This window comes from Streptomyces sp. NPDC014656 (assembly GCF_043084305.1).
GTDB lineage: Bacteria > Actinomycetota > Actinomycetes > Streptomycetales > Streptomycetaceae > Streptomyces.
Window position 1 is genome coordinate 336877 of record NZ_JBIBZN010000003.1, and the last position, 57671, is coordinate 394547.

Consider the following 57671-nt stretch of genomic DNA (forward strand, 5'->3'; position numbering starts at 1 on the left):
ACCGACGCGGCCGGACGCGTCCAGGTCGAAGGTGCGGGAGCCCGACAGGCCGTCGGTCACGGAGGTGAGGTAGCCGTCGGCGCGGTGCGTGTAGCGGCGGTGGTTGAGGGAACGGCCCCCGGCCGTCAGGTGCTGGGCGCGGATCCTTCCGGCCTCGTCCCAGGCGGAGGTGAGGGTGAGGGAGCCGCCGAAGGCGCGCTCGATCTCCCGGCCGGCCGCGTCGTGGGCGAAGGTGACCTCGCGCCCGCCGCTGGTCATCCGGACGGCGCGGCCGGCGGCGTCGTAGCCGTACTCGGTGACCGCGCCGGTGGGGGTGGTGCGGCGGGCCCGGCGGCCCAGGGCGTCGTAGGAGTAGTTCATGGCGCGGCCGTCGACGAGTTCGGTCTTGACGCGGCCCCGCCGGTCGTACGCGTAGACGATCTCGCTGTCCGGTCCGGTGATCTGCAGCAGCCGGTCGGCCCGGTCGTACGCGTAGGTGGTCACGCTGCCCGCCACGTCCCTGCGGACCGTCCGGCCGAGCTGGTCGTAGGTGGAGGTCACGGTCCGGCCGAGGGCGTCGGACCGGGCGGTGCGCTGCCCGGCGGCGTCGTACCGGTAGGTGAGGGTGCGGCCGTCGAAGTCCGTCTCGGAGGCGAGCCGGCCGGCCGCGTCGTACGTGTAGGACCAGGTGCCGTGCGGGCCGGTGACCCGGGTGAGCCGCAGTTCCGCGTCGTGCTCGAAGGTGTGACGGGTGCCGTCGGGGCCGGTGCGGGCGGTGAGCAGGTCGAAGTGGGTGTACTCGAACCGGGACGTGGCGCCGGCCGGGCCGGTGTGGCTGAGGGGGTTGCCCTCTCCGTCGTGGGTCCAGGTCTCGGTGGCGCCGTCGGGGGTGGTGCGGCGGACGAGGTTGCCGTCCTCGTCCAGGACGACCCGGGTGACGCCGCCCGTCGGGTCGACGGTGCGCGCGATCCGGCCCAGGGCGTCGCGTTCCAGGAGGGTGGTGCCGCCGGCCGGGTCGGTCACGGCCACGGGCAGGCCCGCCGCGTCGCAGCGGATGGTGGTGGTGGCGCCGAGGGCGTCGGTGACGGTGGTCAGCCTGCCCCGGTCGTCGTAGGCGTACCGGGTGGTGGCGCCGGCCGGGTCGGTGACGGCGACGCGGTTGCCGTGCCCGTCGAACTCCTGGAGCCAGCGGGCGCCGTCCGGGCCCCGGAACTCCGTGGACGCGCCCGACGCGTCGCGCACGGTGCGCAGTTCGCTCCCGTCGGGGCGGACGACGGTGAGCAGGCGGCCTTCCCCGTCGTGGGTGAAGGAGGTGGTGCGGCCCAGGGGGTCGGTGCGGGACAGGAGGTTGCCGCGGGCGTCGTAGGTGAAGCGGGTGGTGTGGCCGAGCGGGTCGGTGGTGGCCACCACCCGGCAGTGGCGGTCGATCCGGTGACGGGTCGTGTGTCCGGCGGCCGTGGTGAGGGCGGTGGTGCGCAGGCCGGTGGCCGGGTCCGGGTCGGTGTAGGCGAGGGTGATCTGGACGTGGCCGGCTTCGCCGCCTTCGGCGACGACGCGGTCGAGGTCGTCGTAGGCGTAGTCGTAGCGGCTGCCGTTGGAGTCGATCCAGGCGGTGACGCGGTGGCGGTCGTCGTAGAGGAAGGTGGTGGTGGCTCCGGAGGGTTTGGTGACGGTGGTGAGGTCGCCGTCCCGGTAGCCGTAGCGCATCAGCGGCAGGTCCGCGCCGTCCCTTCCGGCTCCCGCGAGGGAGAGGGACGTGATCCGGCCGTCGCTCACCGTCGTGGTGACCCGGCGGCCCGCGGAGCAGGTCAGGGCGAGCGGGGTGCCGTCCTCGCCGCGCTCCACGGCCGACCAGTTGCCGTGGCGGTCCTCGATCCGGTCCAGCCAGGCGTCTCCGTCGCCGCCGGGTCCGCTGTCGGGCGGGGCGGTGAAGCGGCGGGTCAGGCCGGTGTCGGGGTCGGTGAGGGTGTAGTCGCCGTCGGCGTCGCGGGCCAGGAGGGCGCGGGCGGTGCCGGACTCCGGCCCGGTCGGGGTGCCCGGGGCGGGGTGCGGATAGGTGATCAGGAGGCCGTCGGCGGTGACGTGCACGACTCCGGTGGCGTCCACCTCCAGGCGTTCGTCGACGGTGGAGGTCCAGGACGGGCCGAGGAAGCGGCCGGCCGACAGTCCGGACTCGGTGCGGCGGGTGAAGGTCAGGGGCAGGGTTCCCGGCAGCACCAGGTCGGTCTGGGGCAGGAACATCCGGCCGGAGGCGAGGTCGACCGGGTCGGTGTTGGTGACGACGCGGCGCCCGTCGGGGCGGTTGTGCGTGCCGTCGGGGGCGTCGTCGAGCAGCCTGCGGACCCGGGACGCCTTCGCCGCGTCCACGGCGAGGCGGACGCCCTTGACGGCGGCTCCGCCGCCGCCGGTGGCGACGGTCAGGGCGGCGTCGGGCACCAGCCGGCCCAGGCCCTCGTAGGGGTCCTTCATGAAGTCGCTGATCATCTGCTTGCCGGTGCCGACCGGGTCGTTGGCGGCGACGACGAGTCCGGCGGCGAGGCTGTTGAGGCTGGTGGCGTACTCGGCGGGGTGCGTGAGGTTGTACGGGTCGAGCGGGTTGATCCCCCGGACGAAGTTGAGCAGACCTGCGGTGCCCTTGATGATGCCGCCGCCGACGTGGTCGCCCATGATCTGGAACTCCTGCATGCCGTCGCCCAGTTGCTGCGCGTACGACGGCTTCTGCGGAGCCAGGTCCCGCGCGGCGCGGACGGCGCCGCGGGCGGTCTCCGCCGCCGTGTTCCGCTGCGCACGGGCCTGGGCGAGGAGCTCCTGCGCCTCCTGCATCAGCTTCTTGCCCGGGTCGTCGAACGTGGCGGCGGGGCGCGGCGGGAGGGTGGCGGGGTCGCGTTCATCCGGGGCCTGGGCGTTGTAGCGGTCGACGGCCTTGTTGTAGTCGTCGATCCGCTTGCGGTGCGCGTCGGCCGCGTTCTGCGAGGCCTTCACGCCCTCCTTCCACACCTCGATCGCCGTCTGCGCCTGGTTCTGCGCCCAGGTCACGGTCCCGGCGAATGCCTCCAGGGCGCCGGCCGCCTTCTCGCAGGCGTCGGCGCCGGTGAACCACTTCGGCGGCTGGGTGCTCACCGCCCTGCGCAGCGCGTCGGCCGCCTCGCCCTTCAGCCGCGAGGAGTCCAGCCCCCTCAGCCCGCCGCCGGCGTCGTCGAACGCCTTCTGGAAACCGCGCAGTTTGCCCGCCGTGGAACGGATCTTGTCGGGACTGCCGTAGACCAGCTTGGTCTTGTCCTCGGTCTGCCCCAGGTCCATCTCGTCGACCTCGGCGCCCATCCGGTTCGCCACCGAGCGCGACTGCTCCCGCACCCAGTCCGCGCCGGACTCCCAGCCGACGTCCTCCAGCCGGTCCGCCGTCCAGTTACCGGCGTCCTCGACCCGGTTGCCGACCCACTCGACGCCGTCCTCGACGGCGTCCTCCACCGAGTCCGGAGTGATGTCGCTGATGATGTCGCCGATGCCCACGTCCAGTGGCCCCCGTTCTCACCCTGCCGCCTCGCCCGCCGGGCGGGACGTCCGCCCGGCGGGCGTCGTCCTCCGCCGCCCGTGGCCCTCCCTCGTCCTGCTCGGCCGGTCGGCACCCTAGAACAGGACGAGCGGGCACGGGAATCGGTTCTCGCGCGTCGCCGGAGAGCACGGCGGTCCGGGAGGGCGCGATGACGCGGGCGACGGCGGCCGTCCCGGCCCCGGCCCGGCACGTCCACGGGCCCTCCGGTCCGCCCGCCTCGTTCAGGGTCGGGCCGCCCGGGGGGCGTGGCGTATGCCGGCGGCGGCGAGCAGGGCGCCGAGGGCGCACAGGACGCCCGCGACGAGGACGGCGGTGTGCACGCCGTTCATGAACGCCTGGTGGCTGCCGTCGACGACGGCGTCCCGGAGCTGGGCGGGCATGCGGTCGGAGACGGGGGCGATGCCCATGGCGACCGCCTCCCTGGCCTCGTGCAGTCCCGCGGCCGCGGGGGCGGGCACGCCCGCCGCCACCAGTTCGCCGGTGAGGGTGGAGCCGACCCGGCCGGCGATCAGGGACACGAGGACGGAGGTGCCGAGCGCTCCGCCGATCTGGAGGGCGGTCGCCTGCAGGCCACCGGCCACGCCGCCGTCCTGGACGGGCGCGTTGCCGACGATGGCGTCGGAGGAGGAGGCCATCACCATGCCCATGCCGAGGCCGAGCGCGACGAAAGGCGGCCACAGCGCCCCGTAGGAGGAGTCCGCGCTCCAGCCGAGCATGGCGAAGCAGGCGATCGCCTGGAGCACCATGCCGAGCGGCATCGTCAGCCGGGGCCCGAAGCGGTCGGTGAGGGCCGCGCCCAGCGGGGACGCGACGACGGACGCCAGGCTCAGCGGCAGCGTCCGTACGCCCGCCTCCACCGGGGTGAGGCCGCGCACGTTCTGCAGGTAGATCATGACGAAGAAGACGACGCCGAGCAGGACGAAGAAGTTCAGCGCGGTGATGACGGTGCCGATGGCGAGCGTGCGGTTGCGGAACAGGCGCATGGGCAGCAGGGGGGACGCGGCGCGGGTCTCCCACGTGCCGAAGAGCAGCAGGACCACCGCGCCCGCGCCGATGACGCCCAGCGTGCCGGCCGAGGACCAGCCCCAGGTCTCGCCCTTGACGACGCCGAGGACGACCGCGAGCAGCCCCAGGGCGAGCAGGACGACACCCACCAGGTCGAACTTCTCCCGTGCGGCGGCGGCGTTCCTGCTCTGCGGCAGGACCGCGGCGCTGAAGACGAGCGCGATGACGCCGATGGGAGCGTTGACGTAGAAGACGGACTCCCAGTCGACGTGCTCGACGAGCAGCCCGCCGACGATGGGGCCGAGGGCCGTGGAGACGGAGGAGACCATGGCCCAGATGCCGACGGCCATGCCGAACCTCTTCGGCGGGAAGACCGCGCGGAGGAGGGCGAGGGTGTTGGGCATCAGGAGGGCGCCGAAGAAGCCCTGCACGGCCCGGAAGGCGATGACGCCCTCGATGGACCCGGCCAGGCCGATGGCCACGGAGGCCAGGGTGAAGCCGGCGACGCCGACGAGGTAGAAGGTACGCCGTCCGAAGCGGTCGCCGAGCTTGCCGCCGAGGATCAGCGCCGCCGCGAGGGCCAGCAGGTACGCGTTGGTGACCCACTGGAGGTCGGCGGTGGAGGCGCCCAGGTCGCGGCCGATCTCGGGGTTGGCGATCGCCACGACGGAACCGTCGAGTCCGACCATGAACAGGCCGAAGGAGACGGCGATCAGCGTCAGCCACGGGCTGGCCCGCGGTCCGCGCGGGCGGTCCGCGGGAGGGGCGTGGGTCGGCGGGGCCGAGGGGGTGACGGAATGCATGGGTGGTGCCTGTCCTTCGTGTGGGAAGAGGAGGGGAGCCCGGCCTGTTCACGGGCGTGCCGGCGTGCCGCCGGGGGCATGCGCCGGCGGCGTGTGCGAACGGCGACGATCGGCGTCCGGCCGGCTGATCGGTCGGTCGGTCGGTCGGTCGGTCGGAGCAGGGGGAACCGCCGGAGGGCGCGACTCATGCGCACCGGCCCGGGAGGGGCCGGTGCGCGGGGGTGCTACGCGGAGTGGCGGAGGTTCTCGTCGAGGGCGTTGAGCGCGCCCAGCGCGGAGCCGAGGGCGTCGAGTTCGCCGTCGGTCATGGCACGCAGCGCCCGCGCCACGTGGGCGCTCATCAGCCGGCCGACCTCGGCGAGTTCCCGCCGGGCGGTCGGCGTGAGGTGCAGGTGCGCGACCCGCTTGTCGACGGCGTCCGGCCGGCGTTCGATCAGACCCCGCTCGGTCAGCTGCCGCACCAGCGCGCTGACGTTGTTCGGCTTCATGAGCAGTGCCTCGGCGGCCTCGCGCACGGTGACGCCGCCGTGGTCGGCGACGTGGCGCAGCAGGGCGAGCTGGGCCTCGGACGGCTTGGGGCGCGCGTAGTCGCGGTCCACCCGGCGCTCGACGCTCCGGGACAGCGAGGACAGGGACGCCACGAGCCGTGAGGCCATGTGGTCGATGTCCGGGCTGGGGACGCTGTCGGCGGGCATGCCGTCACCATAGATATGGCCGCATACCTATGTCAACATATCCAGTCTCGCGAGGGCGGCGAGCACCGGCGCGACGCCGTCCTCCCGGGCCAGGCGGTCGGCCAGGGCGCGGGCCCGCACGCGGTGGGAGGGGTCCCCCGTCGCCCGGCGCAGGGCTTCGGCGAGGGTCTCGGAGGTGAGGCGGCGCAGGGGTACGGCCCGGGGAGCCGTGCCCAGCGCGGTCAGCCGGGAGGCCCAGAACGCCGCGTCGAACTGGACCGGCACGGGGACGGTGGGCACCCCGGCCCGCAGGACGGCGGCGGTCGTGCCCGCTCCCGCGTGGTGGACGACGGCCGCCGTCCGGGGGAAGAGCGGGGAGTGCGGCACCTCGCCGACGGTCAGGATGTCGTCGCCGCGGGCGGCCAGGCCCGCCCAGCCCTGCTGGACGATGCCGCGCACGTTCGCCGCGCGCAGCGCGGTGACGATCTCGCGGCTCAGCCGCTCGGGGTCGGGCACGGTGGCGCTGCCCAGACCGACGAAGACCGGCGGGGGTCCGGCGGCGAGGAAGTCCTCGACCTCCCGGGGCAGCCCTCCGGTCTCGTGCGGCCACCAGTAGCCGGACACCTCCAGCCCGGCGGGCCAGTCCCGGGGGCGGGGGACGACGAGCTCGCTGTAACCGTGCAGGACGGGCCGGGCCCGCCGTCGCCGGGACCGGCCCGGCGTCGCGAGCCCGTGGCGCCGGAGCGACCGTACGGCGTCGGAGAAGAGCAGGTCCACCGTCGTCATGACGGCCCGCCCGCTGAGCCGGTTGCCCGCCGCGCCGAGGGAGCGCGTCCCCAGGACGGGGGCGGGGAACTCCCCGGTCGGGTGGAGGGGCTGGAGGTGCAGTCCCAGGGCGGGCACCGACAGCGCATCGGCGAGGGCGTAGCCGAGCGGGCCCAACGACCCGCCGACCAGGAGGACTTCGCCCTCCCGTGCCGCGTCCACCAGGGCCGCCGTCATCTCGTCGACCGCCCCGCGGGCCATGGACGCCAGCCGTACGAGTTTCCCCGCGCCGGTCCTCGCGTCGTGCAGCCGCCGGCCCCGGGCGGAGTGCAGCTCGGCGCGGGGGTCCACGGGCAGCGGGCGGAACCGCACCCCGGACCCCGCCACCAGCGGCTCGAACACCCCGTGGGCGGCCAGCGTCACCTCGTGCCCGGCCCGTACGAGACCGGCCCCCAGACCCGTGTACGGCGCGACGTCACCCCGCGAGCCCGCCGTCATCATCACGATGCGCACACCGCCAGTGTGCCGCACCCGGCCGCGGCGCGGGGGAAGGCCTGCCGGACGCCCCCTCTCCGGCGGATCCGGCCCGTCCCCTCGCGGGGCTCTCGACGGCGGTGCTCCACCGCGGCGCGGTCCCCCACACCCACCTGGCGGCCGTGGGCCACGCGCCGTCCCGGACGGAGGAGGTCCGCCTCGCCGTCTCCGTCAGCGGCTCGGACGACCTCCTCGTCCTGGTGCGGCTCCGCCGCCCGCACGCCGTCGCCCCCTTCGCGGCGCCGCTCGCGGAGCGCTTCCCCCTGCCGGGGGTGAACGACCGCGCCGCCGTCCTGCCGCTCCCGCGAGCGCACGGCCGCCTCCTCGGCCCCGCCGGCCCCGCCGGCCGCGCCACGCGACTCGTCCCCTCCACCCTGCCCCGCACGCGACCGCTCCCGGGCGGTCCCGGCCGCCTCGGCCGCCTCGGCCGGGTGGCGGACGGCCCGCGTGCGTGGCGGAGTTCAGGAGCAGGGCCCGTCGGGCCGCGGCCCGGCGGTGTCGGACCGCTCGCGTATCCTTCCGGCCGCATCACCCACCTACTCGAAGGACCGAGAGCATTGACCGGCCTGCCCGCCTTTCCGCTGCCCTTCCAGGCTTCCCGCCACGTGTCGTACGCGCCGCCCCGGACCTTGCGCGAGTTGCAGATGACGCAACTCGGCGCGCACATACGGGAGAAGGCGGGGTGGCACGAGAAGAGGAACGACGCGGACGTCGTCGCCCGGTGGACGCGGGAGGCCGTCGACCAGGGCCTCACCGAGGCCCAGGTCCGCTACGTCCTGGACGAGCTCGCGCACTACGCGGCGCTGCGGGATGCGCGGACCGGCATCGAGGTGTCCGGCGTGGACGGGGTGTGGCAGTCGGACCGCCTCGTCGACGACGCGCTCCGGGACCGGCTGCGCGAGGCGGTGCGGGTGCTGGAGGAGGTGCCCGAAGCGGACCGGGACTGGCATCCGGGATCCGGCGGACAGGTGCTGGACCTGGTGCATCCCTCGCTGTTCTGCCTGGTGAACGGGGTGAGCGGGGCGCCCGGGCAAGCCTGGCGGAACCCGACGGACTCCTACTCGAAGCACGAGTTCTCGGAGCGGTTCCAGTGGCTGCCGACGGACGTCGACGTCCATGAGGACGGCGAGGTCTCCTTCCGTTCGTACGTCAACAACGTCCACCCCGAGAACCACCGTGAACTGGCCGCCGTGCTCCCGGACCTGGTGGCCCGTTTCCTCCCGCTCTGGGAGAACGTGCTCACGGATCTGCGGCACCCGCGCCCCCTGCGGATCGAGGCCGATCCCTACGAGTGGTACGACTCCGAGCCCGCCCACCCGGACGAGTCCTCCTTCGGCGACGACACGGCGGCCTACGAGGAGGCCGTCCGGGCGTGGGAGCAGGCGCAGGACGACTGGTGGGAGAACCGGCGCCCGGTCGTCCCGGACGCCCCGGCCTTCACCCCGCCCGCGACGCCAGCCGCGTCGGAGCGGATCGACCTGCGCGGCCGCCGCCTCCAGGTCATCGTCAAGCTGGCCACGATCCACCTCACCCCGGAGCGGCCCGAGTACGCCGGCGGGTCCTGGCACGTCGAGGGGATGCTGAACGAGCGGATCGTCTCGACGGGCATCTACTACTGGGACAGCGAGAACATCACCGAGAGCCGGCTGAGCTTCCGCACGGCGCTCGACGACCCGGAGTACGAGCAGAACGACCACACCGGGGTGCGCGAGGTCTACGGCCTGGAGAACGAGGGCGCGCTGAACCAGGTGCTCGGCTCGGCGTCGACCCCGGCGGGCCGCTGCCTGGCGTTCCCGAACGTCCTCCAGCACCGCGTCGGCCCGTTCCGGCTCGCGGACCCCGCCCGCCCGGGGCACCGCAAGATCCTCGCGTTCTTCCTCGTCGACCCGTCGACGACCATCGTCTCGACCTCCGACGTGCCGCCGCAGCAGCCGTGGGCGGAGACCTCGACCATGACGCGCGAAGAGGCCGAGGGCTTCCGCGAAGAGCTGATGCGGGAGAGGAAGTTCTTCGTCGGCGAGCACAACGAGCAGCTGTACGAGCGGGAGTTCTCCCTCTGCGAGCACTGACCCGGTCCCCCTGAGGCGGATCCGGCCCGGCGGGCCGGTCCGCCCCCGACGGGTTGTCAGGTTCACTTCCAGCTCCTACAGTTCCGCCAACGGCAGACTGTGGGAGCGCTCCCAAAGGAGGAGGCCGTCGGTCGGGAGACACCTCCTCCGTACGGAGCCGCCACAGGCCACCCCCTCACGGAGAGGCCTCCCATGCGCGCGTCACCCCACCGCGTCCGGTCCCCGCTCGGCGCCCCCGCCGCACTGCTCCTCGCCCTCGTCACCGTGGTGGCGACCCTCCTGGGAGCCGCGCCGGCGGCCCGGGCCGACACCCTGCTCTGCGAGCAGTACGGCACGGCCACGGTCCAGGGGCGGTACGTCGTCCAGAACAACCGCTGGGGCACCGCCGCGACCCAGTGCGTCACCGCGACCGACACGGGCTTCCGGCTGACCCGCGCCGACGGGGCCGTGCCGACCGACGGCCCTCCGAAGGCGTACCCGTCGGTCTTCAACGGCTGCCACTACACCCGCTGTTCACCCGGCACCGCCCTCCCGGCGCGGCTCAGCGGCATCGCCTCCGCCCCCAGCGCCGTCTCGTACGGCTTCGTCGGCGACGCCGTCTACAACGCCTCGTACGACATCTGGCTGGACCCGGCGCCCCGGACCGACGGCGTGAACCGGACCGAGATCATGATCTGGTTCCACCGGTCCGGCCCGGTCCAGCCGATCGGCTCGCCGGTCGGCACGGCCACCGTGGGCGGCCGCTCCTGGCAGGTGTGGACGGGCGGCAACGGCTCCAACGACGTCATCTCGTTCGTCGCGCCCTCCGCCCTCGCGGAGTGGAACTTCGACGTCATGGACTTCGTCCGCGAGACCGTCGCCCGCGGCATGGCCCGGAACGACTGGTACCTGACGAGCGTCCAGGCCGGCTTCGAGCCGTGGCAGAACGGCGCCGGGCTCGCGGTGCACTCCTTCTCCTCGGCCGTGAACCCCGGCACGCCGCCGACCGGCCCCGGCGAGCCCGGCCCCGCCGCGGCCTGCGCGGTGACGTTCGCGCCGAACGTCTGGACCGGCGGCTTCACCGCGAACGTCACCGTCTCCCACACCGGTCCGGCCGCCCTCGACCCCTGGCAGCTGGCCTTCACCCTGCCCCCGGGGCAGCGGATCACCCAGGCCTGGAACGCCGCCGTCACCCCGTCCTCCGGCACCGTGACGGCGACCGGAGCGGCCCACAACGGACGGATCGAGGCCGGCGGCAGCCAGACCTTCGGCTTCCAGGGCACGTACGACGGCGCCTTCGCCCCGCCGTCCGGGTTCCGCCTCAACGGCGTCGCCTGCACCTGACCCGGGGCGCGCGGAGCACCCCTCCCTCCGACGGACGGCGCAAGAGGAGCACACCGAACGGACCCATCCACCCCACACACGCACAGGAGACACGATGGCTGGACGCAAGAAGCGGCTCGCCTCCCTGGCGGCGGCGCTCGCGACCCTGCTCGCCGGGATCGGCCTGACCCTGCTGGGCCAGAGCAGCGCACAGGCGCACGGCGTCACCATGACGCCCGGATCGCGTACGTACCTCTGCTGGCTGGACGCCAGGACCGGCACCGGAAGCCTGGACCCGACCAACCCCGCGTGCCGGGCGGCGCTCGACGAGAGCGGGCCCAACTCGCTGTACAACTGGTTCGCCGTGCTCGACTCCCAAGCGGGCGGACGCGGCGCCGGTTACGTGCCGGACGGCACGCTGTGCAGCGCCGGCGACCGCTCGCCGTACGACTTCACCGGCTACAACGCCGCCCGTTCCGACTGGCCGCGCACGCACCTGACCTCCGGGCGGACGATCCAGGTCAAGCACAGCAACTGGGCCGCCCACCCGGGCTCCTTCCGGGTGTACCTCACCAAGCCCGGCTACTCCCCCGCCACCGAACTCGGCTGGGACGACCTGGAGTTGATCCAGACCGTCACCGACCCGCCGCAGACGGGCTCCCCCGGCACGGACGGCGGGCACTACTACTGGGACCTGAGCCTGCCCGCGGGCCGCTCGGGTGACGCGGTCCTCTTCATCCAGTGGGTCCGCTCGGACAGCCAGGAGAACTTCTTCTCCTGCTCCGACATCGTCTTCGACGGCGGCAACGGCGAGGTGACCGGCATCCGCGGCGCGGGCGGCACCCCCACCCCGACTCCGACCCCGACTCCGACTCCGACTCCGACGGAGCCCACGCCGACTCCCACGGAGCCCACTCCCACCCCGACCCCCACCGGTCCGCACACCGGGTGCATGGCCGTCTACACCGTCGTCAACGCCTGGAGCGGCGGCTTCCAGGGCTCCGTCGAGGTGATGAACCACGCCACGACGGCCCGCGACGGCTGGGCCGTGCGCTGGACACCCGGCGCGGGCACCCGGATCAGCAGCCTCTGGAACGGGGCCCTCACCACCGGAACCGACGGCACGCTCACCGTCCGGAACGCCGACTACAACCGGACCATTCCGCCGGACGGCACCGTCACCTTCGGGTTCACCGCGACCTCGACCGGAAACGACCACCCGGTCGGATCCGTCGTGTGCGTCACCCCGTGACGGGCCTCCGTCACGCCTGAAGAGCGAGGGACCGTTTCCCGGGGAACCGGGGAGCGGTCCCCCGCCCGTTCCGGCACCAAGAATGTGGCCGAAAGAAGAGCGTGCCGGAAGTCCCGATTCCCCGCCGGGTTTACCCGGAACGCATTCGGCGCCCATCCGGCGAAATTCGGCCTCCGGTTCTTCCGGCCGGAATTCTCAGCCTTCGGCGGCGGGCGCGCCCGGAAGGTCGCGGCGGGTGCGCAGGGGGGTCACGAGGAGGAATCCGCCGGCCGCCACCAGGGCGGCCGTGACGGCGCACATCGTGACCCGGGTGCCGAAGAGGGTGGCGAGGGAGCCGCCCAGGAGGGCGCCGACCGGGATGGTGCCGAAGTTGAGGAAGAGGGTGGTCGCGGTGACGCGGCCGCGCATCTCGGGCGGGCAGTACGCCTGCCGGAAGCTGACGATGATGACGTTGCAGGCCACGACGCCCGCGAAGAGCATCAGCGTGCCGAGGACGAAGAACGCCAGCCCGGGGCCGGGAGCGGTGAGGGCGACGAGCAGTCCGAAGGGCGAGGCGGTGAACTGGACGACCAGCAGGGCGCGGGCCGAACCCAGGCGCTCGGCGAGCCGGCCGGCGACGAGACCGCCGAGCACCCCGCCGAGGCCGCCGCAGGAGACGAGCCAGCCGAGCGTGTCGGAGCCGACCCCGACCGTGCGGACGAGGAAGACGATCTGGACGGCCTGCAGTCCGGCCATCGCCAGGTTGACCGCCGCGCCGAACGCGGTGACGGCCCGGACCAGCCGGTCGCCGAGGACGAAGCGCACCCCTTCGGCGATCTCCCGGCCCAGCGGCCGCCGGGGCGGCGGAGCGGGGCGGGGGCCGTCGGAGCGGACGGCCAGGAGACAGAGCGAGGACACCAGGAAGGAGGCCGCGTCGAGCAGCAGGCCCGGCACACCGCCCAGGGTCTGGGCGATCAGACCGCCGAGCCCGGGCCCGGCCACCCTGGCCGCCTGGTCCCCGGCCTGCAGTTGCGCGTTGCGCCGCATCAGCGCGTCCGTGGGGACCAGTTGGGGCAGGTAGGCCGAGTAGGCGGTGGAGAAGAAGACGGAGGCGGCGCCGGAGAGGAGGGCCGCGCCGAGGAGGTGCTGGATCGTCAGGGCGCCCAGCCACCAGGCGGCCGGGACGCTCAGGAACACCGCTCCGGAGACGGCGTTGCAGACCAGCATGACCCGGCGCGCCGGAAGGCGGTCGACCCACGCTCCGGCGGGCAGGCCGAGGACCAGCCAGGGCAGCCAGGACGCGGCGGTGAGCACGCCCATCACGAACGGCGAGGCGTGGAGCGTGGTGACGGCCACGAGCGGCAGCAGGACGGACGTCACGCTGGTGCCCAGCTTGCTGGTGGTCTCGCCGACGAGCAGCAGCCGGAAGTTCCGGTGCGGGTGCCGGCCCCGGTCCTTCGCGGCCTGGTCGGTGGTGGGCGCGGCGGATTCCAGCGCGGGCCTCCGGACTTCGATGACCGATGGATTTCCGGCGCACCACAGAAGTGGGGTGCGGTGGCCGTGAGTTCGGGCTGGATCGTACAAGTTCATCGTCCTGGAAACCAGGGTGGCCATTTTCCACGGGTGCCGCTTACGCTCGACCCCGCCCATTGCCAGCGCACCGTGCCTCGTGGAAGGGTCGGCCCGGATGATCAATCCGTTCGAGAATGCGTCCGGCCCCTTCCCGGTCCCCGTGAATTCACCGCGCTCCTGACGGCACGGCCCCCGGGGCGACACCTGCCGCGCCCGGTCCGTCCGTCGTCCTCGTCGCCCGCACCGGCCTCCCTCTTTCCGCGCAAGGAGCTGTCCGTGGTCACCAACGCGATCGACCTCCTCACCCGCTTCCTGCGGGAGGCGGACCGGCACCCCGGGCGCGCCGCCGTGGTCACGGCGGCGGGGCCGGTGACGTTCGGCGCGCTGCGGGCGCGCGTCGAGCGGGCGGGCCGGGCGCTGCGCGCGGCGGGCGCCGGGCCCGGCACGACCGTCGCCCTGGGGCTGCCGCGCGGTGCGGACCTCGTGACGGCGATGCTCGCGGTGTGGTGGGCGGGAGCGGCGTACGTCCCTCTCGACTCGGACCAACAGGTTTTAGGGGGGCGGCGGTTCGCCGGAGGCACCGGGGCGCTCCTGGTGCTCGCCCCGGAGCCGCCGGACGGCGCCGAACGGCCGAGGGACCCACGCCGCCTCGACCCGGCCGCCGTCCTCGGCCCCGCCGCCGCCCTCGATCCCGCCGCCGTCCTTGGCCCCACCGTCATCCTCGATCCCACCACTGTTCTCGACCCGGCCGCCGTCCTCGATCCCGCCACCGTCCCCCTTCCGGTCCCGGACGATGCCCCGGGCGCCCAAGGTCCTCCCGCGCCGCCCGGGGCGGTGGTGTGGAGCGCCGGCCTCGGTTCCGGTGCCTCGGAGCGGCAGTGGACCCGGATCTGCCACGGCGACACGCTGTTCCTTCCGGCCGGGCCGCCGCGCGCCCGGCCGGACGCGCCGGCGGGAGCGCGGCGGGAGCGCGGGGCGGCGGACGGCTCCGCGCGACCGCTGCTGGACCTCTTCGAGGAGCGGGCGGCGGACGCGCCGGACGCGACCGCCGTCGTCTTCGGGGAGGAGACGGTCTCGTACGCGGAGCTCGACGCCCGCGCGAACCGGCTGGCCCATCTGCTGGCCGCGCGGGGCGCCGGGCCGGAGACGGTCGTCGCCTCGGCGCTCGACCGCTCGGTGGAGCTGGTCGTCGCGGTCCTGGCGGTGATGAAGGCGGGGGCCGCGCACCTGCCGGTGGACCCCGGTTACCCGGCGCCGCGCATCGCCCACCTCCTCGGCGACGCGGCCCCGGCCCTGCTGCTCGCGCACGCCGGGACGGCCCTCCCGCCGCTCCCTCCCGCCTCCCCGGCGACCCCCCGGATCGACCTGGACGATCCGGAGACCCGCGCGGAGGTGCGGCGCGCGCCCTCGTCCGGGCCGCCGGCCGGTGCCCGGCGCGCGCTCGGCGAGCTGCCCGCGTACGTCGTCTACACCTCCGGGTCCACCGGCCCGCCCAAGGGCGTGGTGGTCACCCGTGCCGGCCTCGCCCGTCTCGCCGCCCACCAGCGCGGCGCCCTCGCGGTGGACGCCGACAGCAGGGTCCTGCAGTTCGCCTCGCCCAGTTTCGACGCGTTCTTCTGGGAGCTGGCGATGGCGCTGTCCGCCGGGGCCTCGCTCGTCCTGGCGCCCGCCCGCTGCCTGCTGCCCGGGCCCGGGCTGCGCCGGCTCGCCGACGAGCGGCGGATCACCCATGCGACGCTGCCGCCGTCGGTGCTGCGGGCCCTGCCGTCCGACGCCCTCCCGCACGTACGCGTGCTGGTCGCGGCCGGGGAGGCCCTGGACGCGGAGCAGGTGCGGCGGTGGGCTCCCGGCCGGACGCTGATCAACGCGTACGGGCCGACGGAGACCACGGTCTGCGCCACCATGAGCGGGCCGCTCGTCGAAGGCCCCGGCACGCCCGCGATCGGCGGGGCGATCGGGGGCGCTTCCCTGCGCCTGCTCGACGGCGCGCTGCGGCCGGTGCCCGACGGGGCGGTGGGCGAGTTGTACGTCGCGGGGGCGGGCCTCGCGCGCGGCTACCTCGACCGGCCCGGGCTGACGGCGGGGCGCTTCGTCGCGGACCCGTACGGACCGGCCGGGACGCGGATGTACCGTACGGGCGACCTGGCCCGCCGGAACCCCTCGGGCGAACTGGAGTTCGCAGGTCGCGCGGACGACCAGGTCAAGGTGCGGGGACACCGGATCGAGCCGGGCGAGGTCGAGGCGCTGCTCGCGGCCCACCCCCGGGTGGCCGCCGCCGCGGTGACCGTGCGCGAGGAGCGGGACGGGGACCGCAGGCTCGTCGCCTACGTCCGGCGCGATCCCGACGCGCCCGCGGGGACCGGCGGTCACGGCGACGCGGACCGGGTGGCCGCCTGGCGGCGCGTCCACGACGCGGTGCCGGCCGGCGCGGGGCCCGCCGGCGACGGTCCGGCGGCGTTCGGGGAGGACTTCGGCGGGTGGACCAGCGGCTACGACGGCAGCCCGCTGCCACGGGAGCAGCTGCGGGAGTGGCGCGACGAGACGGTGCGGAGCATCCGCGCCCTGCGGCCCCGCCGGGTCCTCGAACTCGGCGTGGGCAGCGGTCTGTTGCTGTCGCGGCTCGCTCCCGGCGCGGAGGCCTACTGGGGGCTCGACCACTCGCCCCGGGTGATCGGGCGGCTGCGCCGGCAGGTGGAGGGAATCCCGGACCTGGCCGGGCGGGTCGTGCTGGACAGCCGGGCGGCCGACGACCACGAGGGCTTCCCGCGCGGGTACTTCGACGTGGTCGTCCTCAACTCCGTCGTCCAGTACTTCCCCAGCGGGCGCTATCTCGCGCGGGTGCTCCGGCTCGCGGCGGCCGCCCTGGCGCCCGGCGGCGCGGTCTTCGTCGGCGACGTCCGGCACCTGGGGCTCGCGGAGGCCTTCCACGGGGCGGCCGCGGCGGCCCGCTCGGCGGACGCCGTCCCCGGCGGCGCGGAGCACCGCCGGGCCGTGGCGCGCGGACTCGCCACGGAACCGGAACTGCTGGTGGACCCGGAGTACTTCCGGTCGCTGACGAGCGCGGCCGAGGGCGCGGGGCCGCTCTTCGCGGCGTGCGACGTGCGGCTGAAACGGGGAACCCACCACAACGAACTCACCCGGTACCGCTACGACGTCGTCCTGCGCCGCGCCGGCTCCGGCGCCCCGCCGCGGCGCCGCCCGGGCGCGGTGGCGGAGCTGCTGTGGGGGGCGGACGTCCACGCCCTCGACGACCTCGCCGACGCCCTGCGGGACTCCGCGCGGGAGGGGGTGCCCGTCCGGATCACCGGCGTGCCGAACGGCCGCCTCGCCGAGGACCTGCGTGCGGCGGGCGGGACGCCGGGCCCGGGTCCGGACCCGGAGGACCTGGCCCGCCTCGGCGAGCGGCTGGGGCACCGGGTCGCGCTGCGCTGGTCCGCGAAGGCGGGGCCCGGCCACGTCGACGCCGAATTCTCCCCCGGGGAAGGGGACTTCCCTCCGGACGGCGGGACCGGGTCCGGGACCGGGCCGGCGCCTGATCCCGGGCGTCACGTCAACGTGCCCTTCGGGGGAGCCGACGACGCCGGGCTCGTCCCGTCCGTCGCCGCGTGGGCGGCCGCGCACCTGCCCTCCCCGCTGGTCCCGTCCGCGATCGTCGTCCTCGACGCGTTCCCGCTCACCCCGCACGGCAAGCTCGACCGGACCGCCCTGCCGGCGCCGCCCGGGCCCCGGCCCGCGGCCGGACGGCCGCCGCGGACCCCGCGGGAGGCGGCGCTGTGCCGGATGTACGCGGAGGTCCTGGGGCTCGCCCCCGCACAGGGCGCGGCGCCGGCGGGCGCGGAGTCGGCAGGCGCGGCGCAGGCGGGCGCGGCGCAGGGCGCGTACGCGGTCGGGATCGACGACAGCTTCTTCGCGCTCGGCGGCCACTCCCTGCTGGCCACCCGGCTGGTGAGCCGGGTCCGCGCCGAGCTGGGGGTGGAGCTCCCGGTGGGGGCGGTCTTCGACACGCCCACGCCCGCCGGTCTCGCCGCCCGGCTCGCGGGGGCCCGCACGGCGCGGGCGGCGCTGCGGAGGATGCCCCGCCCCGACTGACGGCGGCACGAACCCGCGCCACCGACCGGATCACGTACGCCGAGGGTCACCGAAGGATTCCGATGGACTTCAGCCTGTTCTACTTCGCCGACGACAGCACACCGGCCGGGGACTCCGGACGGTACGAGCTGCTGCTGGAGGGCGCCCGCTTCGCCGACCGGCACGGCTTCCGCGCGGTGTGGACGCCCGAACGGCACTTCCATCCCTTCGGCGGGCTCTACCCGAACCCGTCGGTGGTGGGCGCCGCCCTCGCGATGATCACGAGCACCGTCGCCATCCGCGCCGGGAGCGTCGTCGCCCCCCTCCACCACCCGCTGAGGATCGCCGAGGAGTGGTCGGTGGTGGACAACCTCTCCGGCGGGCGGGTCGGGGTCTCCCTCGCCTCCGGCTGGCATCCGGTGGACTTCGCGCTGAGCCGGGTTCCGTACGAGGACCGCAAGCGCGCGCTGGCCGCCGGCATCGAGCAGCTCCGGGGGCTGTGGCGCGGGGACGCGCACCAGGTGGTGGACGGCCACGGCGCCCCGGCGGCCGTACGGGTCTTCCCGCCGCCGGTGCAGCGGGAGCTGCCGCTCTGGGTGACGAGCGCGGGCGACGAGGAGACCTTCCGTACGGCCGCGGTGGCGCGGGCCGGGATCCTCACCCATCTGCTGCACCAGGACGCCGACGAGCTCGCCGCGAAGATCGCCGCCTACCGGCGGACCGCGCGGGAGGCCCACGACGGCTGGGAGGGGCACGTCGTCCTGATGCTGCACACCTTCCTCGGCACCGACCGGGACGAGGTGCGCGCCACCGTCGAGGAGCCGCTGTGCGCCTACCTCAGGAGTTCGGTCCGGCTCGTCGCCGGCTCGTTCGGCGCCTCCGACCCGGACTTCGACCCCGACGCCCTGGAGGACGAGGACCTCGACTTCCTCGTCGCCCGCTCCTTCGACACCTACTTCGAGCGGCGGGGCCTCTTCGGGACGGTGGAGGACGCGGCGGCGACGGTCGAGCGGCTGCGCGGGGCCGGTGTGGACGAGCTCGCGTGCCTGATCGACTTCGGCATCGGCACCAAGGCCGTCCTGGACGGACTGCGCCACCTGAACGCCCTCCGCGAAGCCTGCCGGGCGCGCTGACCCGAGAGCCCGGAAGACCCCAGAGCCGGGGAAGACCCGGGAGCCCGGAAGACCCAGAGAACTGAGAGGCCGAGACCACCGTGATCCCCCTGTCGTTTTCGCAGCTGCGGTTCTGGTTCCAGGAAGAGCTGGACCGGGGCGGCGAGTCGCCCAACACTTCGATGGCGCTCCGGCTGACGGGCCGGCCGGACGCGGTCGCGATGCGCGAGGCGCTGCGGGACGTGGTGAGGCGGCACGAGAGCCTGCGCACCGTCTTCCCGGTCGCCGACGGCGTGCCCCGGCAGCGCGTCCTGGAGGAGGTCGCGGTCGAGCTGCCCGTGCGCCGGGTGGCGGAGCGGGACGTCGAGGCGGCGCTGGCCGGGGAGACCGGTCGCCGCTTCGACCTGGAGCGCGAACTCCCGCTGCGGGCCGTGCTGTTCGCCGTCGACTCCCCCGGCCACCACGTGCTGGCGATCACCGTGCACCACATCGCCATCGACGGCTGGTCGGTCGCGCCGTTCCTCCGCGACCTGTCCCGTGCCTACGCCGCGCGCCTCGGAGGACGGCCGCCGTCCTGGGACGAACTGCCCGTCCAGTACGTGGACTTCACGCTCTGGCAGCGCAAGGGGCTCGGCGCGCCCGACGACCCCGGCAGTCTCGCCGCCGAGCAACTGGCCCACTGGAAGCGGGCCCTCGCCGGCGCCCCGGCCGAACTCCCGCTGCCCACCGACCGTCCGCGCCGTACGACCGCCACCCACCGGGCCGGCAGCGTCGCCTTCCACCTGCCCGCCGACAGCGTCCGGCTGCTCTCCGGGCTCGCCCTGCGGCACGGCGCCAGCACCTTCATGGTCCTGCACGCCGCCTTCGCGGGCTTCCTCCGGCGGATCGGCGCCGGTACCGACGTCCTGGTCGGCAGCCCGGTCGCCGGACGCACCGACGTCGGCCTCGACGACCTCGTCGGCTGCTTCGTCAACACCGTCGTCGTCCGGACCGACGCCTCCGGCGACCCCGACTTCCACGAGCTGCTCCGGCGGACGCGCCACAGCGTCGTGGCCGCCCTCGACCACCAGGACGTGCCCTTCGAGCAGGTCGTGGAGGCCGTCAACCCCGCCCGCTCGGCGGACCGCCACCCGCTCTTCCGGGTCATGCTCAGCCTGCAGCACAACGCGGGCGCCGTCGTGGACCTCCCCGGTCTCGACGCCCGCCTGCTGGACTACACGCACCGGACGATCGTCTACGACCTGCTCCTCGACGTCACGGAGACCGACGGCGCGCTGGGCGGCGCGCTGGTCTACGCCCGCGACCTCTTCGACCACGCCACCGCCGAGCGTCTGGTCCGCGGCTTCACCTCCTTCCTGACCCAGGCGGTCGCCACGCCCGAACGGCCCGTCGGCCGGCACGAACTCCTCTCCCCCGCCGAACGGCACACGACGCTGGAGACGTGGAACGGCCCCGTCACCCCCCTCCCGGCGGACTCCGTGCCGGAGCTCTTCCGGCGCCGGGCGGCCGCCGCGCCCGACGTCACCGCGGTGGTGTGCGGCGGGACCCGGCTCACCTACGCGGAGCTGGACGCCCGCGCGGACCGGCTCGCCCGCCGGCTGCGGCGGCGGGGCGCGGGGCCGGAACGGCTGGTCGCCGTGGCCGTGGACCGCTCGGCCGACCTGGTCGTCGCCCTGCTCGCGGTCCTGCGGACGGGGGCCGCCTACCTGCCCCTGGACCCGCGCAACCCGGACGACCGGCAGCGCGCGCTCCTGGACGACGCGCGGCCCTGCCTGGTCCTGGCGGACGCGTCCACGGAGGAGCGGGCCGGGGCCCTCGCGGGTGGGCCGCACGGCCTGCCGCTCGTCCTGGCGGAGGAGCCCGTCCCGGCCGGCCCCGACCGGGACGCGGGGGCGGCGGACCCGGACGCCCGGCCGGAGATCACCGGCGACCGGGCCGCGTACGCGATGTACACCTCCGGCTCCACCGGCCGCCCCAAGGGCGTCCTGGTCACCCACCGGAACGTCGTCGCCCTCGCCTCCGACCCCTGCTGGGCCGGGGACGGCGGCCACGCCCGGGTGCTCGCCCACTCGCCGCACTCCTTCGACGCGTCCACGTACGAGCTGTGGGTGCCGCTGCTGCGCGGGGGCACGGTCGTGATGGTGCCGCCCGGCGACTCCTCGCCGCGCGCCCTGGAGCGGGCGGTCGCCGAGGGGGAGGCGACCAGCGCGTTCCTCACCACCGCGCTCTTCAACCTGCTGGTCGCGGAGGGCAGCCCGGCGCTCGGCCGGCTCCGGCACGTCTGGACCGGAGGCGAGCAGCCGTCGGCCGGGGCGGTGCGGCGGATGCTGACGGACCACCCCGGCACGGTGCTGACCCACGTGTATGGGCCGACCGAGAACACGACGTTCACCACCTTCGGCCGCCCGGCCCCGGCCCGGAGCACGGGCGCGGACGCGCCGTCCGGCGCCGGCCCGGAGGCGTACGGAGGCAGGCCGCCGATCGGCCGGCCGATGGCGAACACCCGGGTGTACGTGCTCGACGAACGGCTCCGACCGGTGCCGGTCGGGGTGCCGGGCGAGCTGTACCTGGCGGGCGCCGGTCTGGCCCGCGGCTACCTCGGCCGCCCGGGCCTCACCGCGGGGAGCTTCGTCGCCGACCCGTACGGCGGACCCGGCGGCCGCATGTACCGCACCGGCGACCTCGTCCGCTGGACCGCCGGGGGCGAACTCGACTTCCTGGCCCGCGTCGACGACCAGGTCAAGATCCGGGGCTTCCGCGTCGAACCCCGCGAGGTCGAGGCCGCCCTGGAGCGCCACCCGGCCGTCGCCCGGGCCGCCGTCCTCGTCCGGGAGGACCGGCCGGGCGAGCGCGACCTCGTCGCCTACGTCGTCCCCGCCCCGGACCTCGGCGGCGACCCCGCGCCGGGGATCGCCGACCACGCCCGGCGGACCCTGCCCGACTACATGGTCCCCGCCGTCGTCGTGCTCCCCGGCGGGCTGCCGCTCACGCCCAACGGCAAGCTGGACCGGGCGGCGCTGCCCGCCCCCGGGCGCGGCGGCGGCTCCCGCCCGCCGCGGACGCCCGCCGAGCGGCTGGTGTGCGGGCTGTTCGCCGAGGTCCTCGGGGTGCCGGAGGTGGGTGCCGACGACGACTTCTTCGCGCTCGGCGGCCACTCCCTGCTGGCCGTCCGGCTGGTGAACCGGCTGCGCGAGGTGCTGGACGACGGGATCACCGCACGGGCGGTCTTCGCGTCGCCGACGCCCGCCGGACTCGCCGCGCGCGGCGGTACCGGGCGCTCCGGGCGCGGCCCGCTGCGGCGCCGGCCGCGCGGCGACGTCCTGCCGCCGTCCTTCTCCCAACTGCGGTTCTGGGCACAGGGCGAGCTGGCGGAGGGCGCCGCCGCGCACACCGTCACGACCGCCCTGCGGCTGACGGGTCCGCTGGACGCCGGGGCGCTGTCGGCGGCGCTGGGGGACGTGGTGGCGCGGCACGAGAGCCTGCGCACCGTCTTCCCCGTCACCGACGGGGCGCCGCGCCAACTGGTCCTGGACTCCGAAGCGTTCGAGCTGCCGGTGCGGCGGGCGGCAGGGCCGGACGTCGAGGCGGCGGTGCCGGCGGCGTCGGAGCGCGCCTTCGACCTGGCGCGGGAGAGACCGGTGCGGGCGGAGCTCTTCGCCCGCGGCCCCGAGGACCACGTCCTGGCGGTCACCTTCCACCACATCGCCTTCGACGGCTGGTCCGCCGCGCCCTTCCTGCGCGACCTCTCCTCGGCCTACGCCGCCCGGCTGCGCGGACACGCGCCCGCTTTCCCGGAACTTCCGGTGCAGTACGCCGACTTCACGCTGTGGCAGCGCGAGGGCCTGGGGGACACGGCCGCCCCGGACGGCGTCTTCGCCCGTCAGCTCGCCCACTGGGAGGGCGTGCTGGCCGGCGCCCCCGACGAGCTTCCGCTTCCGCTCGACCGGCCGCGCCCCGCCACCGCGACCCACCGCGCGGGCACGGTGCCCTTCCGGCTCGCCCCGGCCGACCACGCGCGGCTGACCGCCCTGGCGCGGAAGCACGGCGCGAGCGTGTTCATGGTGCTGCACGCCGCCCTGGCGGGTCTGCTGCGGCGGCTGGGCGCCGGGACGGACGTCCTGGTCGGCAGCCCGGTCGCCGGACGCACCGACAGCGCTCTCGACGACCTGGTCGGCTGCTTCGTGAACACCGTGGTGGTGCGGACCGACGTCTCCGGGGACCCGGACTTCGGCACCCTGCTCGACCGGGCCCGCGCCTCGGTGCTCGCCGCGCTGGAGCACCAGGACGTGCCCTTCGAGCAGGTCGTGGACGCCGTCGCCCCCACGCGGACGGCGGCCCGGCACCCGCTCTTCCAGGTCATGCTGAGTCTGCAGAACAACGCGGCGGGCGCGCCGGCGCTGCCCGGCCTCCACGTCGAGGCGCTGCGCCTCGGCCGCTACCGGTCCGTCCCCTTCGACCTGCTCCTCGACCTGACCGAGTCCGGCGGGGGCCTGGAGGGCAGCCTGGTCTACGCCCTCGACCTCTTCGACCGCGCCACCGCCGAGCGGCTCGCCGCGTGCTTCGCCCGTTTCCTCGCCGACGCGACGGCCCGTCCGGCCCGTCCGGTGCGGGAGCTGGAGCTGCTGTCCCCGGCCGAGCGGCACACCGTGCTCACGGAGTGGAGCGGATCGGCGGCCGGTGCGCGGACGCCGGCCGGCACCGTGCCGGAGTGGTTCCGCGAGCGGGCCGCCCGGACGCCCGGCGCGGTCGCCGTGCTCCAGGGGGCGCGGCGGATCACGTACGGGGAGCTGGACGCCCGGGTGGAGCGGCTGGCCCGGCACCTGCGGCGGCTCGGCGCCGGGCCGGAACGGCTGGTCGCCGTGGCGATGGACCGCACGCCCGACCTCCTGGTCGCGCTCCTCGCCGTGCACCGGACCGGCGCCGGGTACCTCCCGGTCGACCCGCACCACCCCGGGGACCGGGTGGCCCTGGTGCTGGAGGAGGCCGCGCCGCTCCTGGTGCTCTCCGACCGGGCCACCCGGGAGGCGCTCGGCACCGACGCCTGGCAGGCGCTGGACGACCCCGGCTTCGCCGCCGCCCTCGCCGCCGAAGCCGCCGCCGACGCCGGAACCGACGGCCCGTCACCGTACGGGACGGTCCCGGCGGACGCCACGGCGTACGTCCTCTACACCTCCGGTTCGACGGGCCGGCCGAAGGGGGTCGCGGTCAGCCACGGCAACCTCGCCCATCTGCTGGCCGCCCTGCGGGACCGGCTGCCGCTGGGCCCCGCCGACCGGCTGCTCGCCGTGACGACCGTCGCCTTCGACATCGCCCACCTGGAGCTCCTGCTGCCGCTGCTCGGCGGCGCGGCGGTCGTCCTCGCCTCTCCCGACGAGGTGCGCGAGCCGCGCGCCCTCGGCCGGCTCGTCGCCCGGCACGGGGTCACCGCCGTCCAGGCGACGCCGTCGCTGTGGTCGGGTCTGGTGGCCGAGGTGCCCGAGGCGGTCCGGGGGCTGCGGGTCCTCGTCGGCGGCGAGGCCCTGCCCCCCGCCCTCGCCGGGGACCTCACCGCCCTGGCATCGGAGGTCACCAACGTGTACGGGCCGACGGAGACGACCATCTGGTCCCTCGCGGCCCCGATCGGCGCGCGCGAGGCGGAGCGTCCGCCGCTCGGCTCTCCGCTGGGCGGCACCCGGGTGTACGTCCTGGACGAGGCGCTGCGGCCGGTGCCCGTCGGCGTGCCGGGCGAGCTGTACCTCGGGGGTCCGGGCGTGGCCCGGGGCTACCTCGACCGGCCGGGGCTGACCGCCGAACGGTTCGTCGCCGATCCGTACGGGCCGCCCGGCGGCCGTCTGTACCGCACCGGCGACCTGGTCCGGTGGACCGCCGGCGGCGGGCTCGGCTTCCTCGGGCGCACCGACGACCAGGTGAAGCTGCGCGGCTTCCGCATCGAGCCCCGTGAGGTCGAGGCGGCCCTGGACCGGCACCCGCAGGTCGCCCGCAGTGCCGTGGTGGTGCGCGAGGACCGGCCGGGCGAGCGCCGGCTCGTCGCGTACGCGGTGCCCGTCCGGGGCGCCGCCGGGGGCGACGGCCTGGTGTCCGCCCTGTCCGCGTGGGCGCGGCAGGCGCTGCCCTCGTACATGGTGCCCGCCGTCGTCGTGCTCCCCGGCGGGCTGCCGCTCACGCCCCACGGCAAGCTCGACCGGTCCGCCCTGCCCGCCCCGCACGCCGCCTCTCCCCCGGGGGCGGCCCGGGAGCCGGAGACCCCCGTCGAGAAGCTCCTGTGCGAGCTCTTCGCGGCCGTCCTCGGGCGGGCCGAAGTCGGCGTGGAGGACGACTTCTTCGCGCTCGGCGGCGACAGCATCGTGTCGATCCGGCTGGTGTCCCGGGCCCGCTCGCGCGGTCTGTCGCTCTCCACGAAGGACGTCTTCCGCCACCGGACGGTCGCCGCGCTCGCCCTCCACGCGAAGGTGCGGGCCCCGGCGGGCGCGCCGCGGTCCGCGACGGCGGCACCGGCGCGGTCCGCGGCGGGGGCGCCCGAGCGGGCCGGGGCGGGGGCGCCCGAGCGGGCCGGGGCGGGGGCGCCCGAGCGGGCCGGGGCGGGGGCGCCCGAGCGGGCCGGGGTGCCGCTCACCCCGATCCTCCACTGGCAGCGCGAGCGGGGCGGGCCGGTCGACGGCTTCCACCAGTCCGTGCTCGTCAGGACCCCGGCGGAGCTGTCCCCGGAGCGTCTGCGCGCGCTGCTCCAGGCGCTGCTGGACCGGCACGACGCCCTGCGGACGCGGCTGACGCGCGGGCCGGCGTGGCGCCTCGACGTCCTGCCGCGCGGGACGGTCGACGCGGCCGGGCTGCTCGTGCGGGTCGACGCGGCCGGGCTCGCGGCCGGAGACCTCGCGGAGCGGGTGCGGGCCGAGGCGGACGCGGCGTGGCGGCGGCTGGCGCCCGGCGAGGGGCACATGGTCCAGGCGGTGTGGTTCGACGCGGGGGCCGGCCGGCCCGGCCGGCTGCTCCTGATGGTCAACCACCTCGTCGTGGACGGCGTGTCGTGGCGGATCCTCCTGGAGGACCTGGGCACCGGGGTCGCCCCCCGGGCCGGGGGGCCGGACGCCGCGCCCGTGTCGTTCGCCGACTGGGGCCGCCGGCTGGCGGCGGAGGCTCCCGGCCGGGTGTCCGAACTCCCCTTCTGGCGCGGGCTCCTGGAGGGGGCGGGCGAGCTCGTCGCCGGTGCGGGGCTGGTGGCCGCGCGGGACGTCGAGGGGGCGAAGCGCACCGTCACCCGGGTCCTGTCCGCCGACCGGACGGAGCCGCTGCTGACCCGCGTGCCCGCCCGGCTGGGCGTCGGGGTGAACGCGGTGCTGCTCGGCGCGCTGAGCACGGCGGCGGGACGGTGGCGCACGGAGCCCGGCGGCGGGGCGCCGTTCCTCGTGGACGTGGAGGGGCACGGCCGTGAGGAGATCGCGGGCGGCCTCGACCTGTCGGCGACCGTCGGCTGGTTCACCAGCATGTTCCCGGTGCGGCTCCCCGGACGGCCGGACGACCCGGAGGGCACCGTGCGGGCGGTCGGCGACCAGCTGGGGAGCATGCCGGACAAGGGGCTGGGCTTCGGGCTGCTGCGCCACCTCCATCCGGAGACCGCGCCCGTGCTCGGGGCGCTGCCCCGGGCGCAGGTCCTCTTCAACTACCTGGGCCGCTTCGACCGGCCGGACGACACGGACTGGGGCCTGGTGCCGGAGGACGGCGCGGTCGGCGGGGGCGGCGACCCCGGGATGCCGCTGACGCACCTCCTGGAGGTGTCGGCGATCGTCCACGACCGAGGCGCCCGGCCGGAGCTCCACGTCACCTGGGCGTACCCGGAGGCCCTGCTGGAGCGGGCCCGGGTGGAGGCGCTGGCCGACGCCTGGTGCACGGCCCTGGAGACCCTGACCACATCCACCGCAGAGCCGGGAGGGACGCCGTGACCGCATCACACCCCGCGTACGAGCACTCCGAGGAGGGGACGTCGAGACCGTCGCCGCTCCAGGAGGGGCTGTTCTTCCACACGGCGTTCGACACGGACGGCCAGGACGTCTACACCATCCAGCTGGCCCTGGACTTCGAGGGGCCGGTCGACCCCGGTCTGCTGCGCGAGGTCTGCCGGACGCTGACGGACCGGCACGACAGCCTGCGGTCCGGGTTCCGCACGGACGCGTCCGGCGCGCCCGTGCGGTTCGTACGGACCCGGGCGGAGCCGGCCTGGCGGACGGCGGACCTCACCGGGACGCCGCCCGGCGACCGGGAGGGCGGGGCCGCGCGGCTCGCCGGTGAGGAGCGGCGGCGCTTCGACCCCGCCCGGCCGCCGCTGATCCGCTTCCTGCTGATCCGTCTGGACACCGCCCGGTGGCGCTTCGTCCTGACGAACCACCACATCATCCTGGACGGCTGGTCCACGTCGATCCTCCTCGACGAGCTGTTCCTGCTGTACGGCGCGGGGGGCGGGTCCGCCGGGGCGTGCCCGCTGCCGCCCGCCCCCTCGTACACCTCCTACCTGGACTGGCTCGGCACGAGGGACCCGGAGTGGTCCCGGCGGGCCTGGGCCGGGGCGCTGGCCGGGATCGAGGGGCCGACGCTGGTGGCGCCGCGGGCGCGGGGCACGGACACGGTGGTGCCCGAGCGGGTGCTCCGCACGCTGCCGGCCGCGCGCACCGCCGCGCTGGCCGCCCGGGCCCGGGAGGCGGGGGTCACGCTCGGCACGGTGACGCAGGTGGCCTGGGGGCTGGTACTGCGGCAGCTGACCGGGCGGGGCGACGTGGTGTTCGGGATGACGGTGTCGGGGCGGGCCGCCGACGTCGACGGCGTCGAGTCGATGGTCGGGCTGCTCATCAACACCGTGCCGGCCCGGGTGCGGATCGACCCCCGGGACACCCTGCTCGACCTGATGGAGCGGGTCCAGGACGAGCAGCTCGACCTGATGGAGCACCACCACGTCGGGCTGACGGAGATCCAGCGGCAGGCCGGGGCCGGGGCGCTGTTCGACACCACGGCCGTCCTCGACAACTATCCGATGGGCGCGGGCGAGCGCCGGCTCGGCGAGGCGCTGCTCGTCGGCGTGACGGGCTTCGACGCCACCCACTACCCGCTCTCCCTGATCTGCACGCCGGCCGAGGAGCTGGGCCTGCGGATCGACTTCCGGCCGGATCTGCTCGGGCGGGCGGCGGCGGAGGGGATCGCCGACCGGCTGGTGCGGGTCCTGGAGGCGGTCGCCGACGATCCGCACCGCACGGCCGGGAACCTGCCGGGCCTGTCGGAGGCCGAGCGCCGGCTGGTCCTGGAGGAGTGGAACGCCACCGGCCGCCCGGTGGCGCCGGCCACGCTGCCCGCCCTGATCGAGGCGCGGGCCGCGCGGGTCCCGCACCGGACGGCCCTGACGTACCGGGGGCGGGACCTCGGGTACGGGGAGCTGAACCGCCGGGCGAACCGGCTGGCGAGGGTGCTGATCGCCGAGGGCGCGGGCCCGGAGGCCCGGGTGGCCCTGGCGCTGCCGAGGACGCCGGACACGGTGGTCGCCCTGCTCGCCGTCCTGAAGACCGGGGCCGCCTACGTGCCGGTCGACGTGCGCTATCCGGCCGACCGGGTGGCGCGGATGCTCGGCGACGCGCGGCCCCTGCTGGCGGTGGTCACCGAAGCGACCAGGGGCGTGCTGCCGGAGGGGACGGCCGCGGTCGTCCTGGACGACCCGGCCGTGGTGCGGCGGGCCGCCGGGCAGGAGGAGGGGAACGTCGTGGACGCGGAGCGGCCCGGGCCGCTCCTCCCCCGGCACCCCGCCTACGTCATCTACACCTCGGGCACCACCGGCGTCCCCAAGGGGGTGGTGGTGGAGCACGCGAACGCCGTCAACTTCGTGGCGGTGGTCGAGGAGCACTTCGGCGCCGACGGCATGGCGCGGGTCCTGGCGTCGACCTCGCTCAGCTTCGACGTGTCGGTCTTCGAGATCGTCGCGACCCTGGCGCTGGGCGGGCACCTGGAGCTGGTCGACGACCTGTTCGCGCTGCTGGAGCGGGACGGCTGGGAGGGGAGCCTGGTCAGCGGCGTGCCGTCGGCGGTGGCGGGCATGGCGGCGGGCGACGCCCTCGACGTGACGGCCCGGCACGTGGTGCTCGGCGGGGAGGCGGTGCCGCGCGCCCTGCTGCGCGAGCTGCGGGAGCGTGTGCCGGGCTGCGCGGTCACCAACATCTACGGGCCCACCGAGGCGACCACCTACTCGACGTGGTGGCGCGGCGGCGCGGAGGAGCCCGACGGCGATCCGCCGATCGGCCGGCCGGTGCCCAACGCCCGGGTGTACGTGCTGGACCCGTGGCTCCGGCCGGTGCCGGTGGGGCTGCCGGGCGAGCTGTACATCGCCGGTGCCGGGGTGGGCCGCGGCTACCTGGACCGGCCCGTGCCGACCTCGGAACGGTTCGTGGCCTGCCCGTTCGGGCCGCCCGGCGGCCGGATGTACCGCACGGGCGACCAGGCGCGGTGGCGGGCGGACGGTGAGCTGGAGTACCTGGGCCGGCTCGACGGCCAGGTGAAGGTCCGGGGCTTCCGGATCGAACTCGGCGACGTGGAGGCCGCCCTGCTGCGGCACGAGGACGTGGCGCGGGCCGTCGCGGTGGTGCGGGAGGACCGCGAGGGCGACCGCAGGCTGGTCGCGTACGTGCTGGGGTCCGGGTCCGGGACGCCGGTGGACGGGGCGGAGCTGCGGCGCTTCGCCCGGGCCGTGCTGCCGGAGCACATGGTGCCGTCGGCGGTGGTGCGGCTGGAGCGGTTCCCGCTGATGCCGAACGGCAAGCTGGACCGGGCGGCGCTGCCGGCGCCCGCGTACGGCACCGCCGTCCGGCGGGCGGCGGCGCACGCGCGGGAGGAGCCGCTGTGCGCGCTGTTCGCCGAGGTGCTCGGGGTGGAGCGGGTCGGCCCGGACGACGGCTTCTTCGACCTGGGCGGGCACTCGCTGCTGGCGACCCGGCTGGTGAGCCGGGTGCGGGCGGTCCTGGGCACCGCGCTGACCGTCCGCGCCCTGTTCGAGGCGCCGACCCCGGCGGCCCTCGCGCGCCGGCTCGACGGCGGCGGCGACGGCTCCGGCCTGGACGTGCTGCTGCCGCTGCGGACGGGAGGCCGGGGCGCGCCGCTGTTCGCGGTGCACGCGGCGAGCGGACTCGCCTGGCCGTACGCCCGGCTGCTGCCGCACCTGGATCCGGAGGTGCCGCTGTACGGGCTGCAGGCGCCGAGCCTCGCCGACCCTGAGGGCGGCGCGCGCAAGCCGGAGGAGCTGGTGCGGGAGTACGCGCGGCGGATCCGGGAGGTGTGGCCGGAGGGGCCGTACCGGCTGCTCGGCTGGTCGGTCGGCGGCACCCTCGCCCACGGGGTGGCCGCGGAGCTGGTGGAGACGGGGCACGCCGTGGAGTTCGTGGCGCTGCTGGACGCGTACCCGGCGCCCGAGGAGGGGCTGCCCGGCTGGGAGGAGACGCACCGGCACGTGGCCGCGTCGGCCGGGTTCGCCGGGGACGGGACGCCGCCGGAGCAGATCGCGCTGCTCGGGGAGCGGGCGGTGGAGGGGGCCCGGCTCGCGGTGCGGTCGGCGGTGGACGCGCTGCGGGCCGTCCCGGCGCGCTCGCGCGGGGTGGACGTGCTGCACTTCCGCGCCGCGTCGGACGCCCCGGCCGCCGCTCCGGAGGCCTGGCGGGCGTACGGCGGGCGGCTGACGGCCGTGGACGTGGCGTGCGGCCACTACGGGATGCTGGACCCCGCTCCGCTCGCCGTGATCGGCGCGGTGCTGACGGCCAGGATCGCGGAAGGCGCGGAAGGCCGTTGAGCCGGGGGGCCGGAGGACGCTCCTCCGGCCCCGGGGCTCAGAAGTCCCAGCCGGCGTCGGCGGCGGTGTCCCCGGCCGGTTCGGGGGCGGCGAAGGACGCGCCGACCATGCCCGCGGTCAGGGTGGTGCCGTCGGCGGGGTCGATCAGGATGAACGAGCCGGTGCGGCGCGATTCGGCGTAGGCGTCGACGGGCAGCGGCTCGGCGGTGCGGATCCTGACGCGGCCGATGTCGTTGGCGACGAGCCGCCCGGAGTGGGGCCGCAGGGACAGGTCGTCGAGGGCGAGCCGGGCGGGGATGGCCTCGACGATGGCCTTGACGGTGCGGGTGCCGTGCTTGAGCAGGACGCGGTCCCCGGCGGCGAGCGCCCGGTCGGCGACGTGGCAGACCGTCGCGTCGATGGTCGGGGTGGTCGCCGGGGCGTCCGCCGTCGGCACGATCAGGTCCCCGCGCGAGACGTCGAGGTCGTCCTCCAGGAGGACGGTCACCGACTGGCCGGTCCGCGCGGAGTCGACCGGCCTGCCGAGCAGGTCGATGCCGGCGATCCTCGTCGTGCGGCCGGACGGCAGGACCGTGACCGGCTCGCCGACCTGGAGCACGCCGGCGGCGATCCGGCCGGCGTAGCCGCGGTAGTCGGGGTGTTCGGCGGTCTGCGGGCGGATGACGTACTGGACGGGGAGCCGGGCCCTGCCGCCGGCCGGGTCGGGGCCGACGGGCACCGACTCCACGTGCTCCAGCACCGTCGGGCCGCTGTACCAGTCCATGACCGCCGAGGGCTCCACCACGTTGTCCCCGTTCAGGGCGGAGATCGGGATCGCGGTGACCTCGGGGATCCCCAGGTCGGCCGCGTGCGCCGAGAACTCGGCCACGATCGTGGCGAACACCGCCTCGCGGTGGCCGACCAGGTCCATCTTGTTGACCGCCAGGACGACGTGCGGGACGCGGAGCAGGGCGGCGATGGCGGCGTGCCGGCGGGTCTGCTCGACGACGCCGTTGCGGGCGTCGACCAGGATCACGGTCAGCTGGGCGGTGGAGGCGCCGGTGACCATGTTGCGGGTGTACTGCACGTGCCCGGGGGTGTCGGCCAGGATGAACCGCCGCTTCGGGGTGGCGAAGTAGCGGTAGGCGACGTCGATCGTGATGCCCTGTTCGCGTTCGGCGCGCAGGCCGTCGGTGAGCAGGGCGAGGTCGGGCGCCGGGCGGCCCCGGACGGCGGAGGCCCGCTCCACGGCCTCCAGCTGGTCGGCGAGGACCGACTTGGAGTCGTGCAGGAGGCGGCCGACGAGGGTGGACTTGCCGTCGTCGACGGAGCCCGCGGTGGCGAACCGCAGGAGGGTGGGGGCCGGGAGTTCGGTGGTCCTGGTCATGCTCAGAAGTACCCCTCGCGCTTGCGGTCCTCCATGGAGGCCTCGGAGAGCTTGTCGTCGGCGCGGGTGGCGCCCCGCTCGGTCAGCCGGGACGTGGTGATCTCCGCGATCACCTGGTCCAGGGTCACCGCGTCGGAGTCGACGGCGCCGGTGCAGGACATGTCGCCCACGGTGCGGTAGCGGACGCGCCGCTTCTCGACGGTCTCGCCGTCCTCCGGGTCGCCCCACGCGCCCACGGGCAGCCACATCCCGGAGCGCCGGAAGACCTCGCGCTCGTGGGCGAAGTAGATGCCGGGCAGTTCGATGCCCTCGCGGGCGATGTACTGCCAGACGTCCAGCTCGGTCCAGTCGGAGAGCGGGAAGACGCGGACGTGCTCGCCGGGGGCGTGCCGGCCGTTGTACAGCTGCCACAGCTCGGGGCGCTGGCGGCGCGGGTCCCACTGCGAGAAGCGGTCGCGGAGGCTGAACACCCGTTCCTTGGCGCGGGCCTTCTCCTCGTCGCGCCGGCCGCCGCCGAGGACCGCGTCGAAGCGTTCCGACCGGATGGTGTCGGTCAGCGGCAGCGTCTGCAGCGGGTTGCGGGTGCCGTCGGGGCGCTCCTTGAGGACCCCGCGGTCGATGTAGTCCTGCACGGACGCGACGTGGAGGCGCAGCCCGTGCGCGGCCACGGCGCGGTCGCGGTACTCCAGGACCTCGGGGAAGTTGTGCCCGGTGTCCACGTGGAGCAGTGCGAAGGGCACGGGGGCGGGGGCGAAGGCCTTCAGCGCCAGGTGGAGCATGACGATGGAGTCCTTGCCGCCGGAGAAGAGGATCACCGGCCGTTCGAACTCCCCCGCCACCTCGCGGAGGATGTGCACCGCCTCCGACTCCAACACGTCCGCGTGGGTCGGTGTGTACGGGTCGTCGGTCCGTACGGACCGTTGCGTCGCGGTCGTCATGCCAGCCCCTTCTCCCGCAGCAGCGCGACCAGCGATCGCGCCGACTCCGCCCTGCTCTGCTCGTGCGCCGGGAGCCGCAGGTCCGGTGCGGCCGGCGGCTCGTACGGATCGTCCACTCCGGTCAGTCCGGAGAGCTCGCCGCGCGCCTGCCGGGCGTACAGGCCCTTCACGTCCCGGGTGGCGCACACCTCGACCGGCGTCGCCACGTGCACCTCGACGTAGGGGGTGCCGGCGGCGGCGTGCCGTTCGCGCACCGCCCGGCGGGCGTCGGCGTACGGCGCGATGACGGGGACCAGCACGGTCACGCCGTGGGAGGCGAGGAGCTGGGCGACGTAGCCGACGCGGGCGACGTTGGCGTCCCGGTCCTCGCGGGAGAAGCCGAGGTCGGCCGTGAGGTGGGCGCGCAGTTCGTCGCCGTCCAGGACGTGCACCCGGCGTCCGGCGGAGCGGAGCGCGGCGGCCGCGCCGCGCGCGACGGTGGTCTTGCCCGCGCTGGGCAGGCCGGTCAGCCACACCGTCGCGCCGGGGGCGCCGCCGCTCACGTGGTCGCCGGCCATGCGGTCCGCCCGGGGCCGGTCGCGGTCTCGATCGCGGTGACGGCGATCAGCTGCCCGGTGGCCGCGTCGCGCAGGGCCATGTCGGCGACCTCGGTCCCCGGCGCCCCGGTGCGGATCCAGCGGCGGACGGTGACCGTGAAGACGGTGCCGGGGTCGGCGTTGCCGAAGTAGCCGATCTTCTGGTCGAGCACCTTGCGCCGCAGGAACTCCTCGTCGGTCCGTCCCAGCGAGCGCCACAGGCGCAGCAGCATGGTGTCGAAGACGGCGAAGTACGAGGCGAAGTACATGAGTCCGGCGCCGTTGAGGTCGCGGACCACGTCGAGGGCGTACGGGAAGGTCCGGGGCGGTCCGTCCTCGTGGAAGCCGGGGGGACCGTCGGGGTGGAAGCTTCCGGTGGCCCGGGCGCGGCCGACGAGGGACCGGGGGGAGTGGGCGTTGGGCAGCGCCGGCAGGTCCTGGTAGGCGAAGCCGGGCGGTGTGACCTGGGCGAGGCCCTGGTTGCTGCCGGCGGTGGTGCGGGCGATCCAGCGGTTGAAGTTCTCGGCGTAGAGGCAGTCCGGGTGCGGGTCGGCGTACACCTCCTCCGGGTCCAGCGGTCCGTCGGGGAGGTCCAGTCCCGCGGGGGCGAGCCGGTGCAGGGTGATGACCGACTGGCTGCCGAACCGGAAGGCCCGGGAGTCGACCCGGAGTTCGTCGCCGAAGGTGAGTCCGTGCGGGTGGACGACGTCGCCGCCGCGCACGTGGAAGTAGTAGAAGGAGAGGTAGGCGGGGGCCCCGTCGGCGGTGCGGGCCGCGTGGACGTTGATCCGGCACGACTCGCTCACCACCTCCCAGGTCCAGTCCCCGATGCGGCCGAAGACCAGGGAGCCGCCGCTGCACATGCCCGGGGCGACGACCACGTGGCGGGAGGGCCCCGTGGTCTCCGTGGCCGGGACGCCGGGGGCGGGGGCGGGGGCGGGGGCGGGGGCGGGGGCGGGGTGCACGGTGGTCATGCCCGCGCCTCCCGTCCCGCCGGGGGCGTCCGCTCCGGGGAGCGCCACGCGTCCGCCGCGGCGAGGAACTGGTCGTCGTCCTCGGGGGAGCCGATCGACACGCGGACGCCCACGCCCGGGAAGGCCCGGACGGCGACGTCCCGGTCCGCGCACCACGCGCCGAAGGCGGCGGCGTCCCCGTCGAGGCGCAGCCAGAGGAAGTTGGCCTGGCTGTCCGGGACCTCCCAGCCGGCGCGCAGCAGGGCGTCGCGGACGCGGACGCGTTCGGCGACGGTGGCGTCGACCCGCCGCAGCAGCTGGTCCTCCAGGCCGAGGGCGGCGACGGCCGCCCGCTGGGCGACGCTGTTCACCGCGTAGGGCAGGGCCGCCTTGCGCAGGCCCTCGACGACGCGGGGGTCGCCCACCAGGTATCCGGTCCGCAGTCCGGCCAGTCCGTACGCCTTCGAGAAGGTGCGCAGCACGACGAGGTTCGGGTGGTCGGCGCACAGCGGCAGCGCGCTCGCCGCCGCCGGTCCGCGGACGTACTCGTGGTACGCCTCGTCCACCGCGACCAGGCAGGTCGGCGGCACCGAGCCGAGGAACTTCCGCAGCTCCTCGGGGCCGACGACCGTGCCGGTCGGGTTGTTGGGGTTGCACACGACGACGAGCCGGGTCCGGTCGGTGATCCGGTCGGCCATGGCCGCGAGGTCGTGGGTCTCGCCGGTGAGCGGCACCCGGACGGACTCCACGCCGGCCAGGGCGGCGAGCGTGGGGTAGACCTCGAAGGACGGCCAGGCGTGAACGGCTTCGGCGCCGGGGTCGGCGACCGCCTGGAACAGGGTCTGCAGGAGGGCGACGGAGCCGGCGCCGACCGCGATCCGGTCCTCCGTGACGCCGTGGGCGCGGGCGAGGGCGCGGACCAGTTCCCCGCAGCCGGGGTCCGGGTAGCGGTTCACCGTGGCGCCCGCCCCGGCGACCGCCTCGACGATGCCGGGGAGGGGGGTGTGCGGCGACTCGTTCGCCGACAGCGGGCGGGGGCGCGCGGCCGGGTCGTGGACGCCGGCGGAGGGTCGGTAGGAGGCGACGGTCTCCAGGACCGCGCGCAGGGGTGGAGAGGTCATGGGGACTCCCGATGGAGGGGGCGCCGCCGCGCCCGGTCGTGCGGGCGGCGCCGGGATCGACGGTGGGGCTCAGCCCCCGGGGCGCCGTTCGGCCATCAGACGGGCCACGTCGGCGAGGGTTCCGGCGTCCAGCAGTTCGTAGTCGTGGACCTCGATGCCGAGCCGCTCGTTCAGCGCGGTGGCGAGTTCCAGCACCGCCAGGGAGTCGAGCCCGACCTCCTCGCGGGTGGCGGTGGGCGCGACGTCCTCCTCGCGCACCTGCAGGTCTGCGACCAGGATGTCCTTCAGTTCGTCGTACACGGCTGCTCCTCCCCCGTTGTCCTCGCCCGGCGGAGAGCCGCGGGGCCGCTGCTCTCACGCACCTCGTGCCGCCTTCAGGCCGAGGGCCACCTCGACGATCAGGTCCTCCTGGCCCGCGACGGCCTGCCGCCTGCCCAGTTCGAAGAAGACGTCGCGCGGGTCGACGTCCTCGCGCCGCGCGATGTCCAGGACCCGGTTCTTGAACCCGGAGAACACGCCGGCCAGGCCGCTGACGACGCTCAGCGAGTCGATGGCGGGCGGGGCCGGCATGAGCTCGCGCTCGGCGAGGTCGGCGGCGTCCAGGAGTCCGTACAGGTCGATCCCGGTGGTGAAGCCCATCCGTTCCAGCACCGGCACCAGGACCTCCAGCTGGGTGTTCCCCGCGCCCGCCCCGAATCCGCGGGCGCAGGCGTCGAGGATGTCCGCGCCCGCCTCCACGGCGGCGACCGAGTTGGCGACCGCCATGCCGAGGTTGTTGTGGGCGTGGAACATCACCGGGACGTCGACGGCCTCCCGCATGGCGGCGACGCGTTCCGTGACGTCGGCCGGGAGGTAGTGGCCGGAGGAGTCCATGATGCCGACGGCGTTCGCGCCGAACTCCACCAGCCGGGCGCACTCGCGGGCCAGCCGTTCGGGCGTGGCCATGTGGCTCATCAGGAGCACGGCCTGGGCTTCGACGCCCTGTTCGCGGAGGAAGCCCAGGTGTCGTTCGGCGAGGTCTCCCTCGGTGCAGTGGGTGCCGATCCTGACCACGTCCACCTGGTGGGCGATGGCCCGCTCCAGGTCCGCTGTGGTGCCCCAGCCGGGCAGCATGAAGACGGCCATCCTGCTGTCGCGCAGGGCCTCGCGGACGATCGACAGCATCTCGTCGTCGCCGAGCCGGGCCTGCCCGACCTGGAGGGAGGAGGCCCCCAGGCCGTTGCCGTGCCCGATCTCGACCACGGGGACGCCGGCGGCGTCCGCCGCGCTCGCGTAGGCCCGCAGCTGTCCGCCGTCCAGCTGGTGGCGGACGGCGTGGTGGCCGTCGCGGAGGGACGCGTCGTAAAGGAGTACCCGCTTCCCGGGGCCGCCGGGCGAAGCTGCTGCGCTCATGACGTCTCCGTACCGGTGCGCGCCGGGCCGGCCGCCGCGCACTGCTCGGCGATGTGGACCGCGGCGGAGTTGATGATGTCGAGGTTGCCGGCGTAGCGGGGGATGCGTCCGCCGGAGGAGGTGACCTCGGCGGCGACGAACACCTTGCCCTCCTCCACGACGCAGGCGGTGATCCGGTAGCCCCGGACGAAGGAGCGCACCCGCTCGGCGGCGGCCGTCACGGCCGCGGACACCGAGGCGGCGGCGAATCCCTCGCCGAGCACGGACATGGCGACCCGGAAGGTGGCCGGCGGTCTGGCCGGGCTGATGTTGAGGATGGCCTTGACGTCCTTGACTCCGGTGAAGTCGCGGACGGCGTCCTGGGTGGTCTCGACGTACTCGTCGAGGTTGAGCCGGGTGGAGCGTCCGACGCTGGGGCTGGCGGCCGTCGTGACGACCTCGACGTACTCGACCCGGTGTGCCTGGGTGAGCGCGTGCAGGATCGGTATCGACGCCTGGCCGCCGCAGCTGATCATGTTGATGTCGTCGCAGTGGAGGACCTCGGCGCCGTTCACGCTCGGGATCACCATCCGGCCGACCTTGCTCGGCGTCAGGTCCACGAGCTTCACGCCGGCCCGGCGCAGGCGCTCCGCGTGCTCGGCGTGGGCCATGGCGTTGGTCGCGTCGAAGACGACGGCGAACGGTTCCGGGGCGTCCAGGAGGGACTCGACACCGCGCGTTCCGATGGGAAGGCCGAGGTCGGCCGCCTGCCGCAGGCCCGGCGTGTTCTCGTCGCGTCCCACGACCATGCGGCAGTCGAGGAACTCCGAACGCATGATCTTCTCTGCCAGATCGACGCCGATGAGGCCGGCGCCGAGGACGGCCACGGGCAGGCGCCCGGTTCGCTTCATGGCTGCATCGCCCTTCCCTCTCTACAGGTTCTCGCCTTGGGGAGCGCCGGTGGCCTACGCGTCGCCCACGTGAAGAGTGACGGTGCCCAGCCGGTCGAACTCGGCCACGAAACGGTCGCCGGGGCACATCGCGACCGCGGCGTGGAGGGCGCCCGTCATGATCAGCTGTCCCGCTTCGAGCGTCACTCCGTGCTCGCCGAGGACGTTGGCCAGCCACGCGACCACCGCGACCGGGTCGCCCAGCGCGGCGGCGCCGGCTCCGGTCGCGACGAGCTCGCCGTTGCGGGAGAAGGCCATGCCGATGAGGCGGGTGTCGCGGTCCTCGGGCAGGGCGGCCGGCGGGCCGAGCACCACCGCGCCGTTCGACGCGAGGTCGGCGACGGTGTCCGCGAGCCGGATCCGCCAGTCCTCGATCCGGGAGTCGACGATCTCCAGGCCCGCCATCACCTCGGCGATCGCCTCCCGGGCCTCGTCCAGGGTGACCCCGGGGCCCCGGAGGGGGCTGCCGAGCCGGAAGACGATCTCCGCCTCGACCTTGGGCGCGATGAACGCGCCGCCCGGTGTGGTGGCTCCGTTCCCGTACACGGTCGACCCGAGGACCGGCCCGTAGTCCGGGGTGTCGACGCCGAACAGCTCCTGCATCGGGGCGGAGGTGAGCCCCGCCTTGTAGCCGACGACGCGGTCGCCGGCCCCGGTCAGCATCGCGACGAGTTCGCGCTGGACGGCGTACCCGTCGTGCACGTCCAGCGCCGGGTTCCCGTCGGTGAAGGGAGGAATGGGGCGGCCCGTCGCACGCGCCTCGTACAGTGCCTTGGCCATGACTCTGGCGTCGTCCACCGAGATGTTCACGCTGCTCCTGTCAGAACACATCGCGCCTGCCCTTGTGGGGCCCGTCGGTGATCTCTTCGCGGACCGTCCCGCGTCCCGGCGCGGCGGTGCCCTCCGGACCGGCGGAGCGGATCCGGGCGAGGGGGCACGGCCGCGAAGTCCCGCTGTCCGCCCCCTCGTTGCGCGTCTCACGGTAGCCACGAAGTGACCACCGCAGAAGTGTTCGCCTCCTGTCTCTGGGAACGGAGGCCCCGCGGCCGGTCCGCCCGCGGGAGGGGGCTCACCGGACCGCCCGCCAGGACCCGTCCACCGGGTCGGTCCGCTGGAGTCCGGCGGCCAGCCGCTCCCACTCCCTGGCGTAGTGGCTCACCACCTCGGTGAGGGCCCCGGCGCAGTGCGGCGGGACGGCGGCCAGCAGCTGTTCGCCCGCCGCCAGCCCGTGGGCCTGGCCGTTGAGCCAGCGCAGCAGGGCGCGGCCGCTGTCCGTGAAGCGGAGGGAGGGGTCGTTGGCCAGGACGTCCATGGCCCGCACCCGGAGGCGCGCGGTGCCCCGCCCGGTGGCGTCCGCCGGGAGCGGGCGGGGCGCGGCGGCGGGGCACCGGGGCGCCGCCGCGACCACGAGCGGGGCGAGGCGGACGGGGTCCTCGCGCGCGGCCGGGTCCGGCCCGTCCGTGTCGGGCACCGGCGCGCAGGAGCGCAGTTCCTGCCGCAGGCGGTGGGCGGTGCTGACGGAGACGCCGGCCTCCTGGGCCACTTCGCGCAGGGTCGCCCGGGGCCGCTCCGCCAGCAGCGAGCGGGCCCTCGCCCGGCGCTCCGGCATGTCGGCGGGGCGCACCCTGCCGTCCCTGCCCACGCGGGGGAGGGCGGGGTTCGACTGAGGAGATTCCTCAGTCGAACGTCTCCCCCGTACGACCCCTACCGTCTTCGGCGACACCCCGGCGACGGCGGCGATGGCCCGGTCCGACCAGTGGGGGTGGGTGGTGAGGATGCGCAGGACCGCCGCCCTGCGGTCCTGCGGGGTCAGGGGGAGGCCGTGGGCGGCGTTGGCCCGCACCGACCGGATGAACAGGTCGGCGACCGGTCCGTCGACGTAGCGGACGGTGATGCGGGGTTCCCCGCGCAGGACCGTGGCCCGGAGCCGGTGCATGCCGTCGACGACCCGGCCCGTGTCCCGGTGCACGAGGATCGGTTCGAACGCGGTGCCGCTTTCCGCGAGTGCCTGTGCGTGGCCCTCGCTGAGCCCCGAGAGGCGCGGCGAGTCCGCCGGCAGCAGGGACGCGACGGGCACGGTGTGAAGCGTGGACTGCGATGCGTCCGACAACTGTTCCATCCCTTCTGCTTGCGCGGGGAAGAGGGGACCGCCGGGCGGCCTCACGCCTGTTCGGCTGCCGCCGGCCTGGGGGCGGGCCCCCGGTAGGTGGTGTACGAGAACGGGCTGAGCAGCAGCGGAACGTGCAGGTGGCCGGGGTCGCCCGGGTAGCGCAGCGAGACGACGACCTCCGGGTAGAGGCTGTCGAGGGCCCGCTCGGCGAAGTACGCGCCGGTCTCGAAGACGAGCCGGTAGGTGCCGCGCGGCAGCGTCCCGCCGGACAGCGAGCCGATCGTGCCGGTGCCGTCGGTGCGCGACCGGGCCACGGCGGCCCAGGCCCCCTGTTCCCGGGCGTGCAGCGTGACGGCCAGGTCCGCGACCGGGCAGCCGTTGGTGGAGTCGATGACCCGAACCGAGATGCTCATCCGCCGTCGCCTTCCCGGCGGCCCGGTCGGGTCGCCGTCCGCTCTTCCCCTGCCATCAACACCGCGTCACTTCCTGCGTCGTCCGTACGTGAGGGCGTTCCCGCTCGCCGGCGGGGGACGGCCCCGGTCGGGGACCGGTCCCGGTCGGGGTCAGCCCCAGATGGTGTCGTCCGCGGTCCAGACGCCCGCGAAACCGGCCAGGGTGCACAGCAGAGCGAACATGGTGATCTCCCTTGTGGAAACTCGTGACCCGGAGGCCGGGTGGACGTCTCCAGTCTCGCGAGGCCCCTTTTCGTCCTCCTACCGGAACGCTAAGTACTCGCTAAGCGCCGGGAGTCGAGGGAGCCCCGCCCTCGTGGGGCGGTGGGGGGAGGCGGGGAAGGGATCGCCTTCGCGCGACCGCGCCGCCCTCGGGGATCGGCCCTGGGCGGGGTCGCCTGTCGTCGTGCTTCGGCGTTCCGCCGCGGCTAGGAGCCGACGGCGCACACCGCGTATCCGTGGGGGGCGATGACGATCGGGATCTCCCGGTCCGTCTCCCACTCGGTGAACACGACCACGATGTGACTGTAGAACGGCCGCATCCCGAGCGTCGTGAAATACCGGTCGGTCTCCAGGACCAGCCGGAACGGCCCGGGGGCGTCCTCCGGCCGGGGCGGGCGGTCCAGCCGCCCGTCGCTGCCGGTCAGCCCCTGCCACACGGTCTGCCACGCGTCCAGGCGCGGCCTTTCGATGCGGACCGGCAGCCCGTCGACGGGCCGCCCGTTGGTTCCATCAGAGACACACACTCCCAGTTTCACGTGACACCGGCCCCATCGATTGCGTCCTTGGTGGGCGGGACACCGGATGCGTCCCGTCCGCGGGCCTCAGCCCGCACCCGCCCGTGCGTAGGCGGCCTCGTCGTCGGGGCCGGGGCCGGAGCCGGGGGCCGCGCCGACCTCGCTCATCAGGCGCAGCGTCTGTTCCCGCCACCGGGTGGCCCGCATCCGCTCGAAGATCTCCAGGGCGGCGGCGAAGTGCTCCCGCGCGCACGCGTGGTCGCCCCGGTCCGCGGCCACCTCGCCGAGCGAGAGGCGGATCCGGCCGATGGCGAGGTACTCGTGGGCCCGGGTGGCGATCCCCATGGCCTGCTCCAGCATCTCGTAGGCCGCGCCGTGGTTCCCCTGGCGCCACCGCACGATCGCGAGTCCGCGCAGCACGTAGCACTCCCCCACCGGGTCGCCGACCGAGCGGACGGTCTCCAGCGCCCGGGTGAAGACGTACTCGGCCTCGGTGACCTCGCCGATCTGCAGGTGGGCCTCGCCGAGGCGGCACAGGATCTGCGCGCGCACCCGCCGGTTGCCCGAGCGCTCGACCGCCGCGAGGCCGTCGGCCATGACGCGCTTGCCCTCGGCTGTCAGGCCGCGGTCCAGGTGGATCTGCGCCATGTTGCTCAGGACGTGCGCCTCGGCGGTGGAGTCGTTCACCTCGCGGAGCATGACGAGCGCCTTCTCGTATCCCGCCATCGCCTCGTCGAGGCGGCCCTGGATCCGGTCGACGAAGGCGAGGTTGCGCAGGGCGAGGCCTTCGCCGTGGAGGTCGCCGACCCGCCGGAACAGTTCGCCGGCGAGCCCCAGCCGGCCGTGGGCCTCGTCCAGTTCGTACTGGAACATGTGCAGGGTGCCGAGGGAGTACAGCATCGCCGCCCGGCCGCGCCGGTTGTCGTTGTGCTGGGTGACCGCGAGCGCGATCTCGTGCGTGGCGCGCCAGTCGTCGAAGTAGCCGTACATCTCGAAGAGCGTGACGAGGGTGAGCGCCAGGTCCCAGCACAGTTCGTCGAGGCCCGCGCCGGCGGCCTGCCGGACGGCCGTGATCAGGCTGGCCCGCTCGTCCTCGAACCACTGGAGCGGGTCGGCGAGTTCCCGGTCGATGACCGGCTGGTCGAGCGGCAGGCGGGGGGCCTGACCGTGGATCAGCGTGTGGTCCCCGCCGTACGCCCTCCGGTGCGCCTCCTCCACCAGGAACAGCCAGGTGCTGAGCACCCGGCCGAGCACGGCGGTCCGCTCGGCGGTGGTCTCGTGCTCGGCCAGGCACTCCTGGGAGTAGACCCGCACCAGGTCGTGCAGGCGGTAGCGGGGGCGGCTGCCCTTCACCACCTCGACGTCGACGAGCTGGGCGTCCACCAGGAACTCCAGGGTGTCCTCGGCCTCCGTCGCGGCGACGTCGAGCAGCGGGGCCGCGACCCAGCCGGCGAACTCCGCGGCCTCCAGCATGGACAGCCGCCGGAAGAGGCGCTGCGCCTCGGGGGGCAGCCCCTGGTAGGCCATGGCCAGGCCGGCCCGGACGCCGACCCCGCCGTGGGTCAGCTCGTCCAGCCGCTGGCGTTCGTCACCGAGCCTGGCCACCATCTTGCTGAGCGGCCAGTGCGGCCGGGCGGCCAGCCGGGCGGCCACGATCCGCAGGGCCAGGGCGAGGTTGCCGCACTGCTTGATCAGCAGCAGGGCACTGGACATCTCGCTGTGGATGCGCTCGGCGCCGAGGATCCGGCTGAGGAGCTGCAGCGCCTGCTCGGTGGAGAACACGTCGATCTGGACGGAGCTCGTGCCCTCCAGGCCGGCCAGCCGGGACCGGCTCGTGATGAGGACCGGGCAGTTGGAGGATCCGGGTAACAGCCAGCGCACCTGCTCCTCGTCGATGGCGTCGTCGAGGACGATGAGCATGCGCCGGTCGGCGACCAGGTTGCGGAAGAGTTCCGCCCTTTCCTCGATGCTCGACGGCACGGCCGGTCCCGGTATCCCCAGGCTGCGCAGGAAGCGTTCCAGGATGCGGGTCGGCAGGATCGGCTGGGCCGAGGGTCCGCGCAGCTTGGCGAACATCTGGCCGTCGGGGAAACGATTCGCCAACGAATGCCCGAGGTGGACCGCGAGGGTGGTCTTGCCGACTCCCCCCTTGCCGGTGATCGCCACGATCCGCAGGGCGTAGGACGTCTCCGCGGCCTCTTCCAGCCCTGCTCTGAGCCGGGCGAGCAGCTCGTCGCGGCCGGTGAAGTCGGCGATGGCGCCGGGCAGCAGCCGGGGCACCGCCGGCGGTTCGACGAAGGCGGCGGCCGGCGCCTCCGGAGCGGGCGCCGGCTCGGGCACGGGCTGGGGTACGGGGGCGGGCGCCGGTGACGCGGCGGGGGCAGCGGCCGGGGCGGCCTGCGGCGGCGTCGCGCCCTCCAGCCGGCCGGCCAGGATCGCCTCCTGGATCCGGCGCAGCTCCTCCCCCGGCTCGATGCCGAGTTCGTCGACCAGCTCGCGCCGGCCGCGCCGGTAGACCTCCAGCGCCTCGGCCTGACGGCCCGACCGGGACAGCGCCACCATCAGCTGGCCGCGGAGCCGTTCCCGCAGCGGGTTCTGCATGACCAGGTCGATGAGCCTCGCCACGAGCTGCTGGTGCAGGCCGAGGGCCAGCCGGGCCTCCACCCACTGCTCGACGACGGTCAGCCGCTGCTCGTCCAGCCGCGCGGCCGGTGCCTGGAGCGCCGTGCTGGTGATGCCGCCGCCGAAGCACGTGGATCCGCGCCAGAGCCCGAGCGCCGTCTCGAAGGCGGCGGCCGCCTCGTCGAAGCGGCCCTCCTCGGCGGCGGCGCGTCCGGCCGCGGCGGCCCGCTCGAAGACCTGGAGGTCCAGTTCGTCGTCCCCGACCTCGGCGAGGTAGCCGGGCGACCTGGTCAGGATGACCTCGTCCAGACCGACCTTCGCCATGCTGGCGCGGACCATGGAGACGCAGATCTGGATCTGGGCACGCGCGGTGGGCGGCGGGGAGGCGCCCCAGACCGCGTCGACCAGCCGGTCCGTCGGCACGATCCGGTTGGGCTCCAGGAGCAGCACCGCCAGGACGACGCGCTGACGCTCGGCGGTGATCAGCGCCGGGCCACCGGGACCGGCCACTTCCAACGGCCCGAGTAAACGAAAGCGCATGACCGTCCTTCACATCCGCGACACAGTTCCCGCCGGTCAGCTACGCAGCGACCTCATATCTACCCAACCCGATCGGCTCTGTCCAGAGAGCGTCGAATCCGAAGTGACCGGGAGGGCGCGGCGGGAAGCGACGAAGGGATTGACGGCGGGTTCCGAGAAGGATTCCGAGCCATTCTGTCGAAATATCGTCGGCGGAAAGGAAAACGGCGGCGGGAACGGCGCGCGGCCGCCGTCCCCCGCCCGGCCGGGGCCTCCCGGGCTCAGTGCCGGCCCGCGTCGGTGAGGTCCCCCTGCGCCGGGCCGCCCAGCAGCGGCGGCAGGTCCGCCCGCCGGCTGATGCGCAGCTTCCGGTACGTGCGGGTCAGGTGCTGCTCGACCGTGCTGACCGTGACGTGCAGCCCCTCGGCTATCTCCCGGTTGGAGCAGCCGACCGCGGCCATCGCGGCCACCCGGCGCTCGGCCTCGGTGAGCCCGTCCCCGCCGTCGGGCCGGGCCGGCACCGCCGTGGGGCTCTCCAGCGCCAGGCCCCTGACCAGCGCCTCGGCGTGGCAGTCGGCGGCCACGATCACGGCGCGGCGCTCGGCCGCGGCGGCGCGCCGGAACTCGCCCAGGGTGCGGTAGGCGCGGGCCAGGTCGGCGAAGGCCAGGGCGAGTTCGTACCGGTCGCCGTCGTCGGACTGCAGCAGTTCGGCCGCCCGGCGCAACAGCGCCGGCCGGTGCGCCGGCGCTCCGGCTCCGGCGAGGACGCGGGTCGCCGCGCCGCGGACCCGGTTCGGCATCACGGGGAACAGGGCGGCCTGCTCCTCCAGCATCCGCCGGGCGTCGTCCGGCCGGCCGAGGCCCAGGTACACCTCGGCCACGTCGGTGCGCCACGGGATGAGGCCGGGCGTGTCCATCCCCCAGCGGCGCAGCGTGGCACCGCACCGGCGCAGGTCCTCCAGGGCCATCTCCAGGTGCCCGGTGGCCAGCCCGAACCGCGCCCGCGCGTGGAGGTAGTGCATGCCGTAGCGGGTGTCGGACATCGCCTCCGGCACGCGGTGGTCGAGGTAGGTCTGGGCCTCGTCGTAGCGGCCCATCGCGGTGGTGGCCAGGACCAGGGTGCTCAGCGGGGCGCCGACGGTCACCCCCCAGCTGATCGCCGGCAGGGTGGCGAGCGCCTCGGCCGCGTACCGCCGGGCGTCGACGAGGTCGCCCCGGCGCAGGGCCGTCTCGGCCCGCACCGCGCCGAGCCGGGCCTGTCTGCCCGGCAGCCGGCGCGCCCGGGCGCGGTCCAGGATGACGTCGCACCAGTGGGCCGCGCGCTCGGCCCGCCCGCTGTAGGCGAGGGCGAGGAGGGCGCTTTCGACGGTCTCGGTGGAGAGTTCGTCGGGCCGGGTGCCGTGGAGGACCCGCTGTGCCACGCCGACCGGTTCCGGGTGGGGCCCTTCGGAGAGCACGGCGGCCAGCGCGGACACGGCCTGGAGCCTGCGGTCGGCGCTCACCGAGTGGGTGGGGGGCCGGCCGGCGGCGGGCCGCGGGCCGAGCGCGGCGAGGAAGGACGGGTAGGCGTGCCGCAGCCGGCGCCGGGTGATCTGCAGTTCGGTGGCGGTCTCCGGGTCCGTCGGCCGCCCGGAGGCGGCCAGCCGGCCGAGGACCTCCTGGGCCTGTTCGAAGCGGCCGTGCCAGAGCAGCGCCCGTACCAGCGTCAGCGCGTCGGCGCTCCGCAGGCGGCCCTCGCGCAGCGCCTCGACGAGCTCGCCGAGCCGGCCGCCGGACACCCCGGGGTTGATGCTCCACTCGGCCCTGACCAGGGCGGCGGTGAGGCGCGCCCGCCGGTGCGGGTCCGCGCAGATCAGCCGGGCCAGCCGGAGGCAGTCCACGGCCCGGTCGGCGGCGCCCTCGCGCAGGGCGTGGCCGGCGGCGTCCTCCAGGGCGGGCAGGGCCCACGGCTCCGCCGGCGCGCCGCCGGCGGCCGGCGCTCCGGCCCGGAGCAGGTGGTCGGCGATCGTCCCGGTGCCGGCGCCGCGTTCGTGGGCGAGGACGGCCGCCCGGGCGTGCAGCCGGGCGAGGTCGGCGGCCTCGATCGCGCCGGTCACCGCCTCTCGGGCGGCGTCGTGGCGGAATCCGTCCATGGTGAGCAGTCCGCCGGCGATCAGCGCGTGCACCGCCTCGGTGGTGCGGGAGGGGCCGAGGCCGATCAGGGCGTCCAGGTCCTCCAGGTCGGCCGGCGTGCCGAGCACCGCGTAGCCGCTCAGCACCCGGGTCATGTCCGGGCAGCCGCGGCGCAGGCAGGACAGGACGGCCTCGCGGTAGCGCGGGCCCGCCTCGTCGCCGCCGAGGTGGTCGCGGACCAGCGCCTCGACGAGCAGCGGGTTGCCTCCGCCGGCGGCGTACCAGTCGGCGGACCGGGCCTCGGCGACGGTCTCGCCGAGGTGCTGGGCGATCAGCCGCCGGACGCCCGCCGGGGACAGCCGGGTCACCTCGACCCGGTGGCAGTGGGGCTGTCTCAGCAGGTCGGCCCCGAAGCGGAAGTCGGTGTCGCAGCCGTGGCCGCTGTGGGTGAACACCGCGAGCACCCGGGCGCTGTTCAGCCGCCGGGCCAGGTAGGCCAGGCAGGTCAGCGAGGCCGGGTCGGCCCGTTCGACGTCGTCGACGGCGAGGTACAGCGGGCGGCGTTCGGCCAGGTCCAGCAGGACGGCGCAGAGCCCGTGCACGATGCCGGCGTCCACCGGCGCCCCGGGGTCCGGGTGCCGGGCGGCGCGCCCGCCGTCCTCGATGAGCGCCACGGCCCGTGCCCGGTCCGCGGGGTCCAGCGGCGCGGCGTCGACGAGCTGCCGCATCACTCCCAGGGTCAGGTGCCGCTCGTCCTCGGATCCCAGCGCCGTCAGCGCGAGCATGCCCAGGGCCGGGGCCCGGTCGGCGAAATCGTGCACCAGTACGCTCTTGCCGGCCGCCACCGGTCCGGAGACCAGGACGGCGCGTCCGTGCCCGCCCCGCGCCTTTGCCGCCAGTGCGGTCAGCAGCGCCGACTGCGCCTCGCGCTCCACCAGTTCCACCGCGAACTCCTCCCGTAGGTCAGTAGGGGGAAGACCATTACGGTCACCGACGCGAGTCATGTTTCCGGCCGGGCGCATCGACCGGCTATCAGGGCGCTATCGGCTGTCGCGGAGGGGGAAAAGACGACGGCCAGGGGGCACCCCGCGAGGCGGGGCGATCCCTGGCCGTGTTCCGGCGCGGGTGCTTCAGCCGCTCCGGCGCATCGCGTCGACCAGGCTCTTGGGGCGCATGTCGACCCAGTTCTCGTTCACGTAGTCCAGGCAGTTCTGCCGGGTCGTGCTCGGCAGGACGACGGTCCAGCCGGCCGGGACCTCCGCGAAATCCGGCCACAATGAATACTGCAGTTCCGCATTGACCAGAACGCAGTAGGAAGCACTTTCATCCTCGAACGGATTACTCATGAGCCGTCGCACTCCTTTTTCGCTTCCGGAATTCAAAGCCGCCCGTATTCTGGCCGCGGCCGTCGGCGGCTGACAACCCCTACGACCCCGTACCCGAAGGGGCCGTCGAGCTGAGGACCGCGTCCACGGCGGCGACCGCCCGCTCCAGTTCGCCGAGCCCGATGGTCAGGGCCGGGCGGAAACGGACGGCGCGCGGCCCGCCGGGCAGCAGCAGGACCCGGTGCTCGCGGCGCAGGCGGTCCAGGACCTCCTTGCGCAGCGCCGGGTCCGGCAGGTCGAAGGCCCACATCAGGCCCAGGCCCCGCACGCCGCTCACGAGCGCCGGGTGGGCGGCGGCCAGGTCGGCGAGCAGCTTGCCCAGGTGGGCGCCCTTGGTCTCGGCGGCCTCCACGAGGCCGTCCCGTTCGATGATCTCCAGGATGCGGGTGGCGCGGACCATGTCCGCGGTGTTGCCGCCCCAGGTGGATCCGAGGCGGTCCGGCACGGCCAGGGCGCCGTCGGGCACCTGGTCCACCCGGCCGCCCGCCATCACGCCGCAGACCTGGGTCTTCTTGCCGAAGGCGACCACGTCCGGGGCGAGGCCGAGCCGTTGGTAGGTCCACGGCGCGCCGGAGACGCCGCAGCCGGTCTGCACCTCGTCGAGGACGAAGAGCACGTCGTGCGCGTGGCAGAGGTCCTGCATGCGCAGCAGGAACTCCCTGCCGAGGTGCCGGTCGCCGCCGGCTCCCTGGACCGGCTCGGCGATGAAGCAGGCGATCCGGTCGCCGCGCTCCTCCAGGTGCCGGCGCGCGACCTCGACCGCCGCGCGTTCGGCGCCGGGCCCGGGCACCGGGACGCGCGGCCAGCTCCACGCCGGGAAGCGCGCGGTCACGGTCGGCGAGGTGTTCGTCAGGCTCAGCGTGTAGCCGCTGCGCCCGTGGAAGGCGCCCTCCATGTGCAGGACTTCGAGGGGTGCCGCCGGGTCGGCGCGCGGGCGCCGGTCCCGCCAGTCGAAGGCCACCTTGAGGGCGTTCTCCACCGCGAGGGCTCCGCCGTCGATGAAGAAGAGGTGCGGCAGCCGGGGGTCGCCGAGCACCCGGCTGAACGCCGCCGCGAACCGCGCGTACTGCGCGGTGTAGATGTCGGAGTTGGTCACCTTGTGCAGGGCGGCCCGGGTGAGTTCGGCCAGGAAGGCCGGGTCGCCGGTCATGCCCGGGTGGTTCATGCCCAGGGGCAGGGAGCCGTAGAAGGTGAGCAGGTCCAGGTACTCCTCGCCGCCGCGCGCGTCGACGAGCGTGCTGCCGCGGCTGCGTTCCAGGTCGAGGACGAGGTCCAGGCCGTCCATCAGGACGTGCCGGGACAGTTCCTCCAGGGCGTTGTCCGCCGTGATCTCCAATGTCACACCTCGTCACGCCTCGTGGCGCCGGTAGCGCCGCAGGTCCAGTTCGCTCAGGCTCGACAGCACCGCGTCGGCGCCGGCCACGCCGGGTGCCCCGGCGGGTTCCCAGGGCACCGCCACGCAGCGTATGCGGGCGGCGCGGGCGGCGCGGACCCCCGGCGGGGAGTCCTCGACGGCCAGCGCGTCGCCGGCGCCGACCCCGGCGCGGGCCAGCGCGTGCAGGTAGAGGTCCGGTGCCGGCTTGTGCCGGTCGGTGTCGTCGCCGGTCACCAGGAAGGCGAAGCGGTCCCGCAGGCCGAGGCGTCGCAGGTGCCCCTCCACCCAGGCGGCCGGGCTGCTGGACACGATCGCGGCGCCCTCGGCGGTGTCCAGCAGCCGCTCCGCGCCGGGGCGGGCCGGGGCGGCGGCGCACCGGGCGGCGCGCCGCTCGCGCTGCCAGGCCCATTCGTCGTCGCCGACCGGCCGGCCCAGCCGGGAGGCCAGGTCGGCCAGGGCGACCCGGGCCCCGGCGGAGTTGCCGACCATCCGGTCCCGTACGCCGTCGTCGAGGGGCACCCCGAGCCGGTCGTAGAGGTCCCGCCAGGCCAGCAGCGCGGCCCGTTCGGTGTCGCACACGACCCCGTCGAAGTCGAGCAGCAGGAACGGCAGGGGCATCAGTGGTCCACCGGTCCCCGGTCGGCGGCGGTGAACCGGGCGCAGTAGCGGGCGAGGGCGTCGGTCCAGTGGGGCATGGCGTGGACGAAGGCGGCCGCGCGGGTGCTGTCCAGGCGGGAGTCGCGCGGCCGGCCGCCGACGAATCCGGCGTCGTCCATGGACATCGGCACGGGGTGGGCGGTGCCGAGGCGTTCGGCGAGGGCCATGCCCACCTGGTACCAGCTGGCCCGGCCCCGGTTGGCGATGTGCAGCAGCCCGCGCACGGCGAGGGCGCCGGGCAGCAGTCCCACGAGCGCGGACGCCAGGTCGGGGAGGTAGGTCGGGCTGCTGAACTGGTCGTCGATCAGCCGTGGCCGGCCGCCGTCGAGGAACTCGCGGGCGGCGGCGAGCACCTGGTCGAGGCGCGGGTCGGTGCCGCCGTACAGCCAGGAGGTGCGCACGACGAGGTGGTCGGGGACGGCCTCGACGATCCGTTCGCCGGCGAGTTTGCTCAGGCCGTACACGCTGACCGGGTCGGGGATGTCGTCCTCGTTGTACCCGGCGGGCCCGGGGGCCCGTCCGTCGAAGACGTAGTCGCTGGAGATGTAGACGAGCCGGCTGCCGTGGCGCCGGCAGGCGTCGGCGACGTGGTGGGTGCCGCCGACGTTGACGCGCAGGGCGGGTCCGGGGTTCCGTTCGCAGGAGTCCACGACCGCGTTGGCGGCGGTGTGCACGACCACGTCGGGGCGGAAGTCGGCGATCGAGTCGCGGACGGCGGCCTCGTCGCCGATGTCGAAGTCGGCGAGGGAGACGCCGAGGACGGGCCAGTCGGCGGTCTCCGGGCGGGTCGCGAGTTCGTGGCGCAGCGCGGTGCCGAGCATGCCGTCGGCGCCGGTGACGTAGACGCGCATCACAGGTGTCCGAACTCGGCGATCAGTTCGGCGACGGAGAGGCCGGAGGCGATCTTGTCGCGGATCACCCGTTCCCTGTCGATGTTCATCCGGGTGCGTTCGAGCACGGTCGCGGCGTCCTCGCGCGGGACGACGGCGATGCCGTTCTCGTCGGCGACCACGATGTCCCCGGGGTTGATCACCTGGCCGTCGATCACGACCGGGACGTTCACCTGGACCGGTTCGGTGCGGTCGTGGACGGCGGTCGGGGAGGGCCGGGGGACGGTGCTTCGGTACCAGACCGGGAAGTCCAGGTCGCGGATCTCGTCGACGTCGCGGATGGCGCCGTCGACGATGCCGGCGGCCAGTCCGATCTGCTTCGAGAGGGTGGACATCAGGCCCCCCCACATGGCGGTGCGGGTGGTGCCGTGGCAGGCGACCACGACGACGTCGCCGGGCCGGGCGCGGGTGAGCACCGGCATGCAGTCGACGAGGTCGTCGATCGAGAGGTTGACGGTGAGCGCCGGTCCGGCGATCTTGTGGTGGTGCTTGACGGGGAGCAGCCCGCCGATCGCGCCGACCCGCCGGCGCGCGTCGGTGACGAGGCAGCTGGGGCTGTACTCGGCGAGCACCGCGCGGAAGGCCTCGACGAGCTCCTCGGGCGGGCGGTTCAGTTCGTTGCGGACAGTTTCCACGGTGTGTCTCCCGTCGGTTCGGTGGTGCGGCCGCGGCCGAGGACGTCCGCGCCGATCAGTTGGGCCAGGTGGGGTGCGTCCATGCCGTGGGCGGCGAGGACTTCCGCGTCGGTGCCGCAGCGCGGCACGTCGGTGAGGCCGATGCCGCGGAAGGAGGCGCCGTCCCAGGTGCCGGTCTCCAGCAGCTGCCGGGCGATCAGGTCGGCCTGGCCGCCGCTGCCGTACTGGTGCTCGACCACGAAGGCGTGGCGGATGCCGGTGAGCAGCTCGTCCAGCCACGTCGGGTCGATCCGGTTGTGCCAGGGCAGGTCCACCACGGTCAGTTCGACGCCCTCGGCGGCGAGGAGGCCGGCGGCGCCGAGGAGCTGGGCGAGGACCACCGGTCCGGCGCCGAAGGCGACCGCGTCGCGGCCGGCCCGCAGGACGTGTCCCCGGCCGGGCACCAGGGGCGCGGGCGGCAGCCCGGCCAGTTCGGCGGGGACCACCTGGCTGGACAGCCGCAGGTAGACGCTGTCCTCGCTGGTCCGGCAGTAGTCCAGGACGGCGGCCAGCTGGGCCGGGTGGGAGGGTTCCAGGACGGTCAGCCCGGGGACGGCGCTCAGCGCCGACACGTCGCGGACGGCCTGGTGCGAGTGGCCGGGGCCTGCGGGCAGGAGTCCGGCGAGCGAGCCGACGTAGACCACGGGCCGCCGCTCGGTGGCGTTGTTGTAGATGTGCTCGTTGGGCCGGGCGTGCAGGAAGCAGGAGAAGGAGTGGGCGAAGGGCCGCAGGCCGCCCGCCGCGAGGCCGCCCGCCATCGAGACCATGTCCTGTTCGGCGATGCCGCATTCGACGAACCGGTCCGGGTGGGCGTCGCGGAAGGGGATGAGCCCGGTGTCGAGCACCAGGTCGCCGTCGAGCGCGACGATCCGCGGATCCTCGTGCGCCGCTTCGGTGAGCAGCCGCCCGTACAGCTCGGGCAGCCGCGTCCCGGCCGGTTTCGCCGGCAGGTCCAGGGTGAGCGTCTCCGGCCGGAGGGGCGCGAGGCCGTGGCGGCGGAGCAGTTCGTCGGCGGTGGCCGTCAGCTCCCGGAGCGCGGCGTCGTGGTCCTCCGGGGCGGGGGCGCCGCTGTGGTGGCGGTAGCGCCATTCGCCGGGGGCCATCGAGGTCGCGGCGAAGGTGGGGCAGCCGCCGCCCTTCACCGTGTCGGCGATGATCACGACGGGCCGCCCGGGGTGCTCCCCGGCGCGCTGGGCGAAGGCCTTCTCCAGCTGCCGGGGGTCGTGGCCGTCGCAGTGCAGCACGCCCCAGCCGGCGGCGGTGAACTTGCCGGTCAGGTCGCCGAGGTCGCTGACGTCGGCGACGTACGTGTCGGACTGGAGGCGGTTGTGGTCGACGACCACGGTCAGTTCGCCCATCCCGTACCGCGCGGCGCCGGGCAGCGCCTCCCAGTTCTGGCCCTCCTGCAGTTCGCCGTCGCCGGTCATCACCACCACCCGGGAGGTCCGGCCGGCCAGGCGGTGGGCGAGGACCAGGCCCTTCGCCTTGGAGATGCCCATGCCCAGGGAGCCGGTGTTGAAGGGCATGCCGGGGGTGCCGGTGTCGGGGTGTCCGGGCAGTCCGTCGATCCGCCGCAGCCGGTGCAGCAGGTCCTCGTCGAGCCGTCCGAGGGCGATCATCGCGGCGTACAGGCCGGGCGCGTCGTGGCCCTTCGACGAGAAGTACACGTCGCCGCCGTCCTCGAAAGGCCGGTCCAGTTCCTCCAGCAGCAGCCAGCTGACCGCGTCGGCGGCGCTGAAGCTGGACCCGATGTGTCCCGACCCGGCGCGGGAGATCATGTAGAGGGTGTTGATCCGGGACATCGCCGCGAAGGCGAGGGCCCGGTCGTACGGGTCGTCGACGTGTCCCAGGACGCGCGCGAACTCGGTGCGCGGGATCCAGGCCAGGGACCTGTCCATGGCTTCTCCTCGAAGGTGGGTCGGGGTCACCAGCAGCCGAACCCGCCGTCCACGGCGAGTTCGGTGCCGGTGACGTAGCGGCTCAGGTCGGAGGCGAGGAACAGCAGCGGTCCGGTGAGGTCCTCGGCGCGGGCCATCCGCCGCAGCGGCACGCGGGCGTCGAACTTCGCCCGGAACACGGGGTCCTGCGCGCCGAGCACACCGCCCGGCGACAGGGTGTTGACCCGTACTCCGGCCGGTCCCCACAGCGCCGCGAGGTAGCGGGTGAGGGCGGCGACGCCGGCCTTGGACATGCCGTACGCGGGCGGTTTCAGGAACGGCGGCTCCACCGGCAGGTGCTCGTACATCCGCGGGTCGGGGGCGAGGGCCCCGTACATCGAGCCGATGTTGACGATCGAGCCGCGGCCGCGCCGGGCCATCCGCGAGCCGAACACCTGGCACATCCGCAGGGTCCCCTGGGCGTTGACGGCGAGGACGCCGCCGGACACCTCGTCCGGGATGTCCTCGAAGCGCCAGCCGGTGCCCTCGGCCGACGGCGGGCTGTCGACGCCGGCGTTGTTGACCAGGACGTCCGGTTCGCCGGCCAGGTCGAGGCAGGCGTCGAGCGCGCGGCGCAGCCCGGCGGTATCGGTGACGTCCGCGACGAGCGTGGTGAACCGTTTCGGGTCGTGCGCGTCCAGCACCGCGCCCAGCTCCGGCCCGCCGGTCTCCCGCACGTCCAGTCCCACCACGTGGGCGCCGGCGCCCAGCAGGGCGTCCACCCACACCGCGCCGAGCCGGCCGTGGACCCCGGTCACGACGGCGACCGAGCCGGTCAGGTCAATCGCGGCCGGCATCGGCGTCCGCCAGCGCGTCCAGGGTGATGTCGGCGTCGGCGGCCAGCGGCCGGGCGAGCGGGCGGCCCACCACGTCGGCGAGCCGGTCGGGGGTCAGCCCGTCGCCCGGCGACTTGATCGCCACGTCCTCCAGGGTGAGGCGGTGGCCGGCCGGCAGGTCCCGGTGGGCGACCAGCTTCTTGCCCATCTTGGCCATCGCGGGCCGTTCGCCGTCCAGGACCTCCTTCTCCCGGCTGCCGAGGGAGCGCCGCACCCGGCGCAGTCCGTCGACGAGTTCGGCGAGGTCGGGCTGCTCCATCGAGAAGGCGTGGTCGCTGCCGGGGGCGGTGCGGTCGAGGGTGACGTGCTTCTCCACCACCCGGGCGCCCAGGGCGTACGCGGTCCAGGCGGCCCACGGGCCCAGGTCGTGCCCGGAGAAGCCGATCACCGTCTCCGGGAACTCGGCCCGGTAGGCGTCCAGCACCGAGAGGTTCAGCACCTCCGGCTCGGCCGGGTACATCGCCGTGCACTGGAGCAGCGCCAGGTCGGGGTTGATGGGCAGGACGGTGCCGCAGGCGCGCCGCACGGCCTCCATGTCGGCGCCGCCGGTGCTCACGATCAGCGGCTTGCCCGCCTTCGCCGCGTAGGCGAGGAGGGGCGTGTTCCTGATGTCCCCGGACGCGATCTTGATCGCCGGGACCCCCAGCTCGGCCAGGAAGTCGACGCTGGCGAAGTCGAAGGCGGTCGCCATGAAGTCGACGCCCAGCTCGGCCGACAGCTGCTGGAGGTGGGTGTACTCGGCGGCGCCGAACTCCAGGAACTCGCGGTGCGCGCCGTACGTCGGGCCGAAGCTGTTGCGCCCCGTGTAGGGGGAGTCGAACATCGCCCGGGTGAACAGGGAGCGGTTGTCCCGCTTCTGCAGTTTGACCGCACTGGCGCCGGCCGCGGCGGCCTGCCGCACCAGCTCCTCCGCCTTGCCCAGGTCGCCCTCGTGGTTGTGGCCGATCTCGGCGATCACATAGGCGTCGGTCTCGTCGGAGATCGTCCGACCGTTTACCGTCAGCGCTCTCATGGTTCTCAGGTCCTCTCCAGAAGATCGGTCACCAGCGAAGCGAACCGGTCCAGACCGAGGTCGATCTCCTCCGGCGTGAGCGAGCTGCAGGACAGCCGCAGTTGTCGCAGGCCGCCCCCCGCCGCGTAGAAGTGGTGCATGGGCGTCCAGATGACCTTGTGCCGCGCGGCCGAGTGGGCGAGCAGCTCGTCGTCGGCGGTGAACGGCACCGTGACGACCAGGAAGAAGCCGCCGTCCGGGCGGTTCCAGGTGACGGGCGACGGCGCCGGGAAGCGCGCGGCGAGCCCGTCGAGCAGGTGGCGCAGCCGCCGGCCGTACCGCGCGGTGGCCTCCCCGTTGGCCTCGCGCAGCGCGAAGCCGCTCTCCAGCAGCCTGCCGCCGATGACCGCCTGGGCGATCGGCGGGGTGTTGACCGTGATCATGCTCTTGATCTTCGAGAGCTCGTCGGCGAGGGTGCCGACGGTCTCCCCGTCCCGGACGACCGGCTGGTCCGCCACCACGTACCCGATGCGGGCGCCGGGCAGGGCGGTCTTGGCGTACGAGCCGAGGTAGACGACCCGGCGGCCCCCGTCCATCGACTTGAGCGTCGGCTTCGGGGGGATCCCGTCGCCGAAGAAGCCGTACGGGTTGTCCTCGACGAGCAGGATGTCCAGTTCGGCGGCGAGGTCGAGGAGCCGGCGCCGGGTCGGCACGTCCAGGCTGAGCCCGGTGGGGTTGGCGAAGTCGGGCACCAGGTAGCAGGCGCGGGGCCGCAGTCCGGCCTCGCGCGCCCCCCGCACCTTGGCGGCCAGGTCGGCCAGGTCGATCCCGTCGCCGCCGCTGTCGACGGGCACGACCGGGAGGTCGACCAGCCGGGCGGCGCCGGTGATGCCCACGTAGGCCGGCGAGGTGGTGAGGAGCACGTCGCGGTCGTCGGCGCGCAGCGCCCGCAGCACCAGGACCATGGCCTCCTGGCAGCCGACGGTCACCACGATCGACTCCGGGTCGGCGTGGATCGACTCGTCGGTGGCGAGGTTGCGGGCCACCAGGTCCTGGATCACCCCCTTCGTCCTGCCGTACTGGTAGAGCCGCTTGCGGGCCGCCTCCGCGCCGCCGGGCGTGCCCTCGGCGACGTGCGCGGTCCAGGTGCGCAGGTACCGGTGGACGTCCTCGATCGCGAAGTCGCCCGGGTCGGGCCGGCCGGCGGCGAAGGACACCGCGTCCGGGTACCGCTCGGAGACCTCGTTCAGCAGGTTCATGGACAGCAGCGCCGGGTCGGACAGCGAGCCGTGCAGGTCGGCCAGGTCCATCACCGCCCCGGGCCGTGCCGTCCGGGCGTGGGACGGTTCGGTCATCACGCCTCCCGTTCGTTCGCGCCGGGTGCCCAGCGCACGCCCAGCCGTCCGGCCGCGGCCACGTCCGGCGCGCCTGCCAGGGCCATCGCCGCCTCCAGTTCGGTGCGCAGCAGTTCCAGCGCCCCGGTCACCCCCGGCTCGCCGCCGGAGGCCAGGGCCCACAGGACCGGCCGGCCGAGCAGCACCCCGGACGCGCCGAGGGCGAGCGCGCGCAGCACGTCGGTGCCGCCGCGCACCCCGCTGTCCAGGAGCAGTTCGCACGCGTCGCCGACCTCGTCCCGGATCCCGGCCAGGGCCAGGAGGCTGGGGACGGCGCCGTCGAGCTGCCGGCCGCCGTGGTTGGAGACCACCAGGCCGTCCGCGCCGAGGTCCACCGCGCGCCGGGCGTCCGCCGGGTCGAGGACTCCCTTGAGCACCAGGGGCAGTCGCGTCCGCCGCCGCACCCACTCCAGGTCGGACCAGGAGAGGGTGGGGTCGATGACGGCGGCGGCGTGCCCGCCGACGCTCTGTCCGGCGCCGTGCTGCGCGGCGGCGAGGTTGACCGGTGCGGCGTGGGCCGGTACGGCGAACCCGTTGCGCAGGTCGCGCAGGCGGCGGCCCATGAAGGGCACGTCGACGGTGAGGAACAGGGCGCGGGCGCCGAGCCGTTCGGCCTCGTCGATCAGCCGTTCGGTGCGGTTCCGGTCGCGCAGCCAGTACAGCTGGAAGAACAGTTCGCCGCCGGCGACGGCCAGTTCGTCCAGGGGGCGGGCGGCGAGGGTCGCCGCCGTGAAGGGGACGCCGGCCGCGGCGGCGGCGCGGGCGACCCCCTCTTCGCCGTCCGGGTGCACCAGCGTGTGGAAGGCCATCGGCGCCACGGCGACGGGCAGCGACGCCGGCGCGCCCAGCAGGGTGGTCGTGGTGTCGGCGGCGGCCGTCCCGGACAGCACGCGCGGCACGAGGTGGCAGCGGTCGAAGGCGGCCCGGTTGGCGCCGAGCGTCGACTCGTGGCCGCTTCCGCCGGCCACGAAGTCGTAGACCTCGGGCGCCAGCACGGCGCGGGCCCGGTCCTCCAGGTCGTCGAGGGTGAGCGGATCCGCCACCGGGGCGGCCCGCCCGCCGGTCACGCCCGGTCCTGTCGCTCGACCGCCTCGTACAGCTTGCGGATGTTGTTGCTGCCGAAGGTGGTCGCGCCGCGGCGCTCGATGATCTCCATGAAGAGGGTGCGGCGCGGGTGCTCGGACCGGGTGAAGATCTGGAACAGCTCGCCGTCGTGGTCCCGGTCGGCGAGCA

General features: G+C 75.1%; 37 protein-coding genes (2 of these 37 only partly in view). 7 read left to right on the forward strand and 30 right to left on the reverse strand.

The window, feature by feature from the left end:
* The 4 genes from ACF1ED_RS08920 to ACF1ED_RS08935 form a co-directional block, all read right to left on the reverse strand.
* Positions 1-3489, reverse strand: partial view of a putative T7SS-secreted protein gene (locus ACF1ED_RS08920; protein ID WP_391758077.1) — the 5' portion only. Its footprint begins 1308 nt before the window's first position; the window shows 3489 of its 4797 coding nt (coding positions 1-3489); its start codon is at positions 3487-3489; the stop codon falls past the left edge of the window.
* A gap of 264 nt (positions 3490-3753) precedes the next feature.
* On the reverse strand, positions 3754-5340 hold the full coding sequence (locus ACF1ED_RS08925) for an MFS transporter (protein WP_391758079.1): 1587 nt from the start codon (positions 5338-5340) through the stop codon (positions 3754-3756).
* Between the two features lie 224 nt (positions 5341-5564).
* Positions 5565-6035, reverse strand: coding sequence for a MarR family winged helix-turn-helix transcriptional regulator (locus ACF1ED_RS08930; protein WP_391758081.1), 471 nt, complete (start codon positions 6033-6035; stop codon positions 5565-5567).
* Between the two features lie 27 nt (positions 6036-6062).
* Positions 6063-7277 carry a glycosyltransferase gene (locus tag ACF1ED_RS08935; protein ID WP_391758733.1) on the reverse strand — a complete coding sequence of 405 codons (1215 nt, stop codon included), beginning with the start codon at positions 7275-7277 and terminating at the stop codon, positions 6063-6065.
* A gap of 593 nt (positions 7278-7870) precedes the next feature.
* Here ACF1ED_RS08935 and ACF1ED_RS08940 point away from each other — a divergent pair.
* The 3 genes from ACF1ED_RS08940 to ACF1ED_RS08950 all read left to right on the forward strand — a co-directional run bounded on the left by ACF1ED_RS08940 (position 7871) and on the right by ACF1ED_RS08950 (position 11936).
* Positions 7871-9382: a DUF4246 domain-containing protein gene (locus tag ACF1ED_RS08940; RefSeq protein ID WP_391758735.1), complete on the forward strand. Its 1512-nt coding sequence runs from the start codon at positions 7871-7873 to the stop codon at positions 9380-9382.
* A gap of 192 nt (positions 9383-9574) precedes the next feature.
* Positions 9575-10705: a cellulose binding domain-containing protein gene (locus ACF1ED_RS08945; RefSeq protein ID WP_391758083.1), complete on the forward strand. Its 1131-nt coding sequence runs from the start codon at positions 9575-9577 to the stop codon at positions 10703-10705.
* Positions 10706-10799: 94 nt separating this feature from the next.
* On the forward strand, positions 10800-11936 hold the full coding sequence (locus tag ACF1ED_RS08950; RefSeq protein WP_391758085.1) for a lytic polysaccharide monooxygenase: 1137 nt from the start codon (positions 10800-10802) through the stop codon (positions 11934-11936).
* A gap of 195 nt (positions 11937-12131) precedes the next feature.
* On the opposite strand, the gene ACF1ED_RS08955 is transcribed toward ACF1ED_RS08950, so the two are convergent.
* On the reverse strand, positions 12132-13499 hold the full coding sequence (locus ACF1ED_RS08955; protein ID WP_391758086.1) for an MFS transporter: 1368 nt from the start codon (positions 13497-13499) through the stop codon (positions 12132-12134).
* A gap of 264 nt (positions 13500-13763) precedes the next feature.
* On the opposite strand from ACF1ED_RS08955, the gene ACF1ED_RS08960 reads away from it, so the two are divergent.
* From ACF1ED_RS08960 to ACF1ED_RS08975, 4 genes are all read left to right on the forward strand, one after another.
* Positions 13764-17576: an amino acid adenylation domain-containing protein gene (locus ACF1ED_RS08960; protein ID WP_391758088.1), complete on the forward strand. Its 3813-nt coding sequence runs from the start codon at positions 13764-13766 to the stop codon at positions 17574-17576.
* Between the two features lie 62 nt (positions 17577-17638).
* Positions 17639-18688, forward strand: coding sequence for a MupA/Atu3671 family FMN-dependent luciferase-like monooxygenase (locus tag ACF1ED_RS08965; RefSeq protein ID WP_391758090.1), 1050 nt, complete (start codon positions 17639-17641; stop codon positions 18686-18688).
* Between the two features lie 80 nt (positions 18689-18768).
* Positions 18769-26604 (forward strand): amino acid adenylation domain-containing protein, encoded by a 7836-nt coding sequence (locus ACF1ED_RS08970; RefSeq protein WP_391758092.1) that lies wholly within the window; start codon positions 18769-18771, stop codon positions 26602-26604.
* Positions 26601-30473, forward strand: a complete 3873-nt coding sequence (locus tag ACF1ED_RS08975; RefSeq protein ID WP_391758094.1) for an amino acid adenylation domain-containing protein — start codon at positions 26601-26603, stop codon at positions 30471-30473. Before ACF1ED_RS08970 ends, ACF1ED_RS08975 begins: the two co-directional genes overlap by 4 nt.
* Before the next feature lie 37 nt (positions 30474-30510).
* Here ACF1ED_RS08975 and ACF1ED_RS08980 read toward each other — a convergent pair whose 3' ends face one another.
* The 25 genes from ACF1ED_RS08980 to ACF1ED_RS09100 form a co-directional block, all read right to left on the reverse strand.
* The gene (locus tag ACF1ED_RS08980; RefSeq protein ID WP_391758096.1) at positions 30511-31839 is read right to left on the reverse strand and encodes a sulfate adenylyltransferase subunit 1; all 1329 of its coding nucleotides are present in this window, start codon (positions 31837-31839) and stop codon (positions 30511-30513) included.
* Positions 31840-31841: 2 nt separating this feature from the next.
* Complete coding sequence (gene cysD, locus ACF1ED_RS08985) at positions 31842-32777, reverse strand: sulfate adenylyltransferase subunit CysD (protein WP_391758098.1); 936 nt, start codon at positions 32775-32777, stop codon at positions 31842-31844.
* On the reverse strand, positions 32774-33334 hold the full coding sequence (gene cysC, locus ACF1ED_RS08990) for an adenylyl-sulfate kinase (RefSeq protein WP_391758100.1): 561 nt from the start codon (positions 33332-33334) through the stop codon (positions 32774-32776). The genes cysD and cysC overlap by 4 nt, the downstream gene beginning before the upstream one ends.
* Complete coding sequence (locus tag ACF1ED_RS08995) at positions 33316-34326, reverse strand: LnmK family bifunctional acyltransferase/decarboxylase (protein ID WP_391758102.1); 1011 nt, start codon at positions 34324-34326, stop codon at positions 33316-33318. Before ACF1ED_RS08995 ends, cysC begins: the two co-directional genes overlap by 19 nt.
* Positions 34323-35426: a histidinol-phosphate transaminase gene (locus ACF1ED_RS09000; protein ID WP_391758104.1), complete on the reverse strand. Its 1104-nt coding sequence runs from the start codon at positions 35424-35426 to the stop codon at positions 34323-34325. The genes ACF1ED_RS08995 and ACF1ED_RS09000 overlap by 4 nt, the downstream gene beginning before the upstream one ends.
* Before the next feature lie 69 nt (positions 35427-35495).
* A complete protein-coding gene (locus tag ACF1ED_RS09005; RefSeq protein ID WP_391758106.1) occupies positions 35496-35726 on the reverse strand; it encodes an acyl carrier protein in 231 nt (76 codons plus the stop codon).
* Positions 35727-35780: 54 nt separating this feature from the next.
* Positions 35781-36818, reverse strand: coding sequence for a 4-hydroxy-2-oxovalerate aldolase (dmpG, locus tag ACF1ED_RS09010; protein ID WP_391758108.1), 1038 nt, complete (start codon positions 36816-36818; stop codon positions 35781-35783).
* On the reverse strand, positions 36815-37708 hold the full coding sequence (locus ACF1ED_RS09015; protein WP_391758110.1) for an acetaldehyde dehydrogenase (acetylating): 894 nt from the start codon (positions 37706-37708) through the stop codon (positions 36815-36817). Before ACF1ED_RS09015 ends, dmpG begins: the two co-directional genes overlap by 4 nt.
* Positions 37709-37762: 54 nt before the next feature.
* Positions 37763-38527 (reverse strand): 2-keto-4-pentenoate hydratase, encoded by a 765-nt coding sequence (locus ACF1ED_RS09020; RefSeq protein ID WP_391758112.1) that lies wholly within the window; start codon positions 38525-38527, stop codon positions 37763-37765.
* A 289-nt stretch (positions 38528-38816) separates the two neighbouring features.
* The gene (locus ACF1ED_RS09025) at positions 38817-39824 is read right to left on the reverse strand and encodes a helix-turn-helix domain-containing protein (protein ID WP_391758114.1); all 1008 of its coding nucleotides are present in this window, start codon (positions 39822-39824) and stop codon (positions 38817-38819) included.
* A gap of 83 nt (positions 39825-39907) precedes the next feature.
* Positions 39908-40270 carry a hydroxyisourate hydrolase gene (uraH, locus tag ACF1ED_RS09030; protein ID WP_391758115.1) on the reverse strand — a complete coding sequence of 121 codons (363 nt, stop codon included), beginning with the start codon at positions 40268-40270 and terminating at the stop codon, positions 39908-39910.
* Positions 40271-40737: 467 nt separating this feature from the next.
* Entirely contained in the window at positions 40738-41055 is a 318-nt protein-coding gene (locus ACF1ED_RS09035; RefSeq protein WP_391758117.1) for a hydroxyisourate hydrolase, read from the reverse strand.
* Positions 41056-41133: 78 nt separating this feature from the next.
* On the reverse strand, positions 41134-44208 hold the full coding sequence (locus tag ACF1ED_RS09040) for a BTAD domain-containing putative transcriptional regulator (protein WP_391758119.1): 3075 nt from the start codon (positions 44206-44208) through the stop codon (positions 41134-41136).
* A 260-nt stretch (positions 44209-44468) separates the two neighbouring features.
* The gene (locus ACF1ED_RS09045; RefSeq protein WP_391758121.1) at positions 44469-47243 is read right to left on the reverse strand and encodes an AAA family ATPase; all 2775 of its coding nucleotides are present in this window, start codon (positions 47241-47243) and stop codon (positions 44469-44471) included.
* Between the two features lie 186 nt (positions 47244-47429).
* Complete coding sequence (locus ACF1ED_RS09050; protein ID WP_391758122.1) at positions 47430-47645, reverse strand: MbtH family protein; 216 nt, start codon at positions 47643-47645, stop codon at positions 47430-47432.
* Positions 47646-47724: 79 nt separating this feature from the next.
* A complete protein-coding gene (gene lat, locus ACF1ED_RS09055; RefSeq protein ID WP_391758124.1) occupies positions 47725-49026 on the reverse strand; it encodes an L-lysine 6-transaminase in 1302 nt (433 codons plus the stop codon).
* Between the two features lie 6 nt (positions 49027-49032).
* Positions 49033-49677, reverse strand: coding sequence for an HAD family hydrolase (locus ACF1ED_RS09060; RefSeq protein ID WP_391758126.1), 645 nt, complete (start codon positions 49675-49677; stop codon positions 49033-49035).
* Positions 49677-50567 carry an SDR family oxidoreductase gene (locus tag ACF1ED_RS09065; protein WP_391758128.1) on the reverse strand — a complete coding sequence of 297 codons (891 nt, stop codon included), beginning with the start codon at positions 50565-50567 and terminating at the stop codon, positions 49677-49679. Before ACF1ED_RS09065 ends, ACF1ED_RS09060 begins: the two co-directional genes overlap by 1 nt.
* Positions 50567-51241: an RraA family protein gene (locus ACF1ED_RS09070; protein WP_391758129.1), complete on the reverse strand. Its 675-nt coding sequence runs from the start codon at positions 51239-51241 to the stop codon at positions 50567-50569. Before ACF1ED_RS09070 ends, ACF1ED_RS09065 begins: the two co-directional genes overlap by 1 nt.
* Positions 51217-53178: a transketolase C-terminal domain-containing protein gene (locus ACF1ED_RS09075; RefSeq protein WP_391758131.1), complete on the reverse strand. Its 1962-nt coding sequence runs from the start codon at positions 53176-53178 to the stop codon at positions 51217-51219. Before ACF1ED_RS09075 ends, ACF1ED_RS09070 begins: the two co-directional genes overlap by 25 nt.
* Positions 53179-53204: 26 nt before the next feature.
* Positions 53205-54014, reverse strand: a complete 810-nt coding sequence (locus ACF1ED_RS09080) for an SDR family oxidoreductase (RefSeq protein WP_391758133.1) — start codon at positions 54012-54014, stop codon at positions 53205-53207.
* The gene (locus ACF1ED_RS09085; protein ID WP_391758135.1) at positions 53998-55065 is read right to left on the reverse strand and encodes an N-acetylneuraminate synthase family protein; all 1068 of its coding nucleotides are present in this window, start codon (positions 55063-55065) and stop codon (positions 53998-54000) included. The genes ACF1ED_RS09080 and ACF1ED_RS09085 overlap by 17 nt, the downstream gene beginning before the upstream one ends.
* A 5-nt stretch (positions 55066-55070) precedes the next feature.
* Entirely contained in the window at positions 55071-56399 is a 1329-nt protein-coding gene (locus ACF1ED_RS09090) for a PLP-dependent aminotransferase family protein (RefSeq protein ID WP_391758137.1), read from the reverse strand.
* A complete protein-coding gene (locus ACF1ED_RS09095; RefSeq protein WP_391758139.1) occupies positions 56399-57505 on the reverse strand; it encodes an alpha-hydroxy acid oxidase in 1107 nt (368 codons plus the stop codon). The genes ACF1ED_RS09090 and ACF1ED_RS09095 overlap by 1 nt, the downstream gene beginning before the upstream one ends.
* Positions 57502-57671, reverse strand: the final stretch of a protein-coding gene (locus tag ACF1ED_RS09100; protein WP_391758141.1) for a VOC family protein. The gene runs 844 nt beyond the window's last position; the window shows 170 of its 1014 coding nt (coding positions 845-1014); its start codon lies beyond the right edge, outside the window; it ends in the stop codon at positions 57502-57504. Before ACF1ED_RS09100 ends, ACF1ED_RS09095 begins: the two co-directional genes overlap by 4 nt.

Bases quoted from the DNA above. Each gene is read 5' to 3' on its own strand.
- ACF1ED_RS08925 (WP_391758079.1), bottom strand. From the start codon at position 5,340: ATGCATTCCGTCACCCCCTCGGCCCCGCCGACCCACGCCCCTCCCGCG.
- ACF1ED_RS08930 (WP_391758081.1), bottom strand. From the start codon at position 6,035: ATGCCCGCCGACAGCGTCCCCAGCCCGGACATCGACCACATGGCCTCA.
- ACF1ED_RS08935 (WP_391758733.1), bottom strand. From the start codon at position 7,277: ATGACGGCGGGCTCGCGGGGTGACGTCGCGCCGTACACGGGTCTGGGG.
- ACF1ED_RS08945 (WP_391758083.1), top strand. From the start codon at position 9,575: ATGCGCGCGTCACCCCACCGCGTCCGGTCCCCGCTCGGCGCCCCCGCC.
- ACF1ED_RS08950 (WP_391758085.1), top strand. From the start codon at position 10,800: ATGGCTGGACGCAAGAAGCGGCTCGCCTCCCTGGCGGCGGCGCTCGCG.
- ACF1ED_RS08965 (WP_391758090.1), top strand. From the start codon at position 17,639: ATGGACTTCAGCCTGTTCTACTTCGCCGACGACAGCACACCGGCCGGG.
- ACF1ED_RS08980 (WP_391758096.1), bottom strand. From the start codon at position 31,839: ATGACCAGGACCACCGAACTCCCGGCCCCCACCCTCCTGCGGTTCGCC.
- cysD (WP_391758098.1), bottom strand. From the start codon at position 32,777: ATGACGACCGCGACGCAACGGTCCGTACGGACCGACGACCCGTACACA.
- cysC (WP_391758100.1), bottom strand. From the start codon at position 33,334: ATGGCCGGCGACCACGTGAGCGGCGGCGCCCCCGGCGCGACGGTGTGG.
- ACF1ED_RS08995 (WP_391758102.1), bottom strand. From the start codon at position 34,326: ATGACCACCGTGCACCCCGCCCCCGCCCCCGCCCCCGCCCCCGCCCCC.
- ACF1ED_RS09000 (WP_391758104.1), bottom strand. From the start codon at position 35,426: ATGACCTCTCCACCCCTGCGCGCGGTCCTGGAGACCGTCGCCTCCTAC.
- dmpG (WP_391758108.1), bottom strand. From the start codon at position 36,818: ATGAGCGCAGCAGCTTCGCCCGGCGGCCCCGGGAAGCGGGTACTCCTT.
- ACF1ED_RS09015 (WP_391758110.1), bottom strand. From the start codon at position 37,708: ATGAAGCGAACCGGGCGCCTGCCCGTGGCCGTCCTCGGCGCCGGCCTC.
- ACF1ED_RS09020 (WP_391758112.1), bottom strand. From the start codon at position 38,527: ATGGCCAAGGCACTGTACGAGGCGCGTGCGACGGGCCGCCCCATTCCT.
- uraH (WP_391758115.1), bottom strand. From the start codon at position 40,270: ATGAGCATCTCGGTTCGGGTCATCGACTCCACCAACGGCTGCCCGGTC.
- ACF1ED_RS09040 (WP_391758119.1), bottom strand. From the start codon at position 44,208: ATGCGCTTTCGTTTACTCGGGCCGTTGGAAGTGGCCGGTCCCGGTGGC.
- ACF1ED_RS09050 (WP_391758122.1), bottom strand. From the start codon at position 47,645: ATGAGTAATCCGTTCGAGGATGAAAGTGCTTCCTACTGCGTTCTGGTC.
- ACF1ED_RS09060 (WP_391758126.1), bottom strand. From the start codon at position 49,677: ATGCCCCTGCCGTTCCTGCTGCTCGACTTCGACGGGGTCGTGTGCGAC.
- ACF1ED_RS09065 (WP_391758128.1), bottom strand. From the start codon at position 50,567: ATGCGCGTCTACGTCACCGGCGCCGACGGCATGCTCGGCACCGCGCTG.
- ACF1ED_RS09075 (WP_391758131.1), bottom strand. From the start codon at position 53,178: ATGGACAGGTCCCTGGCCTGGATCCCGCGCACCGAGTTCGCGCGCGTC.
- ACF1ED_RS09080 (WP_391758133.1), bottom strand. From the start codon at position 54,014: ATGCCGGCCGCGATTGACCTGACCGGCTCGGTCGCCGTCGTGACCGGG.
- ACF1ED_RS09085 (WP_391758135.1), bottom strand. From the start codon at position 55,065: ATGAGAGCGCTGACGGTAAACGGTCGGACGATCTCCGACGAGACCGAC.
- ACF1ED_RS09090 (WP_391758137.1), bottom strand. From the start codon at position 56,399: ATGACCGAACCGTCCCACGCCCGGACGGCACGGCCCGGGGCGGTGATG.